Source organism: Amycolatopsis minnesotensis, assembly GCF_039529815.1.
GTDB lineage: Bacteria > Actinomycetota > Actinomycetes > Mycobacteriales > Pseudonocardiaceae > Amycolatopsis > Amycolatopsis minnesotensis.
In genome coordinates, this window is record NZ_BAAANN010000022.1 from 114,193 (window position 1) to 158,949 (window position 44,757).

A 44,757-nucleotide genomic window follows, 5' to 3' on the forward strand; every position below is an offset into this window, starting at 1 on the left:
GCGCTACGGCAAGCCGATCACTCTCACCGAACACCGTCGCTGCGTTCCCGAGATCATCGGGTTCTCCAATCGAATTGCGTATGAGCCCGAGGGGATCCGGCTCGTGCCCGTGCGCCAGTACGGTACCGATCGGCTCGAACCCATACGGGCCGTGCATCTGGCCGATGGTTATGTGCGCGGGCGAACGAACAAGGTGAACCCGGTCGAAGTCGAGGCGATCGTCGAGCAGGTCGAAAAGTGTATCGCCGATCCAGCCTATGACGGCAAGTCCTTCGGTGTCATCTCGTTGCTCGGTCCTGCGCAAGCCAAACAAGTGCAGGATCAGCTGTTGAACCGCATCCCCGGTAGGGAGTGGAAAGCCCGAGACCTGCGCTGCGGTGACGCCGCCGACTTCCAGGGTTCGGAACGCGACGTCATGTTCCTGTCCATGGTCGCCGCACCAGTCGAGGGTGAGCGAATGATGCCCCTCACGCACGAACAGTACGTGCAGCGTTTCAACGTGGCCGTGTCGCGGGCCAAGGACCAGGTCTGGGTGTTCCACTCGGTCGACGTGAAACAGTTGCACAACAAGGAGGACATGCGGTTCGCGTTGCTCGACTACTGCTATGGGGTCATCAATCGCGGGTCGGCATCGAATGAGTGCGGCAATGACATCGTGCCGGAGGACGAGCTGGTCGATCCGTTCGACTCGCTCTTCGAGCAGCGCGTCTACAACCGGATCGTGGACCGCGGGTACAACGTGTTCCCGCAATACGACGCAGCGGGCTACCGGATCGATCTCGTCGTTATGGGAGGAAACACCAGGCTCGCCGTCGAATGTGACGGTGATGCTTGGCACGGTCCTGAAGTCTACGAAGGGGATCTCGCTAGGCAGCGCGAGCTGGAACGTTGTGGGTGGCAGTTCTTCCGCATCCCCGGTTCGGCATTCGATGTCGATCGTGCGGAGGCACTGGCCGGTCTCTGGGACATGCTTCGCGAGCTGGAAATCCATCCATCCGGTCAACACGCCGAAGTCACACCGGAAACAGAGCCATCCGAGTTGACGATCGAAACCGCGACCGAGTCGGATTCGGAGCCACTCGGCCGGCCTGCCGGAAATGCGGCCGCGGCGGAACGGCTTGAAGTGCACGAGCCCGCCGAGCAGGTGCGGCTCACTGAGGAATCCGATGACGAGGTCGTACCCCACCCCGTGGCATTGGCGGGTTCGTTCGCCCCGTACGTGGAATTCTCTGGCTCGGTAGAGCCGGTGCACGAGGCGACGCGCGCACAGCTGGTCGCCGGGCTCGAACAGATCGTCCTGGTCGAGGGCCCCATGGTCGGATCCCGGCTGCACAGCGCCTATGTCAAGGCCGCCGGGGGTTCACGGGTTGGCCCGCAGATAGCCAAGACCCTCAATTCGGCCATCAGCTCGGCTGTCCGCCGAGGCGCGCTGGTTTCCACTGAGGAGCGTGGAGGCGTCAAATGGCGTACCTACCGCACGCCCGATCAACCCCTGGTACGAGTGCGCGACCTTGGCCCGCGGCAGTTGGATCAGATGCCACCGGACGAGCTGGCCGCGGTCATGGCGATCGCCGCGGACGAGGATGGCTGGGCCGATGACGACCGCATTTTCCGAGCGACGCTCGATCACCTGGGACTCGTCCGCCTCACGAAACAGGTACGCGAACACCTCGCGTCCGTGCTCGCACTCGCGCGTCGGACGCAAACCGACGGGAGCCAACGGGCACAGACCGTGGACACCGAACTGGATGGCTGACTCGTGTGCACCCAACAAGCCAGTATACGAAACCTAAACCTGCAGGTCAGCGGCATACCGGTATCTGTAATGCCTGCGCATGCCAAGGTTCGACGCGAGGGATATCGGCGGGCTCGGTGATCTGTAGCGGAGGGTCGTGTCCACGGCCCGCAGCAATGCGTGGTCTGTCGATGACACGACGTTGACAGCGTCGTCCGTGGGCAGCGGGCCGATGCGCCGGTTGCCGGTCCACACAGCTTAACCGTACAGCGGTGCGGGGTCGGAGGGTGGCTCCGCGCGTCGCTCTCCCGCGTGTCGCGCGCTCTCCGCGAGTTGTCGTTCGCCTGACAACACGCAGGATTGCTGCAGTAGACTCGTTGACTGGTTGATCGCCCAGAAATGACGGCGAACATCTCCGGCCGCTGGAGGGAATCAGTTGACGGGCCTGTTTCCGGAGTACCAGGAAACCAGCATCACCGAGCCGCTCAGACAGGGCGACGTCCTGGAAGCGACCGCCCCCGGAGCGTCGTTCTGGGAACGCCATCTGCTGGTGCTCACGGCCGACTGCGATCTAGCCCGCGGTAAACACCGGGGCCGGGTTACGTGCGTTCCGTTGCTCACCGCACCGGAGTACCTGCTGGAGATGAAGGTCCCCGTGCTGCGGGAGCGAGCCCAGTCGAAATTCGTGGCCGAGCTCCGCAAGGTCCTCCCTCCGGAAGCACCGAATATCTCCGACGAACGGCTCAAGCTCTGGCCCTGCGAGGCGGAACCCGCAGAGATCATCTCCGCGCTCGGTCTCGACGGGAAAGCTGCGGGCGCTACCAAGGCGGCGCTGGAGTCCATCCGCTTGGTCAGCAACGAAACGCTCTCGCTGGACGAAGCGATCGATGCCTTGATCGAATCGCAAGCAACCGCGCCCAACGCCCCGAAACGCCAGACCATCGTGAATAAGGTTCTGGACGCGCTCAGGTCGCCGTACTCGAGTCCACCCGGCGATGCGCTGTTCCTGTCCTCGATCGCACCCGAGAACACCTTCGGCTACTTCGCCTACCTGCGCCACCTCGAACAGATCGAGGAGAGTGACATCGCCATCGGGCCGAGTAGGACCGCCACGAGTTACCGGCGTATCGCGCGCCTCCGGGACCGGTACACCCACGCGCTCGTCCAGCAGTTCGCGCTCGTGTTCATGTCCATCGGTCTACCTCCTGCCTACGAGGAGATGCGCGCCCTGCATTCCGAGTTTATGGGAGAAAACTACCTGTGAAACCGCTCGTCACGACCGTCAACGCACTCGGTGAGCTGGCTGCGGGCCTGGCTCGCGATGCCATCCCCGCCTCCCTGCTGCTGCTCGAGCACGCCGGAGAGGCCGTCGACGTCCTCCTACACGTGAAGGACAAGCCTGATGAGCAGCGCATCATACTGGTCCGGGAGTCGGACTCCAAGGACCGGTTCATTCCCGAACACCCGGCCGGTCTGAGTGGAGAGGTGCTCAACCGGGTCGCGTCCTTCGCCGAGCGCGCCCGTGCAAGCGGGCCGTTGACGTTGCCGCGCGGCTGGCGCCAGTACAAGCACAACAACCTGATCGCGTTCTTCGTCGTACCCAGCGGTGACACCGAGGGGAAGCGCTGGATCGCGGAGCTGCTGCCGGGAGAGCCGCCGGACATCGTCCTGTGGGGGATGACGACGTCGGACCGGAAGGCCACTCTGGCGCACTTCGAGTCCGTCAAACCCGCCCTGCCGGTCGGGTGGAGCAAAGACTGGGAGGGGGCCGTCGCGGCCTGTGCCGAGCGAGTCGCGCTGGCATCACGGGCGGCACAGGCCGCCGACGTCGAGATCCAGCTCGATCACCTGGACCCTTCGGCGGCGAAGGGCTGGTCGTACGAACAGTGGATGAAGGCGATCACCGACGACCAACGCTCCTTTGTCGAAGTGCCGACGTCAAAGTCCATTCGCCTGCGCGGGCCGGCTGGTTCCGGCAAGACCCTGGCGCTGACGCTCAAAGCAACCCGGGAGCTGGTCAACGCCAGGGATGAGGGCATCGAGCTGCGCGTCCTGGTGGTAACCCACAGCTGGTCCTTGGCGACCGAGATCTCAGACTCCCTCGACTCCATGGGGAAAGGGCCTTACCCGGAGGTCGACATCTTCCCGCTCCTGGAGATCGCGAAGCTGATCTCGCCCTACTACGTCAACGACAAGTCGGGCTACAGCCTCGCCGCCGACGACAGTTTCAGTGGCAAGCAGACGCAGCTCAGCGAGATCCTCGCCGTGCTGGAGGACTTCGTCGCAGGTGACTGGATCACCTACCGCGGACGGGTCAGCGAAGAGTTGCGCGCGCGGCTCGACTCCCCAGACGAGGCCGACCGCAAGGCACTGGCTTGGGACCTCCTGCTCGAGTTCGGGTCCGTCATCGGCGCGTCCGCGATCTACCCCGGCGCCGGTGCCGATTCCCGGTACTTCCAGCTGTCCAGGGCGTCGTGGATGCTGCCGTTGCCGACCCGGGACGACCTGCGGGTCGTCTTTGCCCTGTACACGAAGTACCACCAAAACTTGGACGCCCGTTCGATGATCACCTCGGACCAGGTGCTGGCGGACCTGTTGAACCACCTCGAAACCAACGCGTGGAATCGCACGCGCAGGACGCAGGGCTACGACTTGATCTTCGTGGACGAATTCCATCTGTTCAGCCCGTTGGAACGTCAGGTGCTCCACTACCTCTCGCGTGATGTGAGCAACTATCCGAGGGTGTTCATGGCCGTCGATCCGCGCCAGTCGCCCTCCGAGGCGTTCATCGGCGTGGCGGCCGAGGGCACGCGGTCCTCCACGGTCGCGTTCGACGACAGGATCGGCGACGTCACCAACCTCGAACTGACCACGGTGCACAGGTTCACGCCCCAGATCCTGGAGCTGATCAAACACGTCCACCACGAGTTCCCGACGTTGGAGCTCGGGAATGAGTGGCAGATCGACTTCGCCTCGGTGGAATCCGTACAGAAACCGGGTCCGCTGCCCGTGCTGAGCGTAGCCGCGTCACAAGGCGGAGAAGACGCCGACCTCGCCAGGACAGTGCAACGGCTCTACTCGAGCGGCCGGATCGCCATAGCTGTCGTGGACACCCGGCAGTGGCACAGGTTCAGCGAGCTCGCGGCCAGGATTGCCAAGTCGGGGAAGTACAACGTGTCGACGATCTCGGGCAAGACCGACATCGAAGGCATCGGGTACCGCACCCGCGGCCTGATCGTCGGCCCCGCCGAGTACCTCGCAGGACTCCAGTTCGACAAGGTCCTGGTCGTGGGGGTCCCGGACATGGAGGCCACCAGGACCAAGACTAACGAACGCACCCGGCTGTTGTCGTTGCTGTACCTGGCGTTGAGCCGCGCGCACAACGAGGTGCACGTGTACGTGAACGACGACGACGGAGGCGCGGCCGACGTGCTCCTCAGGGCGGTCAGCAATGGCATCATGAAGAAGGAGCAGGGCAGCCTGGTCTGAGGCCGGTCACCACGGGCTGGAGGAGCCAGAAACGCGGCCGTCCGAGTCTGACAGGGGAGGTTTCGAGCGGCGGAGAGGGGGTTGGTCAACGGCGGGTTCGTGTGGCTAGGAGACCTCTTAGCTGACCCGCGTCAGGGCCCGAATCGCAAGCGCGACCGCGACGACCCCAGCCACCAGACTCGGCCCGCCCATAGGCAACACGAGCATGTTCGAGATGCGCATACCATCCCGCCACGCCCGTTCACCAGTGTTGGCTGAACGTGTACCCGCTTCACCCCGCCGAGACAGACGGACAGTCCCACAATGCGCGGTCGATCGCGGTGTCGTGGTCAGCGCGATATCGAACTTGTCGGTCGGCAACGGCGACTCAAAGACAACGTCCTGCGCCGATCGCGGCCGTCCGCTGGTCGACATGGCGGGCGTCCTCCGCGCAGTCCGCTGCGGCGAGCCGGTCGTTGATGACGGCAAGGCCCGAGATATCCAGGATCTTCGGGACTGGGACGAACTCAACGTCACCGGAACCGGCCGCCCTCGCCCTTCTCGTAGGCGCCTTTTTGCCTGGCATGCAATAGGAGCTCATGACACCGTAGGCAGACCGGCCGGGACAGCCGGCATTCAATAAACTCGGGGTGATCCAATCAAGCACTGGGGCGAACTTGGCCCCGTAGACGGCTCACAACATGTCGTCGCGATATCGGAGTCGGCTGGTGTTACGCTCCCGCTTGGCGATAGCTCGCCGACGAACACCCGACGCGCCCGCAGGTGACCAATCCTCACTTACGGACGAGACCAGTCAGGGATTCTCTGACCTGCCGAACGTTGCGGATGTACGCGGTGCGCTCTACCTGTCAGTGCCAAGCAGATCTTGGTTCGTCCAGGTAGTGATGCTGAGGCCATGCCTCTAGGGCTTGGGCGTTCCTCGTGTTGATCGCGCACGTCGTGGCGTGCCGACGTCCGCGCACGCCCTCGCGGGCATTTCAAGGAGAGCCCATGGAGCAGCGCTCCAAGACCAATCCCCGGTTCCAAGAGCCGGACACCCTGTTTGCGCTGAACGACGACGTCGGCCAGTCCGCCTCCGCTCGTGCCTTGGTGTCAGCTTCCGTACCGGCTGACGAGTCAGGCGCGGATGCGGAATTGCGCGTCCGCGCACAGCAGATCGCGCGATTGACCTACCGTCAGTGCGAAACGATCCGCGACCTCGGCATCGCCTGTGGGATGGAGCCGCAGGTGGCTGCCACCACAGCTTTGATCGTCGCAGACCCGCAAGAGGTAATTGCACAGCTCAAGCGGCTGCGTCAGGAGGTGATCGCGCCAGAGGTGATCGCCAGCGTGCTCGATCTCGACGTCCTCACCGCCGGGCTCGTGCGCGCGCCGGAGAACCTCCGAATGGGTGGACGTCGCTACGAGGGAGACTTCGATCTTCCGCCCTACACCTCAACTCCTGACAACAAGACGCTGCTGTTCGTTCTCGAAGGATTCGACAACACCAGCGACGCGATGGACTGCTACTTCTCCGAGTTGGCGAAGACCGACAACGAGGTTCGGGAGACGAACGACTACGGGGCCGACATCCGCAATCGTGGCATTCGGCAGGGTGGCATCTTGTTTCCAGCGAGTTTGAAGTTCTCACACACCGCTCCGGGCGTAGCCGGGTGGGAAACCGCGGACTGCTACGGGCGGACGTACTTTATCCAGGAAGCCGAGGGCATCACGGCGGCGGACGTCCTGGAATGGCTGCGGACTGTGCCGACCGACAGCCGGGAGTTGGCGAGACACCCGCTGCAGATGAGACGCAATGCCTTGCTGGCGATCGCGGGGAAGGTCCTCTCCGACAACCCCATCAGTGAGGCCGAGGAACTGAGGCTGCGGCGTGCGGTAATGCCGCGTACTCGCATGATCGTGTCAGTAGCCGGCAGTACCCCATTGGACGAGATCCGTCGCCGAGTCGTGTCCCTGCAGCACCTCGACCGTCCCACCGCGTTCAGCACCGTGACCGACTGGCAGACCCGTGCCGAAGCCGTCCTAGCCTGGTGTGAAGAGAAGAACCTCTTCGTCCACCCACCAGAAATTCCCAGTGCCGACGTAAAGCGATGGCTGGACGCCCCGGCGGACGCCGTCGCGAACAGCGAGTGTCACGGCGACGACATCGCGGTGATCGCGATGGCTTCGTTGTTGCACAGCCCAGACACAAGGCTGGACCGGCAAATCGGGAAGGCCCTTCGGACCCGCGGGGTGACTGGAGTCGTGCGGACCAATGCACGCTCACAGGTGGCCGCGCACGTTATCTGTCACTCGCTGCAAGGGGGCGGGAGCGACAGCGGTGTGCGTTCGTCCATGGAGCGCGTATTGCGGTGGACCGCCTTGCGTGACCTGGAAGTCGACATGCGACCTGTCGAGATCCTCCTTGACGAGGCAATGCTTGAACTTGAGTTCGAGGCCCAACAGAGATCTACGGGGCTCAAGCCCACTCCCGGGCCCGCGACCCGGCAGATCGCCGCGCGTGCGGCGTACCACCTCGTCTGCAGTCCTGTGGGTAAGAAGCCGCTCTTGCGACGCAGCAGCCATGGCGCCGAAGCCGGACAGGGAGTCGAACCAGGACAGGTACTGCAGAAGCTGGCATCCACTCAGTCAGGACTTCAGCAGCTAGCGCAGGCCATCTTCGACGGTCGCCGGGGCCTGCCCATTCGACGTCTTGCAGCGGACACGACTGCCGAAGACACCGAAGACGAACCGGGACAGAACGAACAACTGGACGATTTCGCGCTGCGCACGCTCGCGCTGCAAAGCAAACCGATGATCGCGGACCGCTCGGCCGCGGCGCAGGTCGCCCACGACTCCGAAACATTGAGCAAGCTCGTCACCGACGTGAGCTCCGTAGTGGAATCCATGAAAGGGCACTCCGACGATGAATCCTCGGGCCTACCCTACGTCGAGGACCGAGGCTGGGCTGACCCAGAAGGCAGTCGTGAGCCTCTCAAGGAAGCCCTAGACCTCTTGATGTACTGGCATCAGGTGTACACCGTCGTGAATCGCCAACGTCCCACCGACGGCGGCCCCACACAGAACGCCCGTTCGTGATGAGCGTGCCCACCCGGAGCACACGGGCGGCCCCCGCTGAGGACAGCTCGCTGAGGGAGAAGTCGTTCCCATGCGCCGACGACGGCGCGTCGGTGCATGTGGCAGTTGCCGGATACGATTCTTCGAACGACGCGCATCCGCATGGGTTGATCGGCTACGTCCTTGACGACCGGCAGCGCACAGACAATTGTCTGCGGTTGCTGCGGTGGTTGATCTTCGGCGCCATCGCAACGGGAGCGGTCTTGGCCTTGCTTCTATGGCTTCTGCTGCAGTTGCACGTAGCGGCAGTCATGGTCGGCGGCCTCACCTCGGCAGCAGCAGCGGGGAGTGGGTGGCGCGCATGGCGTCGCCGCTGCAAGAACAGGCGCCGTGGCACATAAGCGTCGCCGCGGGCCTAGTACTCCAGCTGAGGTGCCCCGAAGGTTCCGGACACGTCCCCAAGTAGGGTGACGGAGAGTTCGGAGGGAACAGTTGGTGGCGAAGAAGTCGGCTAGGTATTCACCAGAGTTGCGGGCCGAAGTGGTCAAGGCGGTGCGGGAAGGCGGGCGCACCTATGCCGAGGCCGCGCGTGATTTCGGCCTGGTCGCGGAGACAGTACGCAACTGGGTGATTGCCGACGTCTGCATTCTGGCTTGGGTTACCGGCCACCGTCGGAAGTACTCGACGAATGGTTTGTGAACCGACAAGTGAGGTGCCCCAAAGATTTCGGACAGTGATCCAAAGTAGACTTGGGTGACTGAACGGAGTGTTGGTGGCACAGAAGAAGACACGCGGGCTCACCCCGGAGTTTCGGGAGGCTGCTGCTCGCGAGGTGGTGGAGAAGTCGCGGCCGGTGGCTGACGTTGCACGTGATTGCGGGGTCACCGGACAGGCTGTGCGGAATTGGGTCAAGGTGTACCGTGCGGTTCGGGCGGAGTCAACGGAGTTGACCTCTGATGAGCGGAAGCGGCTGCACGACTTGGAGAAGGAGAACCGCAAGCTCCGGGAGCAGATGGAGTTCCTGGGAAAAGCGAGTGCCTTCTTCGCGGCGAGGTATCAGTGATCGCCCGATATGAACTCATCGCCGATGAGGAAGGCAATCACGGTGTCGCCGACATGTGCGGATGGTTGAGTGTGTCTCGATCCGGCTACTACGACTGGAAGAACCGGAAAGCGTCCATGGCGGCGCGGCGTCGGGAAGTTCTGCGGGCGGAGGTGCGCTTCGCCTTCGAGTACTCCGACGGAACCTACGGGTATCGGCGTGTGCACGCCTGGCTGGTGCGGCGCGGCACCAGGGTCGATCCGGAGACTGTCCGCGGGATCATGCGCGACCTGGGCCTTGTTCCATGTCAGCCGCGTCCGTGGCGGCCGGTGACGACGATCGCCGCGGACGCCGGAGGCCTGTCAGACCTGCTGCGCCGTGACTTCACCGCGGACGCGACGGCGACCAAGCTCGTCGGCGACATCACCTATATCCGCACCTGGGAGGGATGGCTCTATCTGGCGACCGTGCTTGACTGCTACTCGAAAAAAGTCATCGGTTACGCCATGGCCGAGCATATGCGCGCGGAATTGGTTTCCGACGCACTACGCATGGCGGCCCGTAATCTTCCATTTCGCCATGCCGTGACAATTTTCCACAGTGATCGCGGGTCACAGTATCTCTCGATTGAATTCGCTGCCGTCGCCGAGGAACTGGGTGCACGACGTTCTGTCGTCCGCACTGGAGTGTGCTACGACAACGCTTGTGCCGAATCATTCAACGGTACCCTGAAGAACGAACGCGTCAACCGTACCGAGTATCCAACGCGCGAGCATGCCCGAAACGACGTTATTAGCTACATCGAACTGCGGTACAACCAGATCCGACTCCACTCTGGAATTGACTATCGCACCCCAGTGAGGTAGAATCCGAGTGGCTTGACCGGAGCAGGGTGGCATAGGAAGTCAAACGAACCCGCTGTCCGAAATCCTTCCGGCACCTCAGATCACCCTGGCCCCGGCATCTCAGACAGTGCGAGTGCACGCGTTAGTGCAACGCGCCACCCGTGACGCCCTGCCCACCCAGCGGCTCCCTGCGGCGGCGCGCGCGGCGGCCAATGCGCTTCTGCACATTTGGCCGGAAATCGAGCGTGACGCCGCGCTTGGGCAACTCCTGCGCGCCAACACCGACACTCTGGCTGAGACTGCGGGCACGCACCTATGGAAGCCTGGTGGGCACGAAGTATTGGTCCGTGCGGCGGGCAGCCTCGGTAACGCAGGATTGGTTGCGGAGGCCAAGGACTATTGGCACCGGCTGCACACCACAGCTATGCAACAGTTGGGCCCCGACCACCCGCACACCCTCATCACCCGCAAAAACCTCGCCCACTGGCGGCGGGTTCAACCGCCCGAGGGGGCGCCCTCGTGAGCGGCGCAGCTGGCCGGTCGTGTCGCTCCGGTGCGTACGCAATCGAACATCCACTTCTGCCGCTGAGCGCGCACCGCGCCGCCAGCGGGCTGGGGGTGATGTCCTGGTGGTCTTGTGGTTCGAGGCTCATCTCGGTGAGGAGATCAACTCGCTGTCGCTGCTCCACGGTCGCATTCTTGATGTACACCGCAGGGAAAGAGGCAATACGTCGTGACCGAGAAATCAGCGGCACTTGCCAGGCGTGCCTATCGCAGACGACCGATCACGGTCACTGAGCCGAAGATCGTTCCCATGCCCGAAGAGGATCGTGCCCACGCAGTCGCGGTCCTGGCAGCTTGGCTTGGGGAACTACTCAACGACGGTGACTTCCGCGCCAGAGCCGAAGATCAGACTCGCACGAACCAGGATCGTGACTCTGAGTAAGATTCGCACACTGGCTCGACCTCTCTGGCTGCGGAAACGCAACGTTTCCGCAGATCAGGGCACATGTCGATCATTACCTGTGCCCCCGGCAGGATTCGAACCTGCGACACCCGCTTTAGGAGAGCGGTGCTCTATCCCCTGAGCTACGAGGGCTGGCGGCCACAGCTTAGCGGGCGACCCCAGAGCGTGGGTGATCGGACCTGGTATAGCCCGTTCGGGTGAGTCCGGGAGTCGGCGGACGGGTGTCACCTGTCTGCTCTGCGTTTACCTCTAGGTAGCCTTCACAGGAATGCGACGCGGGACACCCCGCTCCACCCGGCCGCCGGAGGGCTTCGTTGATCAAGCTCATGTTCGCCGATGACGAGGAACTGGTCCGATCCGGACTGCGCGCGATGATGGCGGGCGCGGCGGACATCGAGGTGGTTGGCGAGGCGCCCGACGGGAGATCGGCGGTCGAACTGGCCCGGCGCACCCATCCTGACGTGGCACTTCTCGACATCAAGATGCGCGCGCCCGATGACGGGATCAGGGCGTTGCGGGCGATCTTGGCGCTGCCGGATCCGCCGACGGTGGCGATGCTGACCACCTTCGACATCGACGAGTACGTGAGCCTGGCGCTGCGGCTCGGGGCCAACGGGTTCCTGCTGAAGGACGTGGAGCCGCAAGCGCTGCTCAGGGCGGTGCGGGACCTCTCTCGCGGGGGTGCCGTGCTCGATCCCGGCGTGGCGGCGCGCATGGTCCAGTCGCACCGCGACGAGCAGCGGGCCGCTCAGCCGGCGCGGAAGCTGCTCGCGTCGCTGTCCGAGCGGGAGCGCGAGGTGGTCGGGCTCATCGGGCAGGGGCTGTCCAACGCGGAGATCGGCGGGCGCCTGCACCTGTCGGAGGCCACCGTGAAGGGGTACGTCTCCGCGGTGCTGTCGAAGATCGGGGCGGCCAACCGGGTGCAGGCGGCGCTGCTCGCCTACCGCGGCGGCCTGATCGACTGAGCCGTGCTGCTCACCGCGCTGGAGGTGCTCGGCCTCGTGGCCTTCGCGGCATCCGGCGCGCTCGCGGCGGTGCGCAGCAGGCTCGACGTGTTCGGGGTGGTCGTCGTGGGGCTCACGACGGCGCTCGGCGGCGGGATCATCCGCGACGTGCTGCTCGGCATCCACCCGCCGACGACGCTGCGCACCTGGCCGTACCTCGCGGTGTGCGCGGCGACGGCGCTGGTGGTGTTCGCGTTCCATCCGCAGGTGGCGCGCCTTCGCCGGGGCGTGTTGCTGGCCGACGCGATCGGGCTCGGGGTGTTCGCGACCGCGGGGACGTCGACGGCGCTCGCCGCGGGTACGCCGGTCTACGCGGCTTGCCTGATCGGGATGACGACGGGTATCGGCGGCGGTGCGGTGCGTGACCTGTTGCTGCGCGAGATCCCGTTGGTGCTGCGGAAGGAGATCTACGCGGTGGCGGCGCTCGCCGGGGCGGTGCTGGTGGGTGTGGGGCACGCGCTCAAGCTGCCGCCGGGGCCGGTGACGGTGGTGGCGGCGACGGCGGTCGTGGCGGTCAGGGTGCTCGCGCTGTGGCGCCGCTGGAACGCGCCCGTGGCCAGAGATGACACGGCTGGATAACCCACGGCGCCCGATCAGCGTGTTCTTATGTCAGTCTCAGCAGGACAGGTAAGACTGGGGCCATGCGCATTCTCGTTGTCGACGACGACCGGGCGGTCCGGGAGTCCCTTCGCCGCTCGCTGGAGTTCAACGGCTACCAGGTGGAGCTGGCGAACGACGGCGCGCAGGCACTGGAGTCCATTGTGGCCAACCGCCCGGACGCGCTGGTGCTCGACGTGATGATGCCCCGCCTCGACGGGCTCGAAGTGGCGAGACGGTTGCGCAGCACGGGCGACGACCTGCCGATCCTGGTGCTCACCGCGCGGGACACGGTCTCCGACCGGGTGTCCGGGCTCGACGCCGGTGCCGATGACTACCTGCCGAAGCCGTTCGCGCTCGAAGAGCTGCTGGCGCGGTTGCGCGCGCTGCTGCGCCGCGCGAGCCAGGAGTCCCAGACCGGCCAGCAGGCCGAGACGCTTTCGTTCGCCGACCTCACGCTCGACCCTGGTACGCGCGAGGTCCGCCGCGGGGAGCGGGAGATCAGCCTGACGCGCACCGAGTTCGCGCTGCTGGAGCTGTTCCTCTCCTACCCGAAGCACGTTTTGACCAGGGGGAGGATCTTGGAGGAGGTATGGGGATACGACTTCCCGACCTCGGGCAACGCGTTGGAGGTCTACGTCGGCTATTTGCGTCGAAAGACCGAAGCCGACGGCGAGCCGAGGCTGATCCACACGGTTCGGGGAGTGGGCTACGTGCTGAGGGAGACGCCTCCTTAAACAGCACTGTAAACGCCACGCAGCGGCTTTCGCTGCGATTTCGGGTCAGCATGCTGGCTTCGGTGTGCGTGGCGGGCGTTGTCGCGATCGTGTCGCTCGGGGCGTACCTGACCGTCAGCGACAACCTGTACCAGCAGCTCGACGAGAACCTCCAGGTGCGCGCGGACGCCGCGGCGCACGCGCTGCCGGTGCAGGTGCGGCTCGAACGCATCCCCGGTGCCTTCCTCAGCAGCAGCGACCTCCAGATCGGCGTGCTGTCGGCGAACGGCCAGATGGTCGCCCCGGACGAGGGGGCGGCGCCGCCGGTGACGACGCTCGAACTGCAGGTGGCCACGGGTGCTGTGCAGGGCCCGACGCTGCGCACCGATTCCCGCGGTGACGTGCGCGTGGTCGCGGTGTCCTCCGGGAACGGGCAGGCGATGGTGCTGGCGCAATCGCTTGCGCCGACGAAGAAGACGCTGAAGGAACTCGCCGTCGTGCTGTTCCTGATCGGCGGCGCCGGGATCGTGGTCGCCGGGCTGGTCGGCATGGTGGTGGCGCGCGGCGGGCTGCGGCCGGTCGAGCGGCTGACCTCGGCGACCGAACGCGTCACCAGGACCGGTGACCTGCGGCCGATCCCGATCAGCGGTGACGACGAGCTGGCGCGGCTCACGCAGAGCTTCAACACCATGCTCGGCGCGGTCGCGGATTCGCAGGAGCGGCAGCGCCAGCTCGTGGCCGACGCCGGGCACGAGCTGCGGACGCCGCTGACCTCGTTGCGGACGAACCTCGAACTGCTGCTGTCCGCGGACCGCGCGGGCGCGCCGAAGCTGTCCGAACGCGACCGCACGGAGATCGAGAGCGATATCAAGGCGCAGATCGACGAGCTGACGCAGCTGATCGGCGATCTCGTCGAGCTGGCGCGCCAGGACGAGCCGAGGACGCAGTTCGAACGCGTCGAAATGATCGACGTGGTCGAGCGCGCGCTCGACCGCGCGCGGCGCCGGGCGGGCGAGATCGACTTCGAGGTGTCGCTGCGGCCGTGGGTGGTCACCGGCGACAACAGCGCACTCGAACGCGCGGTGCTGAACCTCCTCGACAACGCGGTGAAGTTCTCACCGGACGGATCGCTGGTGAAGGTGCGGATGTATCCGCTCGGTGACGGCACCGCGGTGATCGAGGTCGCGGATTCGGGGCCCGGTATCGCCGAGGCGGATCTCGGGAAGGTGTTCGACCGCTTCTACCGCTCGTCGGAGGCGCGGACGCTGCCCGGCTCCGGCCTGGGGCTGGCCATCGTGAAGCACGCCGCCGAGCGGCACGGCGGCACGGTGTACGCGGGGCACACGCCCGAAGGTGGCGCTTTGATGACGATCCGGTTGCCGGGGTCTGCCGCTTGACCGTCCGTGACCTACCGGCATGTTTGATCGTGTAGGATTTTGTGTGGTTGACGGGCAATCGTGAGACGAGGCGGAACGGTGCTGGCGCGGCAGCGACAAGCGGTGATCCTCGAAGAGGCGCGGCGGACGGGTGCGGTCCGCGTCAGCGACCTCGTCCGCAGGCTGGGCGTGTCGGACATGACGGTACGCCGCGACCTCGACGTGCTCGCCAGCCGCGGGCTCGTCGAGAAGGTCTACGGCGGCGCCACCTCGATGGTCGGCAAGAGCACGGACGAGCCCGGTTTCGAGGCGAAGTCGGTGCGGCAGCAGGCGCAGAAGGAAGCCATCGCCTCGCTCGCCGCCGGGCTGGTGCGCCCCGGCACCGCGATCGGCATCTCCGCCGGCACCACCACCTGGACGATGGCGCGCGCGCTCGACCACGTGCCGGGCCTGACCATCGTGACGAACTCGATCCAGGTCGCCGACGTGCTGCGCTCCTCGACCCAGCCGGACCGCACCGTGGTGCTCACCGGCGGCGTGCGCACCCCGTCGGACGCCCTCGTCGGCCCGGTCGCCGTGCACAGCCTGCGCAGCCTGCACCTCGACCTGGTCTTCCTCGGTGTGCACGGGATGGCCGACGGGCCCGGCTTCACCACGCCGAACCTCACCGAGAGCGAGACCGACCGCGCGCTGGTCGAGGCGGGGCGGCGGCTCGTGGTGCTCGCCGACCACACGAAATGGGGCACCGTGGGGATTTCCACGATCGCCGACCTGGACGAGGCGAACGCGGTGGTCAGCGACGACGGGCTCAGCGAGCACGCGCGCGAGACGCTGGCCGAGCACGTCGGCGAGCTGATGATCGCGGTCCCGGTGCGGGAAGACGGCGAAAAAGAAGAAGCAGAGACCGGAGACGAAGAAGCGTGAAGCGGACCTCCCGCCAGCTCGCGGACGGCCGCGAGATCCTGTACTTCGACGAGCGCGAGACCGAGCGCACCGCGTCCGACACGCGGGACCTGCCGCCGGTCGCGGCGAGTTCGGAGATCCGGCTCGACCCGCTGACCGGCGAATGGGTCGCGATGGCGGCGCACCGGCAGACCAGAACCTACAAGCCGCCTGCCGATCTCTGCCCGCTGTGCCCGAGCAAGGACGGGAAGCCGAGCGAGATCCCCGAGGCGGACTACGACGTCGTCGTGTTCGAGAACCGGTTTCCCTCGTTCTCCCAAGGGGTTGTCGGTGAACGGTCCACAGTGGACGGAAACCCGCTGGTGCCGCTGGCTCCTGGCCGCGGGCGCTGCGAGGTGGTGTGCTTCACCAGCCGGCACGACGGGGCGTTCAGCGGGCTGCCCGCGTCGAGGGTGCGGACCGTGGTGGACGCGTGGGCCGACCGCACCACCGCACTGTCCGAAGTGGACGGTGTGGAGCAGGTCTTCCCGTTCGAGAACAGGGGCGAGGAGATCGGGGTGACGCTGAGCCACCCGCACGGGCAGATCTACGGCTACCCGTTCGTCACGCCGAAGACCGAGCGGATGCTCGCGGTCGCGAAGGACTACCTCGCCGAGCACGGTCGCCCGGTGCTGGGCGACGTGCTCGCGGCGGAACGGGCCTCCGGTGTCCGCGTGATCGCCGAGGGTGCGCACTGGACGGCGTTCGTGCCGCCCGCGGCGCGCTGGCCGGTGCACGTCCAGGTGGTCTCGCACCGGCAGGTCCCGGACATCCCCGCGCTCACCGGCGAAGAGCGCGACGACTTCGCCGAGGTGTACCTGCGGGTGCTGCGCGCCTGCGACGCGCTGTACGACCGCCCGCTGCCCTACATCGCGGGCTGGCACCAGGCGCCGGTGCGCACCGGGCGCGATCTCGGCTGGCTGCACCTCGAGCTGTTTTCGGTGCTCAGGGCCAAGGACAAGCTCAAGTACCTGGCCGGCTCCGAGTCCGGCATGGCCGTCTGGATCAACGACGCCACGCCCGAACAGATCGCGGAACGGCTGCGGGGGGTTGGCTGAGCCGGAGTTCGGGGATACTCATGTGCGGATCACAGCTTCGGCTCAGGAAGCTCTCAGGACCAACGCGCATGGTGGTGACATGACCGAGAACGACGCGGGCGCCCAGCCAGGCGGCGGTGACGCTGCCAGTACGCCGCCGAGTGGTATTCCGGCGGGTGCGGAGCAGGCGCCCAGTCCCTGGTCAGCTCAGGCACAGCAGGCACAACAGGCACAGCCGCAGCACGGCACCGAAGGGGTGCTGTACGGCACGGCGGCGCAGCAGCAGCCCCAGCCGCACCAACACCAGCCGCACATCCCGTACGCGGCGGCGCCGTACGCCACGCACGTCGGGATGCAGCAGCCCCAGCAGCAGCAACGCCCGCCGTCACGCGGAGCGGGCAAGATCGTCGCGGGCGCGGCCGTGGTGGCGCTCGTCGTCGGCGGTGCCGCCGGTGGGATCGGCGGCTACCTGGTCGGGAACAACGCCGGTGGCGGTTCGTCGGTGACCGCGCTCGACCAGCAGCCGCCAGCCAAGCAGACGGCCGCGTCGCCGCCGGGTTCGGTCGAGGCGGTGGCGCAGAAGGTGCTGCCGAGCGTCGTCCAGCTTCAGACCGAGCAGGCCGAGGGCTCCGGCTTCGTGCTCAGCGACGACGGTTACATCCTCACCAACAACCACGTCGTGGACTCCGCCGCGAACGGCGGGGCGCTGCAGGTGTCGTTCCAGGACGGCAAGAAGGTCCCGGGCAAGGTCATCGGGCGGGATCCGACGACCGACATCGCGGTGGTCAAGGCGAACGGCGTGGCCGCGCTGCCCGCCGTCGAGCTCGGCCGCTCCGACGATCTCAAGATCGGCCAGACCGTGGTCGCCGTCGGCTCGCCGTTCGAGCTGGCGGGCACGGTGACCTCCGGGATCGTGAGCTCGCTGCACCGGCCGGTCAGCGCGGGCGGCGAGGGCGGGAACGAGCAGTCCACCGTGCTGGACGCGGTGCAGACCGACGCCGCGATCAACCCCGGCAACTCGGGCGGCCCGCTGGCGAACATGTCCGGCCAGATCATCGGCATCAACTCGGTGATCTACAGCCCGCCGCAGGCCTCCGGTGGCGGCGGTCAGCGCTCGGAGCCCGGCAACGTCGGCATCGGCTTCGCCATCCCGATCGACCAGGCGCGCCGCACCGCGAACGACATCATCAAGACCGGCAAGGCGACGCAGACGTTCATCGGCGCGCAGGTCGGCAACGCGCCGCAGGGCGGGGCGAAGCTCGGCGCCATCACCCCCGGCAGCCCGGCCGAAAAGGCGGGCCTCAAGGAGGGCGACGTCGTCACCAAGCTCGACGACAGGGCCGTCGACAAGGCCGACACGCTCGTCGCGGCGGTTCGCACGAGCGCGCCGGGCGAGAAGGTGAAGATGACGCTCAGTGATTCGCGGGTGGTCGAAGTGACCCTCGGCGGACAGCCGGTGGAAGCCAAGTAGACGCTCGGCCGCGGGCGCGGCCGAGACCAGCCCCGGTTCTCTTGCCCCAGGACCGGTGAGCAGAAACCGCGCGCGACCGGTTCCCCCTCTTCCGGCCGCGCGCGGTTTCCTATCGCAGGAACGGCGTGAGCAGTCCTGGCACCGCACGGTCGGCAAGGTCAACGGCTTCCTGCGCGCCGACGTCGAGGGCGTCGCAGTGCTGCTTGCCCGCCGCGGTGGTGACCGTCAGGGTCGCGAGGCCGGACCGGCGCTGGAAGAGCGACTCGTGCACGGTGACGCCGATGATGCCGTCGGTGTCGAGCACGTGCCGCCGTCGCACGAGCGAGCCCTGCCGGACGGCGAAGCTGCGGCCGCGCAGCGCGTGCCCGAGGTTGCGGTAGCGGTCTTCGGCGAGCGCGAACCCGATCGGGAACAGCAGCAGCGACACCTGCCACGCCCAGGCCGGGAAGCCGGACAAGGCGTGCAGCACGAGCAGCGCGCCGGTGACCACGGCCGCGAACGTGTACGCGCGCAGGTGCCGGCGGCGCCGGGCGGCGGGGGTGTGGCGGGTGAGTTCGCAGGTCACCGCGGCCCCGTCGGGGTAGACCTCGCGCGCGACGCGCTGGACTTCGCCGAGCGGCGCGGGTGGCAGCAGCAGCGATCCGCCGTGTTCGGCGCCGTGCCCGACGCGGAGCCCGGTGGTGATGGCGAGCAGCCGCCCGCCCCTGACCATCCGCAGCAGCAGCGACTCGCTGACCTCGACGCCGCGCAGCCGCCGTTCTTCGATCGTGGTGGACCGGCTGGTGATCAGCCCGCGCGAGACGTGCAGGGTGCCTTCGCGGTGCCTCGTGAGCCGGTAGTTCCAGAAGGTCACCACGTAGCCGATCGTCGACAGGAGCCCGATCACGACGGCGAACACGACCGCGGACGCCGCGATCGCGAGCGGCAGCGGTATCGCGTTGAACTCGTGGACGACCGCGCGCAGCGGCCCGAACTTCTCCGGGTCGAGGTCGACTTCGCTGGAGACCTTGCCGTAGATCCCGGCGAGGAACCCGACCGCGGCGAGCCCGCCGAGGGTGAACGGGCCGAACCTGATCCAGCGCCGGTCGAGCACCGCGAGCGAGGTTTCCGCCGTGTCGGTGGTGGCCGGTTCCGCCGCGACGGTTCGTTGGTGCAGCAGTTCTTCGCGCAACCGCGCCGCTTCGGCGACCGAGAGCGCGTCGAGCGTGACGCCTTCGTCGTGCTTGTCCGAGCGGCCCGTCCCGATGACGACCCTGCTCAGCCCGAGCACGCGCTGCAGGATGTGCGAGGTGAGGTCGACCGAGCGCACGCGATCCCTCGGCACGGACAGCACGCGCCTGCGCACCAGCCCGCGTCGCACCCGCACGTGGTGAGGCGTGACCTGGTAGGTCGTGGTGAACCAGCGGATGAGCCCGAACCCGACGGCGAGGCCGAGCCCGATCAGGCTCCAGGTGGGGCCGTGGCCTTCGCGGCCGAGGAACAGCACGCCGACGAGCACCGGCAGCAGCCGCACCACTTCCTGCACGGGGTGCACGGCGAGCATCTTCGGGCTCAGCTTGCGCCATTCCACCTCGGTCGCGGTGTCCAAGGTGTCCGTCATGTCGCGTCGTCCTCCGCCGCGCCGGCGCGGGCGGTGATCTCGGCGACGAGGTTCTCGGCGACGGCGTCGTCGAGCGCGTGGACGCGGATCGGGCCGCGCGCGGACGCCGTGGTCACGGTGACGTTGGTGAGCCGGAAGGCGCGCTCGAACAGGCCCTGCTGGGTGTCCACGGTCTGGATCCGCGACATCGGGGCGAGCCGCCGCTCCCGGTTGACCCAGCCCGACTGCGCGTAGACGACGTCGGCGGTGGTTTCCCAGCGGTGCACCGCGAAGCGCCAGCGCGGCATCACCGCGAGGTGCGCGGCGGCGAGCAGCACGGTCACCGCGAGGCCGATGATGTGCGCGATGCCCGCGTCGTGCCGGTCGAGGACGAACCAGACCACCTGCCCCGCGGTCAGGGCGAGCCAGCCGAGGGCGGCGCGCGCGGTCCAGTAGCGGACCGCGCGGCGGCTCACCTGGTTCGCCGGTGGACGGAGTGCGGGCTCCCGCGTAGCTGTGTGCACCACCCCAGCATCGCCGGAACGGCGCCGGTTTCCCAGTTCGATCCGTCGTGACCGGACCGGGCCGTTTGTCACGGGCGGCGCCGGAGCGTCCGGACCAGGCCCGCGAGCACGACGCCGAGCCACACCACGCCGAGCGAAATCAGGAGCCCGCCGAGCGTGTCGCCGTCGTGCAGGCCGGGCAGCGGTGGCGCACCGTGTGCGCGCCACAACAGCGGGAAGGCGATCAGGCCGAGCACCGCGCTCAGCACCGCGCCCGCCAGCACCGGTGCGCGCCACGGCCGGGGCAGGATCCGGCTCAGCGCGAAGCCGGCCACCCCGGCGAGCGGCGCGACGACGGCGTCGTGCACGAGCGTCCCGCCCGCGAGCCAGCCGAGCGCGACGAATCCCTGCGGGCCGAGCGGGAACGCGAACTGGGCGAAGAGGACCAGGCCCCACGCGAGCGCGGCGAGCCCCGGCAGTACGAGCAGCGTCCTGGCGATCTTCACACGCGCACCCCGCTCACCCATTTCGTCTGGAGCACGCCCGGCCGGTTCGGCGCGATCACGCGGCACGGGTAGCCGTGGTCGAGGTCGAGCACCTCCCCGTTGAGGCGGAGTGCGAGCAGCGTCCGCGCGTCCTTGGTGTGCTCGCCGGGGAGCACGCTCGTGGCGTAGATGCCGTTCTTCTCCAGGGACGTGATCGAAGCGTCCCGCCCGGGCTCGCTGCCCGCGGCCTTCAACAGGTCCGGAAAGGACACTCCGGTCCAGGTCGCCGACTGGCTCCAGCCTTCGACGCAGGCGATCGGCAGCTCCGCCGTGGTCTGGGGGAGCGCGGTGAGCTCGGCGAGCGAGAAGCGCTTGGTGCCCTTCGCCGAAACCACTTCGAGCCGCCAGTCCGGGCTCAGCGCGGCGGGGATCACCGCCGCGCCCGCCGCGGACCGGTTCACCGGCACCCGCTGCGGTCCCTTGCCCGACCGCCAGGACAGCGTGGAAACGCCGCGCAGGAAGGGAACCGTGGCACCGGCCGTGGCGACGACGGCGACCCCGGTGGTCAGCCACGTGGTGCGCAGGAAACCGCGCCGCGACAGTCCATCGCGCGCCAGCTCGGGTTCGGTGTCCACTTTGCTCAGTGCGCGCCGGACCACCGGCAGCTTCACCGCGATGTGCACCAGTACCGAACCGATCGCGATCCACGCCACCGCGTAGTGCACTTCGGGGAAGTAGAAGTTCCACGGGTAGTTCTGCGCCACGTTGAACAGCCCGGTGAGCAGCTCGAAGAACGCCGACGCGGACAGGACCAAAATGGACAGTCGCTCCAGCGCGTGCGGCAGCGACCTGACGAGCGGGCGCCCGAACAGCTTCGGGTAGACGCTCCACAGCTTCGCCAGCAGCAGCGGGATCGACGCGATACCCGAGATCACGTGCGCGCCCTGGGTCACCCGGTACAGCCACACCGGGCTGCTCGGCCAGAAGAACCAGCCGGGCGGGTGCTGGATGAGGTGGCTGATCAGCCCGGTGACGAAGCAGGTCGTGAACGTGACGGCCAGCGCGAGCCCGATCCGCGCCGTCACGCGCTCCGAATGCGCCGCCGAGGTGAACGATTCTTCCTTCGGCACGGGGAGCTTCATGGGCGTTCCAGTTCGGCGAACCAGCGGTTTCCGGTGCTGGCTGTCCAGGTGATGGTGTAGCCGGTTTGGCTGGCGATGGGCTGGAGGGCGTCCATGCCGAGCCAGGCCCAGGGGAACCAGGTGCCGGTTCCGCTGAGGCGGACGTGTTCGTGGCGGACGGTTTTGCCGGGCGGGTCGAGTTCGACGAGTGCGGTGCCGCCGGGGGCGAGGAGCCGGTGGCAGCGCGCGAGCAGGTTCGCCGGGTCGCCGCCGATCCCGATGTTGCCGTCGGCGAGCAGCACGTGCCGCCAGCGGCCCTCGCCGGGAATCCGGTCGAAGATGCTGCGGTGCAGCGCGGGCGCGCCGCGGCGGTGGGTGAGCGACACCGCGACCTCGGACACGTCGACGCCGAGCACGATCATGCCGCGCTCGCACAGTTCACCGGTGAGCCTGCCCGGCCCGCAGCCCGCGTCGAGGGTGGGCCCCGCGCACCGGGACAGGAGCAGCTCGTCGCCCGCGCTCGGGCGTGCTCCCCAGCGTTCGACGGGCAGCGCGACCCGTTCCCCGGTGGCGAGTTCGAGCCAGCACCGGCTGCCGAGCAGTCCGGGGTCGAAGTTCCCCGCCGGTGCCGGCAGCGTCATGACGCGACCACCGCGACCGCGCCGCGGAACCGGCCGTCGCGGCCGTCGGCGACCCTGCGCGCGTCCGCCATGGTGTCCACATCGGACAGCGTCGGCAGCGAGCCGACCGTCAACCCGCGTGCCACCAGTGCTTCCCGCGTGCGCGCACCGGTCTCCGCCGTCGACATCGGCACCGCGGCCAGTGCGGCCGCGTGCCGGGGGTCGCGCAGGCCGAGCGCCCACCAGCCGCCGTCCTCCGCGGCACCGAGCACCGCGTCCGCCCCGGCCAGCCCCGCCGCCGACGAGGTGAGCAGGCCCGGCGTCACCTGCGGGGTGTCCATCCCGATCTGCAGCACCGGAAGACCGGCGTGCAGCGCCGCGGTGTCGGCGTGCGCGTTGGCGAGCCTGGCCGCGAACCCGTGGCCCCGCTGGGGAATCACCGTGGTCGCCCGCAGCGCCGCGGCGATTTCGGGTGCGGCCGCCGCGTCCGCGAGCGTTCCGGTCATGGCCACCACGACCTCCGCGTCCGGGGTCGAGAGCACGGCGTCGAGGGTGTCGAGCAGGGCGGCCGCCGCGATCCCCGCGGCCTGCTCCGGTGTCGCGGGCGGGCACAGCCTGGTCTTCGCGAACCCGGGAACCGGCGCCTTCGCGACCACGAGCAGCACGATCATCGGTTCAGCGCCTTCCCGAAGTCGCGGATGGCGCGCGCGGTGCCGCGGACGGACCCGGACACCTTCGACCGGGTGCCCTTCGCGCGCTCGCCGTAGGTCACGTCGAACTCGCGGACCAGCCAGCCCGCTCGCGCCGCCTTGATGAGCAGTTCCAGCGGATAGCCGAAGGCGCGGTCGGCGATCCCGAGCGCGAGCAGGTCCGCCCGGCGCACCGCCCTCGACGGCGCGATGTCGTGCACCGGAAGTCCCTTGCGCCGCAACAGGATCGAGAGCGCCAGGTTGCCCAGCCTCGCGTGCCACGGCCACACGCCGCGCGAGACCGGGACCCGCCTGCCGACGGCGAGATCGGCGCCGTCCTCGACGGCCGCGACCAGGAGCGGAAGCTGCGCCGGGTCGAGCGAGCCGTCGGCGTCGATGAAGCACACGACCTCGGTCGCGGCGTGTTCGAGCCCGGTGTGCACGGCGGCGCCGTACCCGCGGCGCGGTTCGTGCACGACCTTCGCGCCCAGCCCGGCGGCGACCGAGGCCGAGTCGTCGGTGGAACCGTTGTCCACCACGATCACCTCGTATCCGGGCGGGATCGCGGCGAGCACGCCGGGCAGGGCGCGCGCCTCGTCGAGGCACGGCATGACAACGGTGACGGAGAGGGGTTCAGTGCTCACATCGGTCACCGTAAGTCCGACATGGACAGTCGGAACCCGTTGCGGTGCTTACCAAAGCATGACATGCCCACATTCACCCGAAAGTTCTTACCGACCGGTGACGATGGCCGCGCTCCGGTGTCGTCCCTGGCGCGAGATGGCTATCGTGCGGCTGTGGTCGAGTCTCCTCCCCGCGTCCGGCTCGACGAGCCACGCCGCACCCGCGTCCGCGCCGACCTGGTGGCGGTGGGCCTGATGCTGCTCGTCGTGGCCGCCGCCACGGCCGTCGGCGCCTGGCTGAACCGGCCGGGCTCCGGCGTGGTCATCCTGGCGGGCGCGCCGCCGCTGTTCGCCGAATGGCTGCCGCACTACGGTCCCGGTTCGGTGTTCGCCGTGCTGGTCGCGATCGGCGTCGTCGCATGGGGCCCCGCGCTCGCGACGCGCCTGCGCTGGCCCGCGCTCGCCGGTGCTTCCTACCTCGCGTCGGTGGCGTGGATCTTTTCGCTGGCGATGGTCGACGGCTGGCGGCGCGGGGTCACCGACCGCCTGACTCACCCGTACGAGTACCTGCGCGAGGTCCCCGGCATCACCGACATCCCGGCGATGCTGCGCGGCTTCTCCGCGCGCATCCTCGACTTCCAGCCGGATTCCTGGACGATGCACGTCTCCGGGCACCCGCCCGCCGCGACGCTGGTGTTCGTCTGGCTCGACCGGCTCGGCCTGTCCGGCGGCGCGTGGGCGGCGATCGCGTGCGTGCTCGCCGGCGCCTTGGTGACGGTCGCGGTCCCGGTGACCTTCGCGGCCTTGGGACGCGGTGACCAGGCGCGCGCGATGCTCCCGTTCGCGGTCCTGTTCCCCGGCGCGGTGTGGGTCGGGGTCTCCGCCGACGGGATGTTCGCCGGCGTCACGGCGATCGGTATCGCGCTGCTCGCCCTCGCGGTGCGTGCGGCGTCGCGCGGCGGGCGCGGCGCGTGGCCGCTGGCCGCGGTCGCCGGGCTCGTGCTCGGCTTCGGCGTCTTCCTGTCCTACGGGCTCGTGCTGCTCGGGCTGGTCGCGCTCGCGGTGCCACTGGCCGCCCGGCGGCCCGTCCTGCTGATCCCCGCGGTCGCCGGCGCGCTGGCCGTGGTCGCCGCGTTCGCGCTCGCCGGGTTCTGGTGGTTCGACGGCTACCACCTCGTCGTCGAGCGCTACTACCAGGGCATCGCCACCGAACGGCCGTACTGGTACTGGGTGTGGGGTGATCTCGCCGCGGTCGCGCTCGCGGCGGGGCCCGCGGTCGTCGCCGGGGTGCGGCGCGTGCTCGGGCAGGCACTCCGGACCGCGCCGAGGCGGTGGGGCGCGCTGTCCTTCGTCGTCGTGGCGGCCGTGCTCACCATCGCGTTCGCCGACCTTTCCGGCCTCTCGAAGGCGGAGGTCGAGCGGATCTGGTTACCGTTCGTGGTGTGGGCACTGCCCGCGACGGCGCTGCTGCCCCGAGTCTCGGCCCGGTGGTGGCTCGCCGGGCAGGCCGCGACGGCGCTGCTGGTGAACCACCTGGTGCTGACGAGCTGGTGAGGAGAACGCCCGTGGGTGAAGTGGGCGGCCACGTCCTCGTGGTCGACGACGACGAGACGGTCCGCGATGTGGTCCGCCGCTATCTCGAAGCGTCCGGGTTCACCGTCGAGATGGCGGGCGACGGCACCGAGGGCCTCCGGCGGTTCGCCGAACGGCCGGCCGACGTCGTGGTGCTCGACGTGATGATGCCGGGGCTGAACGGTCTCGAAGTCTGCCGCCGGCTGCGCCAGGTCAGCGGGGTCCCGGTGGTGATGCTGACCGCGCTCGGCGAGGAGGAGAACCGGATCGCGGGCCTGCAGCTCGGCGCCGACGACTACGTCACGAAACCCTTCAGCCCGAAGGAGCTGTCGCTGCGCGTGGCGTCGGTGCTGCGGCGCGCCCGCATGCCGATCCCGGAACCGGCCGCCGAGGAGCTGACCGACGGGAACCTGCGGCTCCGCCTCGGCGCGCGAACGGCCACTTTGGACGGTGCGGAGCTGGCGCTGACCGCGCGCGAGTTCGACCTGCTCGCGTTCTTCCTCGGCCATCCCGGCACCGCGTTCTCGCGTACCGATCTGCTGGAGAAGGTCTGGGGCTGGGACTTCGGCGACCAGTCCACCGTCACCGTCCACGTGCGGCGGTTGCGGGAGAAGATCGAGGAGGAGCCCGCGAAACCGGTTCGCGTGGCCACCGTGTGGGGTGTCGGCTACCGGTACGACCCAGGGCTTTCGTCGTGATCGAACCCGGTGAGTCCTTTTTGGACATGCTCGCGCACGCGTGGCACATCCTGCCGCTCGCGCTGCTGTTCGCGCTGCCCGTCGCGGTGCTCGGCGGGCTCGCGCTGTTCCTGCTCCGGCGCGGTTCGCTGGCCAGCACCATGACCGTGCTGGTGCTCGTGCCGGTGGCGGCCACCTTCGTCGGCGTGCTCGGGGTCAGCGGGTTCATGTTCAACCCGGCGCTCGCCACGATGCTGCTGGTGTGCCTGCTCGTCGCCGTGGTGACCGTGCCGGCCGCCGTCCTGCTGGGCAGGATGATCGCGCGCCGGAGCGTCTGGGAACGCGAGGCCCGCGAACGCGAGCGCGCCGCCGAAGCGTCGCGGCGCGAGCTGGTGGCGTGGATCAGCCACGACCTCCGCAGCCCGCTCGCCGGAATCCGCGCCATGGCGGAAGCGCTGGCCGACGGCATCGTCGCCGAACCAGCGGAAGTCGCCGACTACGCGCAGCGGATCAGCGGCGAGACCACGCGACTGTCCGAAATGGTCGGAGACCTCTTCGAGCTGTCCCGCATCACCGCGGGCGCGCTGCGGCTCACCCTCTCGGCGGTGCCGCTGCGCGACATCGTCAGCGACGCGCTCGCCGCGCAGACCCCGGTCGCCGAGCGCAAACGGGTGAAGGTGCTCGCCGACGCGGAAGCCTGGCCGGTGGTCTCCGGCAGCGACCCGGAGCTGGCGCGGATCGTGCGCAACCTGGTGTCCAACGCGATCCGGCACACCCCGCCCGACGGCACGGTCGCGGTGCAGATCGGCATCGAGGGTGCCGACGCGGTGCTCGCCGTCGACGACGGCTGCGGAGGCATCCCCGACGACGAGATCGGCAGGGTCTTCGACGTGGCCTTTCGCGGTACCCAGGCCCGCACCCCGGACCCCGCCTCGGGCGGCGGGCTCGGCCTGGCGATCGCGAAGGGGCTGGTGGAGGCGCACTCGGGCCGGATCGGGGTGCGCAACCACGGGCCCGGCTGCCGGTTCGAGGTGCGGCTGCCGCTCGCGATCCCCTGACCGGGTCACACGGTCACGGGCGCGCGGAGCTCGTCCGTGGCGAACGCCGCGATGCCCTCTTCGAACCCGGTGCGCGCGCGGAAGCCGAGCAGGCGCTCGGCCCGCGCCGGGTCGGCGACCACGTGCCGGACGTCGGCCGCCCGCGCCCCGCCCGCGATCACCGGGCGCGGCCCGTCGCAGGCGCGCGCGAGCTCCTCGGCGAGTTCGCCGACCGTGTGCGGGGTCCCGGAGCAGACGTTGACCGGCGTCAGGTCGCCTGCCTCGCCCGCCGCCTTCAGCGCGAGCACGTTCGCCGCGGCGACGTCGCGCACGTGCACGAAGTCGCGGCGCTGCTTGCCGTCTTCGAGCACGGTCGGAGCCTCCCCGCGCAGCAGCGCCGACCGGAACAGGGAGGCCACCCCGGCGTACGGCGTGTTCTGCGGCATGCGCGGGCCATAGACGTTGTGGTAGCGCATCGCCCACACGGTGCCGCCGGTCTGGCGGGCCCACGCGGCCGCGAGGTGCTCTTGAGCGAGCTTCGTCGCCGCGTAGGTGCTGCGGGGTTCCAGCGGTGCGTCCTCCGGGACCAGGAGCGAGGTCAGCTCGGTACCGCAGGCGCGGCAGCGCGGGTCGAACCGCCCGGCGTCCACATCGGACGAACGTCGCGGCGCCGGTGGCACGATCCCGTGCCCGGGGCACGAATAACGGCCCTCGCCGTAGACGACCATCGAGGACGCGAGCACGAGCTTCGGCACCCCTGACCGGTACATCTCGGCGAGCAGCACGGCGGTGCCGTAGTCGTTGTTGAGCGCGTAGGAGGGCGCGTCGGACGGGTCGAGCCCGTGCCCGACCACGGCGGCCTGGTGGCAGACGGCGTCGAAGCCGTGTTCGTCGAACAGCCCGCGGAGCAGCGCCGCGTCGGCGACGTCGCCGCGGACGAACCGGCCCGCTTCGACGTAGCCGGGCAGGGCGCCGTCGCCGTGGGCGGTCGGCAGCAGCGCGTCCAGCACCACCACTTCGTCGCCCGATCCGGTCAGGAGGTCGCTTATGTGGGAGCCGATGAACCCGGCCCCTCCGGTCACGAGAACGCGCACCACGCCACGCTAAGCCGGGTGGCCGTGTCGCGCCGCCGACGCGCTGTCCCCGTCAGTGTTCGGTAAGAAGTCGCCCGCCGGAGGTCCCCGCGAATGATCGCCGCCGGTGAAAACGGCTACGGTGGGCGCTATGGAACGGAGTGCACAACGGCTCGGCCGCGCCCTCGTGGTCATCGTCGACGATCGCGCGGCTCACGGCGAACACGAGGACACCGCGGGCCCGCTGGTCACCGAGCTGCTCGAAGAGGCGGGCTTCATCGTGGACGGCGTCGTCGTCGTGCACGGCGAGACCGTCGCCATCCGCAACGCGCTGAACACCGCGGTGATCGGCGGCGTGGACCTGGTGATCACCGTGGGCGGCACCGGCGTGCTGCCGCGCGATGTCACCCCCGATGCCACCGCGGGCGTGCTCGACCGCCCGATCCCCGGCATCAGCGAGGCGCTGCGCTCGTCCGGCCTCGCCGCCGGAGCCGTGGACGCGGGCATCTCGCGCGGTCTCGTCGGCGTCTCGGGCAGCACGCTCGTGGTGAACCTCGCCGGCTCGCGAATGGCGGTCCGCGACGGGATGGCGACCCTGTCCTCGCTGGTCCCGCACGTCATCGACGAACTCTCCCAGCTGGACAACGTCTAGAACCTCCCGCCTCCGGCCGCGTCCCGCCCGATCGAGGGCGGGCGCGGCCGTCCGCGCGCCCGGCTGCCCGCGGGCCGGTCAGGACTTGCGATCGCGCAGCGGGATCAGCCCCTCGACGGTCTCGCTGACCCCGGTGATCCGGTCGGTGAACCGGCCACCGGTCACCTTGTCGGCACCGGCCGCGGCGACCGTGATGCCGGTCGCCGCGACATCACCGGCCTTGGTCGCGACCTCCCCGCCGACCGTCAGCGCCTTCCCGGCCGCTTCGGCGGCCAGATCCTTCGCCTTGTCGAACAAGCTCATGCGGTAGTTCCTCTCGGTTGACCGGCGCCGCACCCCGTGGTGGGACGATGGGCGCCATGGCTGGTGATGACAGGCCCGACGAGCCCGCCGCGCGGCGTACCGGCACCCCGCGCCCGGACCGTCGCGCGCTCGACAAGATCTTCGGTGACGTCCTGCCGGACACCACGAGCGACGAGCGCGATCCGGACCCGCGGGGCCGCGACGATTCCTGGTACCACGAGAACCGCCCGCCCCACCACGATCGGTGAAGCCTGTTCAAAGCGGCTCCGCCGCGCACGAAACGATCAGCTAGCTCTGCTTCTTCTCGGTGGTCTGGCTGTTCTGCTGCTGGCGCAGCAGGTCGCGGATCTCCTTGAGCAGCTCGACGTCGGTCGGCTCCGACGGGCCCGCTTCCTTGCCGCGCTTGCGGCGTTCCTGGAGCTTCTTCATCGGCAGCACGATGAGGAAGTAGACCACCCCGGCGACGATCACGAAGTTGATCGCCGCGTTGATCACGCCGCCGAAGTCGAGGAACGAGCCCTTGTTGGTGTCGAAGATGTAGAAGCCGAGGCCCTCCGCGGCGTCGGAGCCGCCGATGGCGTTGATGAGCGGCTTGATGAGGCCGTTCGTGAAGGCGGTCACGATCGCGGTGAACGCGGTGCCGATGACCACCGCCACCGCGAGGTCGACGACATTGCCTCGCATGAGGAAGTCTTTGAAGCCCTTCAACATGGTGTGCACTCCTGGTTCGCTCTCGGGGAAGGCCGGCTCGGCAGCGTTTCGAAGCTTGTATGGCGGCGCAGGTAGCGGAACTCGCGTCGGTGCGAGCTGACGGCCCACGCTCGGGCGGCTCCGCCGCCTGACGAAACACGGCCTAGCGGAGAGTAACTGTTACCGGTCGTCCGAGCGACGCCCCCGCCACCTGCGTCGCGGTCTCCGGCGGTAGCGAGAGCAGCAGTAGCGGGCCCGTCGCCGAGGATCCCGGCGGGTGCCGCGCACCCGCGTCGGCGGTGCTCACCGTCACCACCGTCACCACCGTCGCCATGCTGGCCAGCACACGGCGCCCCCGCTCGCCGTCCTCGGCGGCGACCACGTCGACCCGGGAGCCCGGCCGAAGCAGGGCGGCGACGCCCGCGTCCGCCAGCCGGACCGGAACCGTGGAAAGCCGAGGATCACCCGTACCGGGGAGGCCGAGCAGCCTGGCGTCCGTGATCGGCTCGCCCGCACGAGCCGCGCCGGACAGCAGCCGCCCGCGCACCGGATCCGCGGCCTCGAACGCGCCGGACGGGCGGACCGCGGCAGGCATCGCGACCACCCGGACGTCGGCGTCGTCGATCGTGCTGCCCGCGGCGATGTCGTGCGCCGACACCACGGTCAGCACACCGGGATCGCCGGTCCCCGGGCGGAGGAACAGGGCCAGCGCGGTCAGCAGGAGTGCCGCGGCCAGCCCGCGACGGGCGAGGAGGAGCGGACGCCCGCGAGCACGCACGATCAGTGTCCGCCACCCCGGCCAGCGTGCTCGTGCGCGCTCGGCTGTGCTCTCGCCTGCCATGTCCGTTCCCCGCTTCCGTCACCGTCGAGGTGCGGGGAGGCCCGCACGAAGATCGACGCTAGGCCGGTGCGGGCACGGGCCGGAAGGGGAATCTCGGCTACCTGTGGATAACCGGGTACTTGTGGATAACTCCGGCCTCAGGAAGCGGCGGCGGTCGTTTTCGTCGTACCCGAGGAGGAAGATGACGACGACGTGCTCGACGTGCTCGACGTGCTCGACGACGAAGACGAGCTGGCGGAATCCGAGGAGGACTTGGCGGAAGACCCGCCGGAATCACTGGAGGACTTGGCGGAGTCGGTGCCCTTGGAGTCGCCCGACGCACCGGCGTTCGCCGTGCTCGCGGACTTCGAGTCCGAGCGCGAGTCGTTGCGGTAGAAGCCACTGCCCTTGAAGATCACGCCGACCGAACCGAACAGCTTGCGCAGGACGCCGGAGCACTCCGGGCACACGGTCAAGCTGTCCTCGGAAAACGACTGAACCGCCTCGAAGCGGTGGCCGCAGTCCTTGCAGGCGTATTGGTAGGTGGGCACTGGTGCTCCTTCGTGACTTGGCACTCGGCCGACAAGAGTGCTAGCGCCAGACGGTACCTGCGTATTCCCACGCAGGTCAAACGTGGTATCTCGGACCCGCTTCGACCCTTTGCCGGGCCCGTTGTTCCGTGCCTGTTCCGCGCGGCCACGCGCGTCGCCGTGATCGGCCGGGACGTGACGGAGTTAACTTTCGGGACCAGCTCGCCGATCCCGGTGCCAGCCGACCGCCGGCTCGCTATCGTGCCGGCATGCTGACCGACGCGAGGTTCGAAGCGCGCATCCCCACGCGGGACCTGGCGCGGGCGCGCCGCTGGTACGCGGAGAAGCTGGGCCTCGAACCGGTCGAGGAACGGGACGGCGGCCTTCGCTACGAGGGCGCCGCGGGCGTGTTCTGCCTCTTCGCCTCCGCCGGCGCGTCGGACGGTTCCTTCACCCAGATGGGGTTCTACGTCGACGACGTGGACGCGGCGGTGCGCGAGTTGCGCGCCCGCGGCGTCGTGTTCGAGCAGTACGAAGGCGCCGTCGACGGGATCATGGACATCCAGGGCAACTACCCCAGCAAGGGCCGCGGCGAGCGCGCCGCGTGGTTCCGCGACAGCGAGGGCAACATGCTCGGCATCGCCCAGGTCGTGCCCTAACCGAGCCGCACGAATCCCCCGCCGGGGGTCAGCGCCGCGGTCATCTTCATGTCGTGCGCCTCACCCGGCAGGCGGTCCACGAGTTCGTCGTCCCGCACCAGCGCGACGAGTTCCGCGGCGTCGGCGGCATGGGGAAGCGAGCGGTCGTAGTACCCGGCGCCGCGCCCGAGCCGGACCCCGGACCGGTCGACCGCGAGCGCGGGCACCAGCACCAGCCCGGCGTCGCCGAGCGCATGCGTGCCGAGGCGGGTGCCGGTCGGCTCCAGCACTCCCCGCAGCTTGCCCGCGGCCAGCGAGGCCGTTCCGGTGTATTCGGCCCAGTCCAGCGCGCCCCGTTCGGGTGGTACCACGGGAAGGAGCACCCTGCTGCCCGCCGCCCGCAACGCGTCGAGCAGGCCCATCGCGCCGGGCTCCGACCCGAACGGGACGTAAGCGCAGACCGTCGCGGACAACGGCAGGTTTCCGGCCGCCGCCACCAGCGCGCGCGCCTCGTCGACCCGCTGCCGGGTCGAGACGCCCGCGCGCGCGGCGAGCAACCGGGCGCGCCACTCCGCCTTGCCGAGGAACTCATTGCCACCACCGTGCACTGGGCCAGGTTAGGCTTTGCGCCCATGACGGGCGCCGCAACGAACCAGACGTTCCGAACCGCGATCGTGCCGGCCGCAGGCCTCGGCACGCGCTTCCTGCCGACGACCAAGGCCGTGCCGAAAGAGCTGTTGCCGGTCGTCGACACACCGGGAATCGAAATCGTCGCGACCGAAGCCGCCCAAGCGGGCGCCGAACGGCTGGTGATCGTGACCTCGCCGGAGAAGAAGTCCGTCGTCGACTACTTCTCGGCCTCTCCGGACCTCGAGGCGACGCTGGAGCGCAAGGGCAAGACCGAGCTGCTGGACAAGGTCCGCCGCGCGCCCGCGCTGCTGGACGTCGAGGTGGCCATCCAGTCCGAGGCGCTCGGCCTCGGCCACGCGGTGGCGCAGGCGGAACCGAACCTGACCGACGCCGACGAGGCGGTCGCCGTGCTGCTGCCCGATGACCTCGTGCTCCCGGCGGGTGTGCTCGAACGCATGTCCGCGGTGCGGGCCGAGCGCGGCGGCAGCGTGCTGTGCGCGTTCGACATCCCGAAGCAGCAGATCTCGCCGTACGGCGTGTTCGACGTCACCGAGACCGGTGATCCCGACGTCAAGCAGGTGCACGGCATGGTGGAGAAGCCGGCGCCGGAAGACGCGCCGTCGACCTACGCCGCCGCCGGCCGCTACCTGCTGGACAGGGCGATCTTCGACGCGCTGCGCCGGATCACGCCGGGTTCCGGCGGCGAGCTGCAGCTCACCGACGCCGTCGCGCTGCTGATCAAGGAGGGGCACCCGGTGCACATCGTGGTCCACCGCGGCGGGCGCCACGACCTGGGAAACCCCGGCGGATTCCTGCGCGCGGCCGTCGACTTCGCCCTCGAGCACCCGGACTACGGGCCGTCCCTGCGCGAGTGGCTGACCGAACGGATCGAGAAGACCGACTGATGATGTGCGCCCTGTCCAACCCCGCGGAGGCGGAATGGTGACCGATCCGACCGCCGAGCTGCCGGACCCCGTCCACGACACAGCCGAGACCGAGCCCCCCGAGGCCACCGCTCCCGTGGTGGCCGCGGTCGAGCCGGACTTCCGGTCCGTCGACGCGCAGATCGCGCTCGCACTGGACGCGGCCGTGCGGCCGAGGCCGGTACGAGTCGCGATCTCGGAAGCGCAGGGCCTCCTGTGCGCCGAGGAGGTCGTCGCCGAGCACGCGCTGCCGGGGTTCGACCAGGCCGCGGTCGACGGCTACGCCGTGCGCAGCGTGGACGTGCTCGCCGCGGGCCAGGAGCCGGTGCAGCTTCCGGTGGTCGGGGAGATCGGGGCCGGGTCCCGGCAGCCGAGGCGCCTGCAGCCCGGCCAGGCCGTGCGCGTGGCGACCGGCGCGCCGCTGCCGACGCTCGCGGACGCCGTCGTGCCGACCGCCTACACCGACTCGCACCCGGCGAAGGTGACGGTGAGCCGGTCGGTGCCGTCTGCGGGGTACGTGCGGCGCACCGGCGAGGACGTGCAGATCGGCGACATCGCGGTGCGCCAGGGCGACACGATCGGCTCGGCGCAGGTCGGTCTGCTCGCGGCGGTCGGCAGGTCGAAGGTGCTCGTCTACCCGCGGCCGCGGGTCTCGATCGTGTCCGTCGGCGACGAGCTGGTCGACATCGACCGGACCCCCTCCGTCGGCCAGGTCTACGACGTGAACTCCTACGCGCTCTCGGCCGCCGCGCGGGACGCCGGGGCCGAGGTCAACCGCGTCGGCATCGTCGACACGGATCCGCGGCGCCTGCGCGACGTCGTCGAGGGCAGGCTCCTGATGTCGGAGATCGTCGTGGTCGCGGGCGGCGCGGGCGGCACCGCGGGCGACGAGGTGCACGCCGCGCTCGCCGATCTGGGCCGCATCGACATGACCAGGGTGGCCATGCACCCCGGTTCGGTGCAGGGCTTCGGCAGGCTGGGGCCGGATTCCGTGCCGACGTTCCTGATCTCGGGCAACCCGATGAGCGCGCTCGTGGTGTTCGAGGTGCTGATCCGGCCGCTGATCAGGGCGGCGCGCGGCACCAGGAACCCGCACCGCCGGGTGGTCAGCGCGCGCCTGCTCTCCCCGATCACGTCGACGAAGGGGCGCAAGGGCTTCCTGCGCGGACAGCTGCTGCGCGACGAGGCGAACGGCGAGTACCTCGTGCAGCCGCTCGGCACCTCCGGCGCGCACCTGCTCGCCTCGCTCGCCGAAGCGAACTGCCTGGTGAACGTGGACGAGGACCTCACGGAGGTCGCGGCGGGCGAGCAGGTCAAGGTGACCTTCCTCGCGCAACGGGGATAGCGGTACCGGTGCCGATGTCGCAGTCCGAGCAGGGCGCCGTCTTCACCGTCGAGACCCGGCACCCGGGGTGGCCGGCGAGGCTCGGCCCGCTCCGCGTGCCCGCCGGTGTCGTCGCGCTGCGCCCCATCCGGATGCGTGACGCGCGCGAGTGGAGCCGGATCCGGCTGCGCGATCGGGCGCACCTGGAGCAGTGGGAGCCGACCGCGCCCGGCCCGTGGACCGAGCGGAACGCGTACTGGGCGTGGCCGCCGCAGTGGGCGGGCCTGCGCTCGCTGGCCAGGCGCGGCCAGTGCCTGCCGTTCGTGATCACCGTGGACGGCGCGTTCGCCGGTCAGATCACGATCGGCAACGTGATCAGGGCGTCCCTGCGGTCGGCGTGGGTCGGGTACTGGGTCGCGTCGGCGAACGTGCGCGGCGGCGTGGCCAGCGCCGCCGTCGCTCTAGTGGTGGATCACGCCTTCAGCGTGGCGGGCCTGCACCGCATCGAGGCGACGGTGCGGCCGGAGAACGAAGCGAGCACCCGCGTGCTGGCGCGATCCGGTTTCCGCCAAGAGGGGCTCTTCCGGCGATACCTCGAGGTCGCGGGCGATTGGCGGGACCACCTCTGCTTCGCGATCACGGCCGAGGAGACCGGCAGCGGGCTCGTCGCCGCGATGGTGCACGCGGGCCGCGCAGACTACGCCTGATATCGCGTTACCACATCCTGTGTGATTCACCTAATTTGGTGACGACTTTTCAGGATCCCGGGCGGCGTGCCTCCGTCCGATCTGTTACTCCTGTGACTAGCGTGGCGAACAGCAGGAGATCGGGGGAGGTGACGGGAGATGCCCAGTTCGTTGATCATCGTCGCGCTTGCGGCGGCCTGGCTGGTCGTCCTCGTGCCCATGATCGCGCGCAAACGGCAGCAGATCGCGCGAACCACCGACTCCGCGATGGCCGCCAGGGTCGTGCGGAGCGGGGGCAGGCGCGCTGCCGAGGGGGGAGAGGAGTTCGCCATGTCGGAGAAGTCAGGGCGGGCCGACGAGATCGATTCGGCCGACCTCGACGAAGTCGACGAGGACCTCAAGTACCTCGAGGAACTCGAAGGGCCCGCGGAGGAGATCGCCGAGGTCGACGACGAGGAAGAGGTCGACGAGGAGCCCGAAGCCCCCGCGCGGTCCCGCTACGAACGGGCCGACGGCGGCCGCCGTCGGTACCGGCCGGGCCGCGGTGGCTTCGATCCCGAAGCCGCCGAGATCGCGGCCAAGGCCAAGTACGCCTACCGGCAACGCGTCGTGCTCGCGCTCATCGTCGCGGTCGTGGTCACCGCCGCCCTCGCCGGATTCCTGTGGCCGGTGCTGTGGTGGGTCAACGGCGCCGCCGACATCGCGCTCGTCGGCTACCTCGGCTACCTGCGGCGTCAGGTGCGCATCGAGAACGAGATCCGGCAGCGCAGGCTCGCCAGGATCGGCGGCGGCACCCACCCCGAACCGCGCGGCACCTTCACCGACGACGAGGAACCCGCGCCCCTGCCGCGCGCCGAACCCGAACACGAGGTCGAGATCGCGCCCACCCGCCGCGAGGTCGTCGGCAACGAGCGCAAGCCCTCGCCGATGTCCCGCATGCGCCGCCACGCCGTCGTCGTGGACGTCGACGACGAGGACCCCGCGTTCGAGGAGCTCGACGAGCCAGGGCACCGGACCTTCCGCCGGGCGGTCGGAGAGTAGGACCCCCTCTCTCCGGCCCCCGGGCTGGGCTTGGTATGCTCAACGAGCTTCACCAAGAGGGGCTGTAGCGCAGTTGGTAGCGCGTCTCGTTCGCATCGAGAAGGTCAGGGGTTCGATTCCCCTCAGCTCCACCCAAATTGTGTTCGCGGGCTGTTGCCTGCTCCCGGTATCCCGATTTCTTGTGGGGGGCCGAGCCTCCACACCCCCACGGTGCGAAATCCTCACCTTGGCGGGGCGCTGGGCGCGTTGAGTTTGGACCAGCAGACGGGTTCGTAGGCTGACACGTTAGGTCCACATCGTCGGGACAGGGGGAGCCGTCTCCTGGTTGGGAGGCGGCTCCCCCTGTCGTTTGCGGGGCTTGAGTGGTCGTTGCCCAGGTCTGGCTTGTCGGTGGCGCGGGGACTTGTCACCGACTGGCTCCATTTCTAGTGGGTGCGGGTCGCCATCGGCGACGCCGCCGGTGCCGAGTGGGCCATGGAAACAAGGCATGGGTGCGTACGTACGAACTGACGTACACCTATCAGCAACTCGCTGAACCTGCATGAGCCCATTTACGACGGCCAGGACGGCCGCGCGTGGTGCTCGCCGCGCACGACACCGGCAGTGGCGTGTACTTCGACTCCGGGGCGCGGATCATCCTCGCCAAAGTTAGGGTAACCTAACTTGCATGACGGGTGGGCACAGTCAGGGGGAGCCGGGGTGGGCCAGGGTCCGGGACGGGCGGGAGTTGTTCTTCCAGCGTCGGTCCGGGCCGGCGGGTGTGCCGACGGTCGTGTTCGAGGGCGGGCTCGCGGCGAGCCGGTCGTACTGGGCCACTGTGCAGGGGGAACTGGCCGCGTGGGCGCCGTCCGTGGTGTACGACCGCAGCGGGCTCGGGCGCAGTCCGGCGGATGGGCGGCCGCGCAGGCTCACCCGGCTCGCACAGGACCTCGGCGAGGTGCTCGACCACCTCGGGCAGGGGCCGTTCGTACTAGTCGGGCACAGCTGGGGCGGTCCGATCGTGCGGGTCGCGGCCGCGGCCGAACCCGGCCGCATCGCCGGTCTCGTGCTGGTCGATCCGACCGATGAGAGCTGCGATCTCCTCTTCACGCCGTCGATTCGCCGGGCGGAGAAGGTCGGCCAGGTCGGTAGTGCGGCGCTCGCTCGGTTGGGGCTGCTCGGGGTCGCCTTCCGCGGGCTGCTCGCGTCGTTGCCCGCCGACGCCGCCGCCGATATGCGGGCGGAGGGGTTCACGGTCGCGGCGATGCGCACGCGCGCCGCGGAGCTGGCGTCCGTGGAGCAGGATCTCCGGTCCCTGCGCGAAAACACGCCTGAACTGGGCGAAATCCCGGTCACCGTGATCTCCGCGGGGAAGACCTCGGCCGGGATGAACGCACGGGTGCGCGCGCTGGCCGACGCTTCGCACGAGTACCGCGCGAGCCGGTCCAGTCGCGGGCGCCACGTGCATGCCGGGCTGTCCGGGCACATGGTGCCGGAGACCGAGCCGGGCCTGATCGCCGACGAGATCCGGCGGCTGCTCAGCTGACGTCGACTCCGCGCACGGTGAGGCCGAGCGGCTGGCCGGCGTAGTCCGGGTGCGCCCGCTCGATGCTGAACTCAGTGACCTGCTTGGGAAACACCAGGAACGGGCCCGTGCGGAGCTTGCGGCCGCTGACGTCGAAACGCTGCCCGCCCATCGTGATCCGGTAGGTGGTCCGCGGGTCGATTCCGTCGGCGTCGACGCGGGCCGAAACCAGTGAGGGCAGGAAACCGGTCGACGCGAGGTAGCCGGTCTGGCGGATTTCGCCCATCGTGCTGCGGCCGGGGGTCAGCTTGTTCGCGCCGATCCGCCATCGCCCGCTGTCGCCGGTGACCGTGGTCGCCGGGACCGTGCGCGGTGTGCCCGCGGTGTGCACGCGGATCACCGGGAGCACCGGATCGGGCGGCGTGGCCGGAAGCGTGACGACGAGATCGGCGCCGTCCCGGCGATGGCGCAGCGGTTGCCCGGTGCCCTCGGCGGTGACCGAGGTGACCTCGCTCGCGAGTGCGGGAACGCGGATTTCGCCGCCGGTGGGCCACTTTGTGACGCCGAGGTAGAGGTTCGAGTTGTCCGCGGTGATCTTCCCCCACGGCTGTGCCGGGAACCGCGTCGGCCTGGCGCCCAGCGCGGCACCGGGGTTGCGGCGAGTCCAGTCGCCGACACCCCGGAGCACGCTCGCGTCGAACGGGTCGATCGAGCCGTCGCCCTTGGGGCCCACGTTGAGCAGGTACTGGCCGCCGTTCGCGGTCATGTTCAGCAGGTTCACCGCCTTCGCGCGCACCTGTGCCGCGAGCGCGCCGGGTGAGCGGTCGGCGCTCGGCCACGTGCAGTAGCCCCAGCACTGCGGGAACACCGATTCCACCGACTGCCACGGGCTGGCGTAGGGCGTGTCGGGCACCTTGTTGTCCCCGCCGACCTCGAAATCGCCCTTGTTGTTCCACACCCGCGAGTTGACCAGCGCCGATGGCTGGTACCGGTGCACGGTGGCGGCCAGTGCGGCACTCTGCGCCGCGGTCGGGGCGCCCATGTCGAACCAGACCTCGTCGATCTTGCCGTAGCCGGTCATCAGCTCCTTGAGCTGCGCCTGCAGGAACGGCATCAGCGGCTCCGGCACCGGGTTGAGGTTCTCGTTCGGCTCCGGCGTCATCTTCGTCCAGTCGATGATCGAGAAGTAGACGCCGAAGCCGATCCCGGCCCGGTGGCACGCGGTGGACAGCGCGCGGAGCGGATCCGTGCCGAAGGGGGTCGCCCGCTTGACGTTGTAGCCGGTGGTCCTGGTGTCCCACATGGCGAAGCCGTCGTGGTGCTTCGAGGTGATCACGAGGTACTTCGCCCCGGCGGCCTTCGCCAGCCCGCAGATCGCGCCGGCGTCGAACTTCGGTGCGCTGAACCCCTTGGCGACGTCGAGGTAGTCCGCGTCGGAGATGTGCATCCAGGCCTTGATCTGCTCCGGGTAGCCGATCGTCTGCCGCTTGCCGTCGAAGTAGCCGCCGAGCTGGGAGTACAGGCCCCAGTGGAGCATCATCCCGAACCGCAGCCGCTGCCACGCCGCGACGGCCGGATTTTCGCTGAGCGGCAGCGCGGCGGGTACGCCGGTCAGTGCTTTGCCCGGCACGGCGGCCGCGGCGGGAGCGGCGCCGAGGACGAGGCATAGGAGCGCGGCGGCCAGTGCGGCGAGCCGGGAACGTCGCGCCATCGGCTACCCCTTTGTTCGAACGGCGTCGAAAGGTCCAGTCATCCGATCACCACTGCGCAGAAGTTGACACATACGCCCGTATTCGTCAAGGGAAGGGGGTATGGGTCCGATGAATACCCGCGCTCATACGATTGCGGTGATCATCGGCTGACCTGGGGGACGAATTGAGACCGCTTCGCGCACTCATCGCCGTGGCGGTCGTCCTGCCGGTCTCGGCCTGCGGGCCCGACGAGGTTCCTCCGCCCGTGCCGTCGCCGGCTTCGACCACTCCGCCCCCGGTCACGACGGCCGAAAACCCTTGTACCCGCGAAGGTGTCTCGCTCACCGCGGGACCGGTCGAGGCCGCGCTCGGGCACCGGGCCTCGGTGGTGACCATGGTGAACTGCGGAACGAAGAGCCTGCGCGTCGAGGGGTATCCGGCGGTCGTGCTGCTCGACGCCGCCAGGAAGCCGATGACGATCACCATCGAGCACGGGGTGTCCTACATGGCACGGGATCCCGGGCCGGCGCCGCACACGCTCGAACCGGGGCAGCACCTCCTCTCCGTGCTGTCGTGGTCGAGCACCGTCACCGACGGGGATTCGGCGGCGGGTTCGTTCGTGACCGTGACACCGGTGCCCGGCGGCGAGGCGCGGACCCTGCCGGTGGACACCGATCTCGGCACCACCGGGAAGCTGACGGTGACCGCGTGGGCGCCGAAACTGCTGAACTGAACGCGGCCTGCTTGTAGCCTGTCGCGGTGGACGTGGCGATTGTCGGGAGTGGACCCAACGGGCTCGCGGCCGGGGTGGTGCTCGCGAGGGCTGGGCTGCGGGTGGAACTGTTCGAAGCGGCGGGCGAAATCGGCGGCGGGGCCCGGTCGGCGCGCCTGTTCGATTCGGACGTGCTGCACGACGTCTGCTCCGCGGTGCATCCGATGGCCGCGGCGTCCCGGTTCTTCCGCGAGTTCGACCTCGGCGCGCGCGGCGTCGAACTGGTGCGCCCGGCGGTGTCCTACGCGCATCCGCTCGACGGTGCGCCCGCCGGGCTGGCGTTCGCCGATCTCGAACGGACCTGCGAGCGGCTCGGGGCGGACGGCGCGCGGTGGCGCGCGCTGATGGGACCGCTGGTCAGGAGCAGCGACGCGATCGTCGACGCGGTGATCTCGGACCAGCGGCGCCTTCCCGCCGATCCGGTCGCGCTGGCCAGGTTCGGCCTCGGCGCGCTCGTGCACGGCTCCCGGCTGGGCGGGCGGGTGTTCCGCGGCAGGCAGGCGCCCGCGATGCTCGCCGGGGTCGCGGCGCACGCGATCGGCAGGCTGCCCGCACTGCCCGGCGGCGGGATTTCGCTGCTGCTCGGACATCTCGCGCACGCGAAGGGCGGCTGGCCGGTTCCCCTCGGCGGGAGCCAGCGCATCGCGAACGCGATGGCGGACGATCTCGCAGCGCACGGCGGGACCGTCCACACCGGACACCGGGTGACCGATATCAGGGAACTGGCGCGAGCTCGCGCCGTCCTGCTCGACGTCAGCCCGCGCGGGGTGCTCGGCATGGCGGGCCGCTTCCTCGACGACGGCTACCGGCGGGCGCTGGAGTCCTACCGGTACGGTCCCGGGGTGTCCAAGGTGGATTTCCTGGTGTCGGAGCCGATCCCGTGGACCGACCCCGGGGTCGCCGACGCGGGTACGGTGCACCTCGGTGGTGACCGGGAATCGCTCTACGCGAGCGAAAACGCCGTCGTGCGGGGAAAACACGCCGAGGACCCGGTCGTACTGCTGTCCGAGCCCATGGTCGCCGATCCCACTCGCGGATTGCCGGGGAAACGGCCCGTGTGGGCGTACTGCCACGTGCCGAACGGGTCCGGTTTGGACGCGACCGAGGTGATCACCCGTCAGATCGAGCGCTTCGCACCGGGGTTCTCCGACACCGTGCTGGCCAGCCGCTCGGTTCCGGCGAGCGAACTGGCGGCCTACAACCCGAACTACGTCGGCGGTGACATCGCGTCGGGCGCGATTTCCCTGCGGCAGCTCGCGGCACGGCCGGTCGCGCGCTGGGATCCGTTCCGGGTGCCGCTCAGTGGTGTGTACCTGTGCTCCGCGGCCACCCCGCCGGGGCCCGGCGTGCACGGGCTCGGCGGCTACTACGCGGCGAAACGGGTGTTGCGCACCGAGTTCGGCCGCGCACTGCCCGCGCTGGGGCCGGTCGCATGAGCCGCCATCGCCTGTCCCGGCACCGGCAGCGGGTGTCGATCGCGCTGTTCCTGCTCGGCGTCGCGCTGTGCTGCGCGGGGATCGTCCCGCTCGTCATCGGCTACCGCGTGGTGAACGTCAACGGCGACTCGATGGCCCCCGTCCTGCGCCACGAGGACACCGCGGTCGCTGACACCGGCATCGGGAACCTCCGGCGCGGCGACGTGGTGCTGCTCGACCCCGCCGCGCTGGGCGGCCACGGCGAGCCGGTCGCGTTGCGGGTGATCGGGCTCGGCGGCGACACCGTGACCTGCTGCGTGACCGACGGGCGGCTCGCGGTGAACGGCCAGCCCATCGCCGAAGAGTACTTGGACGGTGACGCGCCGGCGTCGATGCCGTTTTCGGTCGCGGTGACCCCGGGGCGGCTGTTCGTGCTCGGCGATCACCGCACCGTGGCAACGGATTCGCGGGCGCGGGTGGCGGGGCCCGGTGCCGGCGCGGTGCCCGCCTCGGCCGTGCGGGGCAGGGTGGTGGCGAGGGCGTGGCCGCTCACCAGGGCCGGTGAACTGGACGCCACTCGCGCGTTCTCGCGGTTCGCCCCGCCACGCGACGGTGCGATCGGCTTGATCGTGGCGGTCTCCGTGGTGCTCGCCGGGGTCGTGTTCCTTGCCGCTTCCGGGTTCGAAGCCCTGCGCAGGCGACCGAAGTAGCTTGCGCTCCGGCCGTGGCCGGGCCAAGGTTTCCTTGGTGCAACCGGGGGCATCAGGGGCAGAAAAGGACGAATCATGCGATTGAGACGTACCTTGGCGGTTTTCGGGCTCGCCGGGGTTTCCCTCGTGTCCACTGTGGCGGCGGTGCAGGCCGACCCGCTCGGTGCGGCGGCGAGCGAGGTGGCCATCCGCGACGGCGAGACGAAACCCGTCTACGACTTCGCGAAAGCCGTACGGGAACTCGTTTACGTCGAGACGCCGGTCGACAGCGACCGCGACGGCAAACACGACAAGCTGGCCGTCTACGTGACGCGGCCGAAGGAGACGAACGGCTCGCTGAAGGTCGCTTCGATCGTCGAGCCGAGCCCGTACAACGGTGGCACGCTCGACGTGCCGTACCACCCGGCCAAGGTGACCGACTACCCGCACACCGCGCCGTGGTCGCCGCCGACGGGGGCGCAGCCGCCGGTCGACTACGACCCGGTCTACTACGACAACTACTTCGTCTCCCGCGGGTACGCGGTGATCTCGGCGGACACGCTCGGCACCGGCAACTCCGAGGGCTGCCCGAGCGCGATCGGCACCGAAGAGAAGACCGGCATGAAGACGGTCGTCGAATGGCTGACGGGCAAGGCGAAGGCGTTCACCGCGGACGGCAAGGAGGTCAAGGCGGGCTGGTCCACCGGGAATGTCGCGATGGCAGGCAAGAGCTACGACGGCACATTGCCGGTCGCGGTGGCCAGTACCGGTGTGCCCGGCCTGAAGACGATCGTGTCGATCTCCGGGATCCCGAGCTGGTACAGCTACTACCGGGCGAACGGGGCGGTGGTCTCTCCCGGCGGGTACGTCGGCGAGGACGCGGACCTGCACGCGAAGGTGGTGCTGACCAGGAAGAACGCCGCGGTGTGCGAAAAACCCATCCGGGAGATGGAAACCGCGATGGACCGGGTCAGCGGCGACTACAACGCGTTCTGGGACGAGCGCAACTTCGCCAAGGACATGAAGAACTTCAAGGGCAGCGTGCTGCAGGTCGCCGGGATCAACGACTGGAACGTGAAGCCGCAGAACTTCAGCGACCTGTGGACCGCGCTCGGGAAGAACGACACCCCGCGCAAGCTGTGGCTGCACCAGGGCCAGCACGACGACCCGCTCTACGTCGCCGAGCAGGCGTGGCTCGACCAGGTCCACCAGTGGTTCGACCACTGGCTCTACAACGTCGACAACCGCGTGATGAAGACGCCGATGGTGCACTTCGAGGCGGCGCCCGGCAAGTGGGTGGACTACCGGAACTGGCCGGAACCCGGTGCGCACGACGTGACGCTGCGCTTCGGTTCGAACGGCAAGCCCGCGCAACCCGGTGTGCTGACCCCGTTCTGGGCACCGGGGTTCGGGAAGAAGCAGTCCTTCGTGGACGATCCGAACCGGACCGCGGACAGCCTGGTGTCCGGAATGGACAAGGTAGACCCGAACCGGTTGCTCTACGTGTCCGATCCGCTTCCGTTCAACGCCAGGGTTTCGGGCACGCCACAGGTGACCGTGCGGGCCTCTGTGGACGGCAAGTCGCCCTACCTGAGCGCGCTGCTGGTGGACTACGGCAAGGACACGCGCGTCACCGAGCTGGTGAAGACGGACGACCAGTGGTGCTTCGGTGACACGCTCGGCGCGAACTCGGGATGCCGCCCGAAGCGGGTCTACAAGACCGCCGAGAGCGACTACCAGGTGGTCAGCCGCGGCTGGCTGGACGTGCGGAACCGGAACTCGGCGAGCCGGACCGACCCGATCCGCCCCGGCAAGCCGTACACCTTCACCTGGAACATGGAGCCGAGGCAGTACCAGCTCAAGGCGGGGCACCGGCTCGGTGTCGTGCTGCTGGTGACCGACCAGGACTACACGCTGCAGTACCCCGCGGGCACGAAGGTGGCCGCGACGCTCGGGGAAAGCAGCGTGAAGATCCCGCTCGTCGCAGGCTGATCGTCGGGGCGGAGGTGGCGTCGGAACTGCTCTGAAGGCCGCAGTGATGTGTGCGCGTCGGTTCCGGTGAGGTGGGTGGCGGATGCGTGGAGCCGCCCGGGGGCTTGGTCCGTGAAGGTCGCCTTCGGGGAATCTGACGCCGCGATCTCGCCCCTCGCGGCGTGCGGCATGGTGGTGCTGATGCCCTGAAGGTGACCTTC

The 44,757-nt window shown here is 69.3% G+C and carries 42 protein-coding genes and 2 tRNA genes (1 of these 44 only partly in view); 29 read left to right on the forward strand and 15 right to left on the reverse strand.

Annotation, left to right across the window (positions count from 1 at the left end; translation table 11 throughout):
* The 6 genes from ABD256_RS26300 to ABD256_RS26325 form a co-directional block, all read left to right on the forward strand.
* Positions 1–1,756: the final stretch of an AAA domain-containing protein gene (locus ABD256_RS26300; RefSeq protein ID WP_344424320.1), read on the forward strand. The gene continues 3,470 nt to the left of window position 1, outside the view; the window shows 1,756 of its 5,226 coding nt (coding positions 3,471–5,226); the start codon falls outside the window, past its left edge; the stop codon is at positions 1,754–1,756.
* Between the two features lie 415 nt (positions 1,757–2,171).
* Positions 2,172–2,999 carry a hypothetical protein gene (locus tag ABD256_RS26305; RefSeq protein ID WP_344424323.1) on the forward strand — a complete coding sequence of 276 codons (828 nt, stop codon included), beginning with the start codon at positions 2,172–2,174 and terminating at the stop codon, positions 2,997–2,999.
* Positions 2,996–5,224 carry a hypothetical protein gene (locus ABD256_RS26310; RefSeq protein ID WP_344424326.1) on the forward strand — a complete coding sequence of 743 codons (2,229 nt, stop codon included), beginning with the start codon at positions 2,996–2,998 and terminating at the stop codon, positions 5,222–5,224. The genes ABD256_RS26305 and ABD256_RS26310 overlap by 4 nt, the downstream gene beginning before the upstream one ends.
* Before the next feature lie 990 nt (positions 5,225–6,214).
* Positions 6,215–8,302 carry a hypothetical protein gene (locus ABD256_RS26315; protein WP_344424329.1) on the forward strand — a complete coding sequence of 696 codons (2,088 nt, stop codon included), beginning with the start codon at positions 6,215–6,217 and terminating at the stop codon, positions 8,300–8,302.
* A 474-nt stretch (positions 8,303–8,776) separates the two neighbouring features.
* Positions 8,777–8,980 carry a transposase gene (locus ABD256_RS26320; protein WP_344424332.1) on the forward strand — a complete coding sequence of 68 codons (204 nt, stop codon included), beginning with the start codon at positions 8,777–8,779 and terminating at the stop codon, positions 8,978–8,980.
* Positions 8,981–9,053: 73 nt separating this feature from the next.
* Positions 9,054–10,189 (forward strand): IS3 family transposase gene (locus ABD256_RS26325; RefSeq protein WP_344424335.1). Its coding sequence is split into 2 segments (ribosomal slippage): positions 9,054–9,306 and positions 9,306–10,189, totalling 1,137 coding nucleotides; the frame shifts between segments, so codons are not numbered across the junction.
* A gap of 1,005 nt (positions 10,190–11,194) precedes the next feature.
* Here the strand turns inward: ABD256_RS26325 and ABD256_RS26330 are convergent.
* A tRNA-Arg gene (locus ABD256_RS26330) sits at positions 11,195–11,267 on the reverse strand.
* A 182-nt stretch (positions 11,268–11,449) separates the two neighbouring features.
* Here ABD256_RS26330 and ABD256_RS26335 point away from each other — a divergent pair.
* The 7 genes from ABD256_RS26335 (at position 11,450) to ABD256_RS26365 (ending at position 18,278) form a co-directional block, all read left to right on the forward strand.
* Entirely contained in the window at positions 11,450–12,100 is a 651-nt protein-coding gene (locus ABD256_RS26335; protein ID WP_344424338.1) for a response regulator, read from the forward strand.
* 3 nt (positions 12,101–12,103) lie between these two features.
* Positions 12,104–12,718 carry a trimeric intracellular cation channel family protein gene (locus ABD256_RS26340; protein WP_344424341.1) on the forward strand — a complete coding sequence of 205 codons (615 nt, stop codon included), beginning with the start codon at positions 12,104–12,106 and terminating at the stop codon, positions 12,716–12,718.
* 62 nt (positions 12,719–12,780) lie between these two features.
* Complete coding sequence (locus ABD256_RS26345) at positions 12,781–13,473, forward strand: response regulator transcription factor (RefSeq protein ID WP_344424343.1); 693 nt, start codon at positions 12,781–12,783, stop codon at positions 13,471–13,473.
* Positions 13,474–13,523: 50 nt separating this feature from the next.
* Positions 13,524–14,849 (forward strand): sensor histidine kinase, encoded by a 1,326-nt coding sequence (locus ABD256_RS26350; protein WP_344424345.1) that lies wholly within the window; start codon positions 13,524–13,526, stop codon positions 14,847–14,849.
* A gap of 78 nt (positions 14,850–14,927) precedes the next feature.
* Positions 14,928–15,752 carry a DeoR/GlpR family DNA-binding transcription regulator gene (locus tag ABD256_RS26355; RefSeq protein WP_344424429.1) on the forward strand — a complete coding sequence of 275 codons (825 nt, stop codon included), beginning with the start codon at positions 14,928–14,930 and terminating at the stop codon, positions 15,750–15,752.
* Entirely contained in the window at positions 15,749–16,828 is a 1,080-nt protein-coding gene (galT, locus tag ABD256_RS26360; RefSeq protein ID WP_344424347.1) for a galactose-1-phosphate uridylyltransferase, read from the forward strand. The genes ABD256_RS26355 and galT overlap by 4 nt, the downstream gene beginning before the upstream one ends.
* Positions 16,829–16,907: 79 nt before the next feature.
* Positions 16,908–18,278, forward strand: coding sequence for a S1C family serine protease (locus ABD256_RS26365; protein ID WP_344424350.1), 1,371 nt, complete (start codon positions 16,908–16,910; stop codon positions 18,276–18,278).
* Positions 18,279–18,387: 109 nt separating this feature from the next.
* On the opposite strand, the gene ABD256_RS26370 is transcribed toward ABD256_RS26365, so the two are convergent.
* From ABD256_RS26370 to ABD256_RS26400, 7 genes are all read right to left on the reverse strand, one after another.
* Complete coding sequence (locus tag ABD256_RS26370; protein ID WP_344424353.1) at positions 18,388–19,878, reverse strand: PH domain-containing protein; 1,491 nt, start codon at positions 19,876–19,878, stop codon at positions 18,388–18,390.
* Positions 19,875–20,381: a PH domain-containing protein gene (locus ABD256_RS26375; protein WP_344424355.1), complete on the reverse strand. Its 507-nt coding sequence runs from the start codon at positions 20,379–20,381 to the stop codon at positions 19,875–19,877. Before ABD256_RS26375 ends, ABD256_RS26370 begins: the two co-directional genes overlap by 4 nt.
* Before the next feature lie 68 nt (positions 20,382–20,449).
* Entirely contained in the window at positions 20,450–20,866 is a 417-nt protein-coding gene (locus ABD256_RS26380; protein ID WP_344424358.1) for a hypothetical protein, read from the reverse strand.
* Complete coding sequence (locus ABD256_RS26385) at positions 20,863–21,987, reverse strand: molybdopterin-dependent oxidoreductase (protein ID WP_344424361.1); 1,125 nt, start codon at positions 21,985–21,987, stop codon at positions 20,863–20,865. Before ABD256_RS26385 ends, ABD256_RS26380 begins: the two co-directional genes overlap by 4 nt.
* The gene (locus ABD256_RS26390; protein ID WP_344424364.1) at positions 21,984–22,607 is read right to left on the reverse strand and encodes a class I SAM-dependent methyltransferase; all 624 of its coding nucleotides are present in this window, start codon (positions 22,605–22,607) and stop codon (positions 21,984–21,986) included. Before ABD256_RS26390 ends, ABD256_RS26385 begins: the two co-directional genes overlap by 4 nt.
* Entirely contained in the window at positions 22,604–23,257 is a 654-nt protein-coding gene (locus ABD256_RS26395) for a TIGR04282 family arsenosugar biosynthesis glycosyltransferase (protein WP_344424367.1), read from the reverse strand. The genes ABD256_RS26390 and ABD256_RS26395 overlap by 4 nt, the downstream gene beginning before the upstream one ends.
* A complete protein-coding gene (locus ABD256_RS26400) occupies positions 23,254–23,886 on the reverse strand; it encodes a glycosyltransferase family 2 protein (protein ID WP_344424432.1) in 633 nt (210 codons plus the stop codon). The genes ABD256_RS26395 and ABD256_RS26400 overlap by 4 nt, the downstream gene beginning before the upstream one ends.
* A 267-nt stretch (positions 23,887–24,153) precedes the next feature.
* Here ABD256_RS26400 and ABD256_RS26405 point away from each other — a divergent pair, with 267 nt between their 5' ends.
* The 3 genes from ABD256_RS26405 to ABD256_RS26415 are packed head-to-tail and all read left to right on the forward strand — an operon-like array spanning position 24,154 to position 27,205.
* Positions 24,154–25,452: a hypothetical protein gene (locus ABD256_RS26405; RefSeq protein ID WP_344424434.1), complete on the forward strand. Its 1,299-nt coding sequence runs from the start codon at positions 24,154–24,156 to the stop codon at positions 25,450–25,452.
* An 11-nt stretch (positions 25,453–25,463) separates the two neighbouring features.
* Positions 25,464–26,168, forward strand: coding sequence for a response regulator transcription factor (locus ABD256_RS26410; protein WP_344424370.1), 705 nt, complete (start codon positions 25,464–25,466; stop codon positions 26,166–26,168).
* Positions 26,165–27,205: a sensor histidine kinase gene (locus ABD256_RS26415; protein ID WP_344424373.1), complete on the forward strand. Its 1,041-nt coding sequence runs from the start codon at positions 26,165–26,167 to the stop codon at positions 27,203–27,205. Before ABD256_RS26410 ends, ABD256_RS26415 begins: the two co-directional genes overlap by 4 nt.
* Positions 27,206–27,210: 5 nt before the next feature.
* Here ABD256_RS26415 and ABD256_RS26420 read toward each other — a convergent pair whose 3' ends face one another.
* Positions 27,211–28,278 (reverse strand): NAD-dependent epimerase/dehydratase family protein, encoded by a 1,068-nt coding sequence (locus ABD256_RS26420; RefSeq protein WP_344424376.1) that lies wholly within the window; start codon positions 28,276–28,278, stop codon positions 27,211–27,213.
* 130 nt (positions 28,279–28,408) lie between these two features.
* On the opposite strand from ABD256_RS26420, the gene ABD256_RS26425 reads away from it, so the two are divergent.
* A complete protein-coding gene (locus ABD256_RS26425; RefSeq protein WP_344424379.1) occupies positions 28,409–28,909 on the forward strand; it encodes a MogA/MoaB family molybdenum cofactor biosynthesis protein in 501 nt (166 codons plus the stop codon).
* A 78-nt stretch (positions 28,910–28,987) separates the two neighbouring features.
* Here ABD256_RS26425 and ABD256_RS26430 read toward each other — a convergent pair whose 3' ends face one another.
* Complete coding sequence (locus ABD256_RS26430; RefSeq protein ID WP_344424381.1) at positions 28,988–29,212, reverse strand: hypothetical protein; 225 nt, start codon at positions 29,210–29,212, stop codon at positions 28,988–28,990.
* A gap of 56 nt (positions 29,213–29,268) precedes the next feature.
* On the opposite strand from ABD256_RS26430, the gene ABD256_RS26435 reads away from it, so the two are divergent.
* Positions 29,269–29,460 carry a hypothetical protein gene (locus ABD256_RS26435; protein ID WP_344424383.1) on the forward strand — a complete coding sequence of 64 codons (192 nt, stop codon included), beginning with the start codon at positions 29,269–29,271 and terminating at the stop codon, positions 29,458–29,460.
* A gap of 40 nt (positions 29,461–29,500) precedes the next feature.
* On the opposite strand, the gene mscL is transcribed toward ABD256_RS26435, so the two are convergent.
* The 3 genes from mscL to ABD256_RS26450 form a co-directional block, all read right to left on the reverse strand.
* Positions 29,501–29,923, reverse strand: coding sequence for a large-conductance mechanosensitive channel protein MscL (gene mscL, locus ABD256_RS26440; protein ID WP_344424385.1), 423 nt, complete (start codon positions 29,921–29,923; stop codon positions 29,501–29,503).
* 142 nt (positions 29,924–30,065) lie between these two features.
* Complete coding sequence (locus ABD256_RS26445; protein WP_344424387.1) at positions 30,066–30,743, reverse strand: SAF domain-containing protein; 678 nt, start codon at positions 30,741–30,743, stop codon at positions 30,066–30,068.
* A 137-nt stretch (positions 30,744–30,880) separates the two neighbouring features.
* Positions 30,881–31,273, reverse strand: a complete 393-nt coding sequence (locus ABD256_RS26450) for an FmdB family zinc ribbon protein (protein WP_344424390.1) — start codon at positions 31,271–31,273, stop codon at positions 30,881–30,883.
* A gap of 248 nt (positions 31,274–31,521) precedes the next feature.
* Between ABD256_RS26450 and ABD256_RS26455 the strand changes: the two genes are divergently transcribed.
* The gene (locus ABD256_RS26455) at positions 31,522–31,911 is read left to right on the forward strand and encodes a VOC family protein (RefSeq protein ID WP_344424394.1); all 390 of its coding nucleotides are present in this window, start codon (positions 31,522–31,524) and stop codon (positions 31,909–31,911) included.
* Here ABD256_RS26455 and ABD256_RS26460 read toward each other — a convergent pair.
* Complete coding sequence (locus ABD256_RS26460; RefSeq protein WP_344424397.1) at positions 31,908–32,498, reverse strand: 5-formyltetrahydrofolate cyclo-ligase; 591 nt, start codon at positions 32,496–32,498, stop codon at positions 31,908–31,910. The two genes, ABD256_RS26455 and ABD256_RS26460, sit on opposite strands and share 4 nt — an antisense overlap.
* A gap of 24 nt (positions 32,499–32,522) precedes the next feature.
* Between ABD256_RS26460 and ABD256_RS26465 the strand changes: the two genes are divergently transcribed.
* The 6 genes from ABD256_RS26465 to ABD256_RS26490 all read left to right on the forward strand — a co-directional run bounded on the left by ABD256_RS26465 (position 32,523) and on the right by ABD256_RS26490 (position 38,019).
* Entirely contained in the window at positions 32,523–33,425 is a 903-nt protein-coding gene (locus ABD256_RS26465; RefSeq protein WP_344424400.1) for a UTP--glucose-1-phosphate uridylyltransferase, read from the forward strand.
* A 115-nt stretch (positions 33,426–33,540) separates the two neighbouring features.
* On the forward strand, positions 33,541–34,788 hold the full coding sequence (gene glp / locus ABD256_RS26470; protein ID WP_344424437.1) for a molybdotransferase-like divisome protein Glp: 1,248 nt from the start codon (positions 33,541–33,543) through the stop codon (positions 34,786–34,788).
* Positions 34,789–34,802: 14 nt separating this feature from the next.
* The gene (locus ABD256_RS26475; protein WP_344424403.1) at positions 34,803–35,474 is read left to right on the forward strand and encodes a GNAT family N-acetyltransferase; all 672 of its coding nucleotides are present in this window, start codon (positions 34,803–34,805) and stop codon (positions 35,472–35,474) included.
* Positions 35,475–35,612: 138 nt separating this feature from the next.
* Positions 35,613–36,494, forward strand: coding sequence for a divisome protein SepX/GlpR (sepX, locus tag ABD256_RS26480; RefSeq protein WP_344424406.1), 882 nt, complete (start codon positions 35,613–35,615; stop codon positions 36,492–36,494).
* 58 nt (positions 36,495–36,552) lie between these two features.
* Positions 36,553–36,625, forward strand: a tRNA-Ala gene (locus ABD256_RS26485).
* A gap of 536 nt (positions 36,626–37,161) precedes the next feature.
* Positions 37,162–38,019, forward strand: coding sequence for an alpha/beta fold hydrolase (locus ABD256_RS26490; RefSeq protein WP_344424408.1), 858 nt, complete (start codon positions 37,162–37,164; stop codon positions 38,017–38,019).
* Here ABD256_RS26490 and ABD256_RS26495 read toward each other — a convergent pair.
* Entirely contained in the window at positions 38,012–39,709 is a 1,698-nt protein-coding gene (locus tag ABD256_RS26495) for an alpha-L-fucosidase (RefSeq protein WP_344424411.1), read from the reverse strand. The two genes, ABD256_RS26490 and ABD256_RS26495, sit on opposite strands and share 8 nt — an antisense overlap.
* 191 nt (positions 39,710–39,900) lie before the next feature.
* Between ABD256_RS26495 and ABD256_RS26500 the strand changes: the two genes are divergently transcribed.
* The 4 genes from ABD256_RS26500 (at position 39,901) to ABD256_RS26515 (ending at position 44,557) form a co-directional block, all read left to right on the forward strand.
* Entirely contained in the window at positions 39,901–40,422 is a 522-nt protein-coding gene (locus ABD256_RS26500) for a DUF4232 domain-containing protein (protein ID WP_344424413.1), read from the forward strand.
* A gap of 26 nt (positions 40,423–40,448) precedes the next feature.
* Entirely contained in the window at positions 40,449–41,897 is a 1,449-nt protein-coding gene (locus ABD256_RS26505) for a phytoene desaturase family protein (protein WP_344424415.1), read from the forward strand.
* Entirely contained in the window at positions 41,894–42,586 is a 693-nt protein-coding gene (lepB, locus tag ABD256_RS26510; RefSeq protein ID WP_344424418.1) for a signal peptidase I, read from the forward strand. The genes ABD256_RS26505 and lepB overlap by 4 nt, the downstream gene beginning before the upstream one ends.
* 75 nt (positions 42,587–42,661) lie before the next feature.
* Positions 42,662–44,557: a Xaa-Pro dipeptidyl-peptidase gene (locus ABD256_RS26515; RefSeq protein WP_344424421.1), complete on the forward strand. Its 1,896-nt coding sequence runs from the start codon at positions 42,662–42,664 to the stop codon at positions 44,555–44,557.
* Positions 44,558–44,757: the final 200 nt, after the last annotated feature.

Bases quoted from the DNA above. Each gene is read 5' to 3' on its own strand.
- ABD256_RS26365 (WP_344424350.1), top strand. From the start codon at position 16,908: ATGACCGAGAACGACGCGGGCGCCCAGCCAGGCGGCGGTGACGCTGCC.
- ABD256_RS26515 (WP_344424421.1), top strand. From the start codon at position 42,662: ATGCGATTGAGACGTACCTTGGCGGTTTTCGGGCTCGCCGGGGTTTCC.
- ABD256_RS26400 (WP_344424432.1), bottom strand. From the start codon at position 23,886: ATGCCGTGCCTCGACGAGGCGCGCGCCCTGCCCGGCGTGCTCGCCGCG.
- mscL (WP_344424385.1), bottom strand. From the start codon at position 29,923: ATGTTGAAGGGCTTCAAAGACTTCCTCATGCGAGGCAATGTCGTCGAC.
- ABD256_RS26475 (WP_344424403.1), top strand. From the start codon at position 34,803: ATGTCGCAGTCCGAGCAGGGCGCCGTCTTCACCGTCGAGACCCGGCAC.
- ABD256_RS26425 (WP_344424379.1), top strand. From the start codon at position 28,409: ATGGAACGGAGTGCACAACGGCTCGGCCGCGCCCTCGTGGTCATCGTC.
- ABD256_RS26455 (WP_344424394.1), top strand. From the start codon at position 31,522: ATGCTGACCGACGCGAGGTTCGAAGCGCGCATCCCCACGCGGGACCTG.
- ABD256_RS26495 (WP_344424411.1), bottom strand. From the start codon at position 39,709: ATGGCGCGACGTTCCCGGCTCGCCGCACTGGCCGCCGCGCTCCTATGC.
- ABD256_RS26315 (WP_344424329.1), top strand. From the start codon at position 6,215: ATGGAGCAGCGCTCCAAGACCAATCCCCGGTTCCAAGAGCCGGACACC.
- ABD256_RS26490 (WP_344424408.1), top strand. From the start codon at position 37,162: ATGACGGGTGGGCACAGTCAGGGGGAGCCGGGGTGGGCCAGGGTCCGG.
- ABD256_RS26385 (WP_344424361.1), bottom strand. From the start codon at position 21,987: ATGAAGCTCCCCGTGCCGAAGGAAGAATCGTTCACCTCGGCGGCGCAT.
- ABD256_RS26430 (WP_344424381.1), bottom strand. From the start codon at position 29,212: ATGAGCTTGTTCGACAAGGCGAAGGATCTGGCCGCCGAAGCGGCCGGG.
- ABD256_RS26465 (WP_344424400.1), top strand. From the start codon at position 32,523: ATGACGGGCGCCGCAACGAACCAGACGTTCCGAACCGCGATCGTGCCG.
- ABD256_RS26435 (WP_344424383.1), top strand. From the start codon at position 29,269: ATGGCTGGTGATGACAGGCCCGACGAGCCCGCCGCGCGGCGTACCGGC.
- lepB (WP_344424418.1), top strand. From the start codon at position 41,894: ATGAGCCGCCATCGCCTGTCCCGGCACCGGCAGCGGGTGTCGATCGCG.
- ABD256_RS26350 (WP_344424345.1), top strand. From the start codon at position 13,524: ATGCTGGCTTCGGTGTGCGTGGCGGGCGTTGTCGCGATCGTGTCGCTC.
- ABD256_RS26345 (WP_344424343.1), top strand. From the start codon at position 12,781: ATGCGCATTCTCGTTGTCGACGACGACCGGGCGGTCCGGGAGTCCCTT.
- ABD256_RS26390 (WP_344424364.1), bottom strand. From the start codon at position 22,607: ATGACGCTGCCGGCACCGGCGGGGAACTTCGACCCCGGACTGCTCGGC.
- ABD256_RS26395 (WP_344424367.1), bottom strand. From the start codon at position 23,257: ATGATCGTGCTGCTCGTGGTCGCGAAGGCGCCGGTTCCCGGGTTCGCG.
- ABD256_RS26445 (WP_344424387.1), bottom strand. From the start codon at position 30,743: ATGGCAGGCGAGAGCACAGCCGAGCGCGCACGAGCACGCTGGCCGGGG.
- sepX (WP_344424406.1), top strand. From the start codon at position 35,613: ATGCCCAGTTCGTTGATCATCGTCGCGCTTGCGGCGGCCTGGCTGGTC.
- ABD256_RS26405 (WP_344424434.1), top strand. From the start codon at position 24,154: ATGCTGCTCGTCGTGGCCGCCGCCACGGCCGTCGGCGCCTGGCTGAAC.
- ABD256_RS26370 (WP_344424353.1), bottom strand. From the start codon at position 19,878: ATGACGGACACCTTGGACACCGCGACCGAGGTGGAATGGCGCAAGCTG.